This is a genomic window from Proteiniclasticum ruminis, assembly GCF_900115135.1.
Classification (GTDB): domain Bacteria; phylum Bacillota; class Clostridia; order Clostridiales; family Clostridiaceae; genus Proteiniclasticum; species Proteiniclasticum ruminis_A.
In genome coordinates, this window is record NZ_FOVK01000006.1 from 114881 (window position 1) to 165069 (window position 50189).

Annotated in this window: 53 protein-coding genes and 2 pseudogenes (1 of these 55 cut by a window edge); 8 read left to right on the top strand and 47 right to left on the bottom strand. The window is 44.1% G+C overall.

What is annotated here, in order from left to right; genetic code table 11:
• The 29 genes from BM243_RS09975 to BM243_RS10115 all read right to left on the bottom strand — a co-directional run.
• Positions 1-802, bottom strand: partial view of a glycine betaine ABC transporter substrate-binding protein gene (locus BM243_RS09975; protein WP_074912224.1) — the 5' portion only. Its footprint begins 116 nt before the window's first position; 802 of the gene's 918 nt are visible here — the first part of the coding sequence; the start codon lies at positions 800-802; the stop codon falls past the left edge of the window.
• A gap of 34 nt (positions 803-836) precedes the next feature.
• Positions 837-1478: an ABC transporter permease gene (locus tag BM243_RS09980; RefSeq protein ID WP_074912225.1), complete on the bottom strand. Its 642-nt coding sequence runs from the start codon at positions 1476-1478 to the stop codon at positions 837-839.
• Positions 1475-2116, bottom strand: a complete 642-nt coding sequence (locus BM243_RS09985; protein WP_074912226.1) for an ABC transporter permease — start codon at positions 2114-2116, stop codon at positions 1475-1477. The genes BM243_RS09980 and BM243_RS09985 overlap by 4 nt, the downstream gene beginning before the upstream one ends.
• On the bottom strand, positions 2116-3243 hold the full coding sequence (locus BM243_RS09990) for a betaine/proline/choline family ABC transporter ATP-binding protein (protein ID WP_074912227.1): 1128 nt from the start codon (positions 3241-3243) through the stop codon (positions 2116-2118). The genes BM243_RS09985 and BM243_RS09990 overlap by 1 nt, the downstream gene beginning before the upstream one ends.
• Positions 3244-3416: 173 nt before the next feature.
• Positions 3417-5807, bottom strand: coding sequence for a Lon protease family protein (locus tag BM243_RS09995; protein ID WP_074912282.1), 2391 nt, complete (start codon positions 5805-5807; stop codon positions 3417-3419).
• A 132-nt stretch (positions 5808-5939) separates the two neighbouring features.
• Entirely contained in the window at positions 5940-6479 is a 540-nt protein-coding gene (locus tag BM243_RS10000; RefSeq protein ID WP_074912228.1) for a GNAT family N-acetyltransferase, read from the bottom strand.
• Positions 6480-6643: 164 nt separating this feature from the next.
• Positions 6644-7225, bottom strand: a complete 582-nt coding sequence (locus BM243_RS10005) for a protein-L-isoaspartate(D-aspartate) O-methyltransferase (RefSeq protein WP_074912229.1) — start codon at positions 7223-7225, stop codon at positions 6644-6646.
• Positions 7226-7332: 107 nt separating this feature from the next.
• Positions 7333-7728, bottom strand: coding sequence for a NifB/NifX family molybdenum-iron cluster-binding protein (locus BM243_RS10010; RefSeq protein ID WP_074912230.1), 396 nt, complete (start codon positions 7726-7728; stop codon positions 7333-7335).
• Positions 7729-7747: 19 nt separating this feature from the next.
• Positions 7748-8134 carry a DUF134 domain-containing protein gene (locus tag BM243_RS10015; protein ID WP_074912231.1) on the bottom strand — a complete coding sequence of 129 codons (387 nt, stop codon included), beginning with the start codon at positions 8132-8134 and terminating at the stop codon, positions 7748-7750.
• A gap of 75 nt (positions 8135-8209) precedes the next feature.
• The gene (locus tag BM243_RS10020) at positions 8210-8980 is read right to left on the bottom strand and encodes an ABC transporter permease (protein ID WP_074912232.1); all 771 of its coding nucleotides are present in this window, start codon (positions 8978-8980) and stop codon (positions 8210-8212) included.
• Between the two features lie 2 nt (positions 8981-8982).
• Complete coding sequence (locus BM243_RS10025; RefSeq protein ID WP_242943539.1) at positions 8983-9615, bottom strand: ABC transporter ATP-binding protein; 633 nt, start codon at positions 9613-9615, stop codon at positions 8983-8985.
• Positions 9616-9710: 95 nt separating this feature from the next.
• Complete coding sequence (locus BM243_RS10030; protein ID WP_242943540.1) at positions 9711-11111, bottom strand: glycosyltransferase family 2 protein; 1401 nt, start codon at positions 11109-11111, stop codon at positions 9711-9713.
• Positions 11112-12191, bottom strand: coding sequence for a HEAT repeat domain-containing protein (locus tag BM243_RS10035; RefSeq protein ID WP_074912234.1), 1080 nt, complete (start codon positions 12189-12191; stop codon positions 11112-11114).
• Positions 12188-14287 (bottom strand): hypothetical protein, encoded by a 2100-nt coding sequence (locus BM243_RS10040; protein WP_074912235.1) that lies wholly within the window; start codon positions 14285-14287, stop codon positions 12188-12190. Before BM243_RS10040 ends, BM243_RS10035 begins: the two co-directional genes overlap by 4 nt.
• 11 nt (positions 14288-14298) lie before the next feature.
• Complete coding sequence (locus tag BM243_RS10045; protein ID WP_074912236.1) at positions 14299-15747, bottom strand: CotH kinase family protein; 1449 nt, start codon at positions 15745-15747, stop codon at positions 14299-14301.
• Between the two features lie 6 nt (positions 15748-15753).
• On the bottom strand, positions 15754-16437 hold the full coding sequence (locus BM243_RS10050) for a DUF4956 domain-containing protein (protein WP_242943541.1): 684 nt from the start codon (positions 16435-16437) through the stop codon (positions 15754-15756).
• Between the two features lie 5 nt (positions 16438-16442).
• Positions 16443-17138 (bottom strand): polyphosphate polymerase domain-containing protein, encoded by a 696-nt coding sequence (locus tag BM243_RS10055; protein WP_074912238.1) that lies wholly within the window; start codon positions 17136-17138, stop codon positions 16443-16445.
• Positions 17131-18003, bottom strand: a complete 873-nt coding sequence (locus BM243_RS10060) for a hypothetical protein (RefSeq protein ID WP_074912239.1) — start codon at positions 18001-18003, stop codon at positions 17131-17133. The genes BM243_RS10055 and BM243_RS10060 overlap by 8 nt, the downstream gene beginning before the upstream one ends.
• 138 nt (positions 18004-18141) lie before the next feature.
• Positions 18142-19155, bottom strand: coding sequence for a 2-thiouracil desulfurase family protein (locus tag BM243_RS10065; protein WP_074912240.1), 1014 nt, complete (start codon positions 19153-19155; stop codon positions 18142-18144).
• Positions 19156-19301: 146 nt separating this feature from the next.
• Positions 19302-20147: a nitroreductase family protein gene (locus BM243_RS10070; RefSeq protein ID WP_083422744.1), complete on the bottom strand. Its 846-nt coding sequence runs from the start codon at positions 20145-20147 to the stop codon at positions 19302-19304.
• A 1-nt stretch (position 20148) separates the two neighbouring features.
• On the bottom strand, positions 20149-20691 hold the full coding sequence (locus BM243_RS10075) for a GNAT family N-acetyltransferase (RefSeq protein ID WP_074912285.1): 543 nt from the start codon (positions 20689-20691) through the stop codon (positions 20149-20151).
• 1 nt (position 20692) lies between these two features.
• Entirely contained in the window at positions 20693-21889 is a 1197-nt protein-coding gene (locus BM243_RS10080; protein ID WP_074912241.1) for a hypothetical protein, read from the bottom strand.
• The gene (locus tag BM243_RS10085; protein WP_074912242.1) at positions 21890-22966 is read right to left on the bottom strand and encodes a DUF58 domain-containing protein; all 1077 of its coding nucleotides are present in this window, start codon (positions 22964-22966) and stop codon (positions 21890-21892) included.
• Complete coding sequence (locus tag BM243_RS10090) at positions 22963-23910, bottom strand: AAA family ATPase (protein ID WP_074912243.1); 948 nt, start codon at positions 23908-23910, stop codon at positions 22963-22965. The genes BM243_RS10085 and BM243_RS10090 overlap by 4 nt, the downstream gene beginning before the upstream one ends.
• A gap of 38 nt (positions 23911-23948) precedes the next feature.
• The gene (locus tag BM243_RS10095; protein ID WP_074912244.1) at positions 23949-24392 is read right to left on the bottom strand and encodes a hypothetical protein; all 444 of its coding nucleotides are present in this window, start codon (positions 24390-24392) and stop codon (positions 23949-23951) included.
• A gap of 243 nt (positions 24393-24635) precedes the next feature.
• Positions 24636-25745: an autoinducer 2 ABC transporter substrate-binding protein LsrB gene (gene lsrB, locus BM243_RS10100; protein ID WP_074912245.1), complete on the bottom strand. Its 1110-nt coding sequence runs from the start codon at positions 25743-25745 to the stop codon at positions 24636-24638.
• A 57-nt stretch (positions 25746-25802) separates the two neighbouring features.
• Entirely contained in the window at positions 25803-26801 is a 999-nt protein-coding gene (locus tag BM243_RS10105) for an ABC transporter permease subunit (RefSeq protein ID WP_074912246.1), read from the bottom strand.
• Positions 26798-27823 (bottom strand): ABC transporter permease, encoded by a 1026-nt coding sequence (locus BM243_RS10110; protein WP_207646189.1) that lies wholly within the window; start codon positions 27821-27823, stop codon positions 26798-26800. The genes BM243_RS10105 and BM243_RS10110 overlap by 4 nt, the downstream gene beginning before the upstream one ends.
• A complete protein-coding gene (locus BM243_RS10115; protein ID WP_074912247.1) occupies positions 27820-29346 on the bottom strand; it encodes a sugar ABC transporter ATP-binding protein in 1527 nt (508 codons plus the stop codon). Before BM243_RS10115 ends, BM243_RS10110 begins: the two co-directional genes overlap by 4 nt.
• Positions 29347-29636: 290 nt before the next feature.
• Between BM243_RS10115 and BM243_RS10120 the strand changes: the two genes are divergently transcribed.
• The 5 genes from BM243_RS10120 to BM243_RS10140 all read left to right on the top strand — a co-directional run bounded on the left by BM243_RS10120 (position 29637) and on the right by BM243_RS10140 (position 34352).
• Positions 29637-30560 carry a sugar-binding transcriptional regulator gene (locus BM243_RS10120; protein WP_074912248.1) on the top strand — a complete coding sequence of 308 codons (924 nt, stop codon included), beginning with the start codon at positions 29637-29639 and terminating at the stop codon, positions 30558-30560.
• Between the two features lie 3 nt (positions 30561-30563).
• A complete protein-coding gene (lsrK, locus tag BM243_RS10125) occupies positions 30564-32138 on the top strand; it encodes an autoinducer-2 kinase (RefSeq protein WP_242943542.1) in 1575 nt (524 codons plus the stop codon).
• An 11-nt stretch (positions 32139-32149) separates the two neighbouring features.
• On the top strand, positions 32150-32521 hold the full coding sequence (locus BM243_RS10130) for a cupin domain-containing protein (RefSeq protein WP_074912250.1): 372 nt from the start codon (positions 32150-32152) through the stop codon (positions 32519-32521).
• Positions 32521-33411, top strand: coding sequence for a 3-hydroxy-5-phosphonooxypentane-2,4-dione thiolase (gene lsrF / locus BM243_RS10135; protein WP_074912251.1), 891 nt, complete (start codon positions 32521-32523; stop codon positions 33409-33411). The genes BM243_RS10130 and lsrF overlap by 1 nt, the downstream gene beginning before the upstream one ends.
• Before the next feature lie 89 nt (positions 33412-33500).
• Positions 33501-34352: a class II fructose-bisphosphate aldolase gene (locus tag BM243_RS10140; RefSeq protein ID WP_074912252.1), complete on the top strand. Its 852-nt coding sequence runs from the start codon at positions 33501-33503 to the stop codon at positions 34350-34352.
• 128 nt (positions 34353-34480) lie between these two features.
• On the opposite strand, the gene BM243_RS10145 is transcribed toward BM243_RS10140, so the two are convergent.
• Entirely contained in the window at positions 34481-35524 is a 1044-nt protein-coding gene (locus BM243_RS10145) for a GGDEF domain-containing protein (protein ID WP_177213505.1), read from the bottom strand.
• A 20-nt stretch (positions 35525-35544) separates the two neighbouring features.
• Positions 35545-36621: a cobalamin B12-binding domain-containing protein gene (locus tag BM243_RS10150; RefSeq protein WP_074912287.1), complete on the bottom strand. Its 1077-nt coding sequence runs from the start codon at positions 36619-36621 to the stop codon at positions 35545-35547.
• A 496-nt stretch (positions 36622-37117) separates the two neighbouring features.
• Between BM243_RS10150 and BM243_RS10155 the strand changes: the two genes are divergently transcribed.
• On the top strand, positions 37118-37441 hold the full coding sequence (locus tag BM243_RS10155; RefSeq protein ID WP_074912254.1) for a PadR family transcriptional regulator: 324 nt from the start codon (positions 37118-37120) through the stop codon (positions 37439-37441).
• Complete coding sequence (locus tag BM243_RS10160; protein ID WP_074912255.1) at positions 37438-37953, top strand: DUF2812 domain-containing protein; 516 nt, start codon at positions 37438-37440, stop codon at positions 37951-37953. Before BM243_RS10155 ends, BM243_RS10160 begins: the two co-directional genes overlap by 4 nt.
• A 51-nt stretch (positions 37954-38004) precedes the next feature.
• Here BM243_RS10160 and BM243_RS10165 read toward each other — a convergent pair whose 3' ends face one another.
• The 12 genes and pseudogenes from BM243_RS10165 to BM243_RS10220 all read right to left on the bottom strand — a co-directional run bounded on the left by BM243_RS10165 (position 38005) and on the right by BM243_RS10220 (position 45935).
• Complete coding sequence (locus tag BM243_RS10165) at positions 38005-38517, bottom strand: GNAT family N-acetyltransferase (protein ID WP_083422747.1); 513 nt, start codon at positions 38515-38517, stop codon at positions 38005-38007.
• 26 nt (positions 38518-38543) lie between these two features.
• Complete coding sequence (locus BM243_RS10170) at positions 38544-38918, bottom strand: DUF488 domain-containing protein (protein WP_074912256.1); 375 nt, start codon at positions 38916-38918, stop codon at positions 38544-38546.
• A gap of 37 nt (positions 38919-38955) precedes the next feature.
• Positions 38956-40284: an MATE family efflux transporter gene (locus BM243_RS10175; protein WP_074912257.1), complete on the bottom strand. Its 1329-nt coding sequence runs from the start codon at positions 40282-40284 to the stop codon at positions 38956-38958.
• Between the two features lie 155 nt (positions 40285-40439).
• The gene (locus BM243_RS10180; RefSeq protein ID WP_074912258.1) at positions 40440-41006 is read right to left on the bottom strand and encodes a chromate transporter; all 567 of its coding nucleotides are present in this window, start codon (positions 41004-41006) and stop codon (positions 40440-40442) included.
• Position 41007: 1 nt separating this feature from the next.
• Complete coding sequence (locus BM243_RS10185; RefSeq protein ID WP_074912259.1) at positions 41008-41571, bottom strand: chromate transporter; 564 nt, start codon at positions 41569-41571, stop codon at positions 41008-41010.
• 14 nt (positions 41572-41585) lie between these two features.
• The gene (locus BM243_RS10190; RefSeq protein ID WP_074912260.1) at positions 41586-43190 is read right to left on the bottom strand and encodes a gamma-glutamyltransferase family protein; all 1605 of its coding nucleotides are present in this window, start codon (positions 43188-43190) and stop codon (positions 41586-41588) included.
• Between the two features lie 220 nt (positions 43191-43410).
• A complete protein-coding gene (locus BM243_RS15405) occupies positions 43411-43668 on the bottom strand; it encodes a DUF1905 domain-containing protein (protein WP_074912289.1) in 258 nt (85 codons plus the stop codon).
• A 138-nt stretch (positions 43669-43806) separates the two neighbouring features.
• Positions 43807-44199: pseudogene (locus tag BM243_RS15500) on the bottom strand (DUF1801 domain-containing protein); the annotation flags it as partial.
• Between the two features lie 9 nt (positions 44200-44208).
• Positions 44209-44619, bottom strand: coding sequence for a VOC family protein (locus tag BM243_RS10205; protein ID WP_074912261.1), 411 nt, complete (start codon positions 44617-44619; stop codon positions 44209-44211).
• 27 nt (positions 44620-44646) lie between these two features.
• Positions 44647-44961, bottom strand: coding sequence for a YciI family protein (locus BM243_RS10210; protein WP_074912262.1), 315 nt, complete (start codon positions 44959-44961; stop codon positions 44647-44649).
• 35 nt (positions 44962-44996) lie between these two features.
• The gene (locus tag BM243_RS10215; protein WP_074912263.1) at positions 44997-45455 is read right to left on the bottom strand and encodes a DUF3795 domain-containing protein; all 459 of its coding nucleotides are present in this window, start codon (positions 45453-45455) and stop codon (positions 44997-44999) included.
• Positions 45456-45527: 72 nt separating this feature from the next.
• Positions 45528-45935: an iron chaperone gene (locus BM243_RS10220; protein WP_074912264.1), complete on the bottom strand. Its 408-nt coding sequence runs from the start codon at positions 45933-45935 to the stop codon at positions 45528-45530.
• Positions 45936-46147: 212 nt separating this feature from the next.
• Between BM243_RS10220 and BM243_RS10225 the strand changes: the two genes are divergently transcribed.
• Positions 46148-47593 (top strand): AcpB/EbpR/MafR family transcriptional regulator, encoded by a 1446-nt coding sequence (locus tag BM243_RS10225; protein WP_074912265.1) that lies wholly within the window; start codon positions 46148-46150, stop codon positions 47591-47593.
• 47 nt (positions 47594-47640) lie between these two features.
• On the opposite strand, the gene BM243_RS10230 is transcribed toward BM243_RS10225, so the two are convergent.
• The 4 genes and pseudogenes from BM243_RS10230 to BM243_RS10245 form a co-directional block, all read right to left on the bottom strand.
• Positions 47641-48822, bottom strand: coding sequence for an anti sigma factor C-terminal domain-containing protein (locus BM243_RS10230; protein WP_074912266.1), 1182 nt, complete (start codon positions 48820-48822; stop codon positions 47641-47643).
• Positions 48806-49291 (bottom strand): RNA polymerase sigma factor, encoded by a 486-nt coding sequence (locus BM243_RS10235; protein ID WP_074912267.1) that lies wholly within the window; start codon positions 49289-49291, stop codon positions 48806-48808. Before BM243_RS10235 ends, BM243_RS10230 begins: the two co-directional genes overlap by 17 nt.
• A 53-nt stretch (positions 49292-49344) precedes the next feature.
• Positions 49345-49620 carry a hypothetical protein gene (locus BM243_RS10240; protein WP_074912268.1) on the bottom strand — a complete coding sequence of 92 codons (276 nt, stop codon included), beginning with the start codon at positions 49618-49620 and terminating at the stop codon, positions 49345-49347.
• A 132-nt stretch (positions 49621-49752) separates the two neighbouring features.
• Positions 49753-50189: pseudogene (locus tag BM243_RS10245) on the bottom strand (hypothetical protein); the annotation flags it as partial.

Consider the following 50189-nt stretch of genomic DNA (forward strand, 5'->3'; position numbering starts at 1 on the left):
CCAGCATCAGAAGCACCTCTTTCAGATTAGGCGCCACCTCTTCATACTCTTCAAAAAGACTCTCTCTATGGAAGAATGCTGCATAGTACTGAGGGAAAAACTTCAGATCATCCGTGAGAATCCTAAGATTCGATTTCTGATTCAGTCCATCTGTAGAATATACCATGGTTACATCAATGTTCTCATTGTCAATGGCCGCATACTTCAGCCCGATGTCCAGTGACACACCATCTTCCCATCTGATGCCATAATGTTCATTGAAAGGATTGAATCTCATGGTTCCTTCCTCATCAAAAAATTCATGTTCTGCCCCAAAAACAAGGTCCTCCGTAAAAGGCTTCAAATCACTGATGGATTCAATCCCATTCTCCATTGCAAACTCTTCCTTCACGCCAAGGGCATAGGTATTTTCAAACCCGAACTTTGATGTCAGCGTAAGACCTCTGTCCTCCACACCCTTTGCAATGGCAAAATCATATAGATCTTCTCCTTCAGGAACATCACTGGGATCATATCCCAGAAGCGTTGTGAGAAGTGTTCCATCATAGCTCACATAAAGATCCACTTCTTTGCCTACCATGGCATTTCCAGCTGCCACGGTATTCATGGAGTCATGAAACTTGACCTCAAGGTCTGTATTCTCTTCAATGAGCATTCCTGCCATTTCTGCGATGATATCAATCTCCGCAAACTGCCCACGAAGAATGGTGATGGATTTTCCATCCTCTTTCTGTCCACAACCCGCTAAAACTCCCAGGGTTAAAATCATGGCTGCTGCCACTGCTGTAATTTTCTTTTTCATATCCTTCTCCTTCTTTCTTTATGATCCGTCAGTTTTATACGATCTCTTTTCCTTGCAAAGTGCTGTCTTCTTCCAGTAGTGTCTGGGTTCTTCTGGCTTTGAGTCTTTTTTCCACATAACCCATACCAAAATCAAACACCACAGCCATAACCATCAGTGCCAGTGTAGCTTCCAGAAGTGTATCCATATCCTGGATGAGAATGGCTCTGTTGATGACTGAGCCTAGTCCTCCACCGCCAACCACCGCACCGAATACAGCTGTACCAATGGACGTCACGATGGCAATTCTGATTCCTGTAAAAATCATCGGAAATGCCAATTGAAGCTCTACACTGATGATTTTCTGAACCTTTGTCATCCCCATGCCCGTGGCTGCCTCTTTGATGGCAGGGTCCACACTGGTGAGCCCCACATAGGTGTTTCTCACCACTGGCAGAAGAGAATACAGGACAATTCCAATGATGACGGTGGTGCTGGAAGACCCCGCAACAATGCTGAGTACCCCCAAAAGCGCCAACACAGGAATGGTCTGAAGTATATCCACGGTCCATAAGACGAAAGGTCTCACAGGTTTATACAGATAGGTGAGGATCCCAAGCACAAGACCAAAAATGATGGTAAACCCTGCGGCCATCCCCACCAGATACAGGTGCTGAAGCACTCTTTCCATGGTCATGAGCTCCGACCTCCTTTCAGTCCCCTAGGCGTTACCTTTGCCTGAATGAAGTCAATGAGAAATCCCAATAAAATTGCCAGCACCGCTGCGGGAATGGCTCCTCCGATGATGAGGGTATTGTTGTTTGTATCAATGCCTCTATAGATAAACTCTCCCAGTCCACCAAGACCAATCATGGCTGCTAGAACTGCCCAGGACACGGTATAGATGGTGGACATTCTAAGGCCGCTGAATATTGACGGCATTGCCAGAGGAAGCTCCAGTTTGAATAGGATCTGCCAATTGCTCATACCGCATCCTCTTGCCGCTTCGATGAGCCCTTTGTCCACACTGAGAATTCCCGTATAAGTATTCTTCAGTATGGGAAAAAGAGCATAGATGGAAAGGGCAATGATCACCGTGGCTGGCTGTATGCCGATTCTGATGAACAGCACACCGATAAAAACCAGACCAGGAATGGTCTGAAAAATACTTACCACAGGGATGATGACACTGGAGAGCTTTGGCACCCTGGATAGGAGTATGCCAAGGATCAGGGCCACAACAAGTCCGATACCCACAGACACAAAGACATACTGCAGGTGCACAACAATCGCTTCCAGGAGTTTTTCTCCATAACGTTCTAAAAAATCTGCCATCAGCTCTCTTCACCTCCCCATATGACACTGGCCAGAGCCTTGGTCATACTGGTTCTTGTGATGATCCCTGCAACAGTGGAATCTCTATTCAGCACCACTATGTAGTTATACTTGGATGCAATGAGCAGCTCGAAGGCTTCCTTTGCATTGGTGGATGTCCGTACAGAGGGAACCTTCGGATCCACCAGATGTTTTATGCTCTGCCCTGGCTTGCCTTCTTTGGCCAGTTTCTCTATGGTCACAACTCCACGGTACTTATTGTCCTCTTCTCCAATGACCACTGCAGAATCCAGCTCCCTCTGCTTCATGAGTTCCACAGACTCCAGCATCTTCTTCTCTTCGCTGACAGTGAGGACTCTCCTTTTCATGACATCCTTACAAGTGAGATCGTCTCCGGAAACGGTGTAGGAAAGTTTACCCATGAAGTTTGCAATCATTGGATCAGCTGGGTTGCGGAGCATTTCTTCAGGACTTGCGGCCTGCAGAATTCTTCCATCTTTCATAAAAACAATTTTATCTGCAAGCTTCACAGCTTCATCCATATCATGAGTGACAAAGATGATGGTCTTTTTCAGTTTCTTCTGAAGCACCTTCAGCTCATCCTGAAGATTCTCGCGGGTCATGGGATCCAGAGCCCCAAAGGGCTCATCCATGAGAATGACCGGCGGCTCTGCAGCAAGAGCCCGGAGAACGCCGATTCTCTGCTGCTGGCCACCACTCAGTTCATTGGGATACTTATTGATGTTCTCCCGATAAGGCATACCCACCATCTCAAGAAGCTCCTTGGCTCTCCGGTTTCTTTTCTCTTTGCTCCATTTGAGAAGCTTCGGGACCACCGAGATGTTTTCCCCAATGGTCATATTGGGAAAAAGTGCAATCTGCTGGATCACATATCCAATATTTCTTCTCATCTCCACAGCGTCCATCTCATTGATGTTTTTACCATCCAGATAAATACTGCCGCTGTTCATTTTAATGAGCCGGTTGATCATTTTCAGAGACGTTGTTTTCCCACATCCCGACGGGCCAATAAAAACCACAAACTCTCCCTCATTGATGGTGAGATTGAGGTTGTCCACCACAGTAACATCATTATATTTTTTCGTTACATTCTCGTAAATTATCAAAGTGACACCTCCACGCATTATTATTTAATAAATCCATATTCATTATAGTACGATAATCTCCATGATGCAACCTCTTGAAACTTTTGGAGTTGTCACTTAAGGAAGTCAAAGAAAAAAAGACAGAACTTGCATCCACAATCTGTCTCTTTTCTTTCCCATCATTCTATGATATTTTATTCTCTTTTTGCTTCCATGGCTTTCTGAAATTTCCTGATTTTACGGAAAGCCAAATCATACACGCTTCCAGAGAGAAACTCACCATTCTGATACCCGGCAGGGCGGCCCATGAGGATCTCCACCCCTTCATGGATATGTTTTACGGCATAAATGCTGAACAGTCCCTTGTTCACCGCTTCTATGACCTCCTCCTTCAGCATCAGATGGCTGATGTTCTGTACCGGAATCAGGACACCTTCCTCACCTGTGAGCCCTCTTTCCCTACAGATGTCAAAAAATCCTTCGATCTTTTCTGTCACACCACCGATGGGCTGAATCTCTCCTTTCTGGTCCACAGAACCTGTCACTGCAATGGATTGGCGGATTGGAACACCAGAAAGACTGGATAAGATGGCATACAGCTCTGTGCTGGAGGCGCTGTCTCCTTCTACCCCGCCATAGGACTGTTCAAAAGTCACTTGAGCCGTGAGACTGAGGGGTGTATCCTGAGCAAAAAGCCCCCCAAGATACCCGGATAAAGTCAATACGCCTTTGGTATGGATCTTCCCGCTCATTCTGGTCTCCCGCTCAATATTGATGACTCCTGCATCCCCCACATAGGTTCTTGCGGTGATTCTTGATGGCATACCAAAGCTGTATCCACCTGTGCTCAGCACAGAAAGTCCATTGATCTGTCCGATCTCTTCACCTTCTGTTTTTATATGGATCACATCTTTCAGAATCTCCTCTTTCATGCGGTCTTCAAAGAGGTTCTCTCGATGTCTCCTTTCTTTCAGTGCCGCTAGAACATGTTTCTCCTCTACCCTTTCCGTGCCATCTGTTCTTGCTGCGGCTTCCGATTCATAGATCACTTCCGTCACTTTATTGAATCTTGTGGTCAGTTTGCTTTGATCTCCAGCAATTCTTGTGCCATATTCCACTATTTTGTCCATGGCTTCCAGGCTGAAGGGATTCAGCCCTTCTCTCGTGCAGAGCTCTTCCACAAAGGCTGCGTATTTCAGCACATTCTCTGATGTTCTTTCCATCTCCAGATCAAAATCCACCCGAACTTTAAAGAGCCTTTCCAGGTCTTCATCCATCTGGTACAGATAATGATACAGTTCCGGATCGCAGATGATGATGACCTTCAGCTTCAGTGGAACAGGTTCCGGGCGAAGGGTTCCAGAAGGAATCAGCCTGTACTCCTCCCCAATGTTCTCCACAGCTGCCTGGTCATGCTTCAGCGCTTTTTTCAGTGGCTCCCAGACATTGGGATCTCTTAGAATATCTCTCATCTGAAGTATAAGAAATCCGCCGTTGGCCCTATGTATGGCACCTGGCCGAAGCATCGTGAAATCTGTCTCCATCGAAAGCATATGGGAGGTATACTCCAGTTTTCCAAACAGATGATAATAGGTAGGGTGGCTTTCGTATACCACCGGCGCTCCTTTGCAGTCTTCATTATTCACAAAAACATGCACCTGGTATTTGAGAAGCGGATTCTTTTCCGGGGCTGAAAACATGTTCTGGGGCTTTTCTTCTTCTTTCTGCCGCAACCCTCGGAATGGCGCATAATTCTTCCCAAGATCTTCTGTGAGATCAAGGAGATGATTTTCTATCTTCTCATACCCGCGGTATCTTTCCTGAAGCCTGGCAATTCTGGGCCGAACGGCTTCCAGCACATAGGTTTCCTCGATTTTTCTCAGATATTCTCTGGCATCATCCTCCAGACGCTGACTTTCCTTTAGTGTGTCATCCAGCGCTTTGGTCAGCTTTCTGCCTTTCTCATCGAGATTCTTTCTCTCCTCTGGACTGAGTTTTTCAAAGCTTTCCGGTGCCATCTGCTTCCCGTCTTTCAGTGGAATGAATACAAATCTTGGTGGCACAGGCTTCATGAGGAATCCTTCTTTTTCGGCGTCTCTTTTCATACCATCATACAGCGCATCCAGTTTCTCCTGAAGCTTCAGAACAATCTCATCTCTTTTCTTCTCATAAGCCCCATCTTCAAAGACCTTAGGAATGATGCTTTTCAGATCTTCTATGAACTCTTGCATCTCTTTTTGAAATTTCTTCCCTTCCCCCATGGGAAGTTCCACTATGATGGGTCTGTCTTCCGCTCTGAAGTTATGGATGTAGCAGTAGTCCAGAGGCTTCTCTTTCTTTTTCTCCGAAAACTCTTTAACAACAGCTTCCGTGTAGGACGTTCTTCCAGTCCCCGGTGGCCCCACCACAAAAATGTGATACCCTCTCGCTTCCATCTGAAGTCCAAACTCCATGGCTCTGGTGGCCCGTTCCTGCCCGATGACCCCCTTCCTCATGGGCATCTCCTTTCTGTTTGACATGAGCTGAAGTTCCTCCAAGGAGCAGCGCCTTGTGAGTTTTTCTACTGGTACTTTGTACTGATCCATCTTCTTCTCTCCTCTCATAATGAAAGCAATTGAAAACACCCCAAAAGAATCTCTCCTTTAGGGTGCACCATTGTTGTTTCTCTTTCTTCTGTCTCCCAAAAGAGATGATCGCAAGAAAGTATCGATTGAATATTATAACCAGTTTCTTTTTCTGAAGAACTCTTCTCTTGTCATGGAGTAGCAGACATCATCCACCACTTCACCGGTGGGAAGCACAGAGCACTTTCTTATGATGCCCTCATATACCAGTCCCGCTTTTTTCAGCACCTTTCCAGATTTCTCGTTGAAAGGATAATAATAGGCAGACACAAGATCCATCCCCAGTGTGAGGAAAATATAGTCAAGAAGACCTTCCACCGCCTCAGACATGAGACCTTTTCCCCAGTATGGGCTGGAGAGCACATACCCAATCATAACGCCGCCTTTATACTCTCTCTTTCTGTCTTCATGGCATCCTAAGGAGCCGATGACTTTTCCGCTGCTTTTCAGTGTCATAGCAAAAATATCCTCGCTGCTGACAAAGCTCTTTAGGATCTCCAGTGACTCTTCTTTGGATTCATGAGGCTTCCATCCTGCAGGAGGTCCCACCAGGGGATCCTTCGCATATTCATAAAAGTCTTCCAGGTCTTCCAGCGTAAACCTTCGTAAACACAACCTCTCCGTCTCAATCATTCTGCATCACTTCCTACTTCTGTCTTAATTTCATCATATCATATGGCGACGTAAAATTAACAGCCGATTATGATACCTGATGGATTTTCAGGCATATGCGTCAAACTCTCATTTTAGATGAACTGCCCCCAGGCAAGAAAACAAAGCACACACACCTTTCTTCACTAAAACCCGTCTTCTCCAACCAAAGATACAAAACGTACCCATTCTAGGGCTTCCACATGAAGATATCCTTCCTTATCTTTCTCCACTAGAAAGAGCCTCTGAAGACCTTCTTCTCCCACCGGGATCACCATTTTACCACCTGGTGCCAGCTGACTTGCCAGAGCTTTCGGCAGTCTTACCGCTGCTGCAGTCACCATGATCCGGTCAAAGGGTGCTTTTTCCTCCCAGCCATAGGTGCCGTCTCCGATCTTAAAGTGTATGTTTTTGAATCCAAGTCCATCCAGTCTCTTTTTTGCTTTGTGATAAAGTTCCTCAATCCGTTCCACCGTATACACTTCTTTGACGAACTGTGCAAGGATGGCTGTCTGATATCCGGAGCCAGTACCTATTTCAAGGACTTTATGACTTTTCTCAAGATCCAGAAGCTCTGTCATTTTCAGTACCAGGGTCGGCTGTGAGATCGTCTGTCCAAATCCGATGGGAAGAGGATGATCAAAAGCTGCTTCCTTGTGCTGGGACTCATCCAGAAAGTATGCGCGGTCCAAAGAGAGAAAATACTTCTTTAGGGCTTCCTTATCCATGGTAAACACCTTCCTATTACCCCGAAGATACTACAATAACAGTGAAACAGCAACAAAAAAAAGAAGATACCGCTGTATCTTCCTCTCCTGTTCATGATCACTTGTGTCTAGCGGCACCCGCCCTGGCCATGACAGCCATGTTCTCCACTGCCATGATCATGAGAATGATCATGATGCCCTTTACATGCTTCTCCCCGGGACTGAAGGTTTCCAAGAAGATATTCGTTTACCGCATCTGCCGGTGCGCCTTCTGCTCCCCGTACTACTTCGATGCCTCCAGCTTCAAGCTTTTGTACCGCTCCTTCACCAAGTCCACCCGTGATGAGCACCCCCACTTTCTCCTTGATGAGAAGCTGAGGCAGTGAACCTTTTCCATGACCTGGACTGTGAATGGTTTTTGTCTCCTGGAAGGAATCCTTTGTTCCTTCAAACACCTTAAACACTTCACTGTGTCCAAAGTGCATCGAAATTTCCTCTCCAATACAAGCAACCGCAATTTTCATACAAGGCCCTCCTGAAAAATTATTTTTTCGGACAGTCACAAGGAGGCTGATCTTCTCTCTGGCAGCAGGCTCTTCGCTTCCCCATTCTGGTGCTGCATCTTCTTTGATCCTCTTCAGAAATCTTCACTTCTCCTCCCTCAATCCGAAGCCTGACTCCGAAAACAAGAAGTTCTGAAAGCTTCTTTCTGGCACTGCTGTATATGCTTTGTACTGTAGTTCTGGCGACGCCCATGATCTTTGCACATTCTTCCTGAGTCATCCCTTCATAATCCATAAGTCTGATGGTTTCATATTCATCCAGTGTCATAATGACCACATCTTCCACTGTCCCCTCCTCCTGGATGGGACCAAACTCTTTCAGAACAGGCACACAGCATACATTTCTCCATTTCATTGGTCTTGGCATTGACTTTCTCCTCTCCCTGGACCTCACGAGTCCATTTTACTCCATTTATGACATATGTCAATAATAATTTTATTCTTAAATCAGCATCTGGTTGCGGTCATTATAAAGGGTTCTGTATCCGAAATAAAGCGCTGAAAACACCGTCAGACACACCACCGTCGTGATGGCAATCATGATGGCAATCTGATATAGAATCGCCGTCATAGGCAGTGTACCTGAAAGAATCTGACCCGTCATCATCCCCGGAAGTGAAATGATGCCCATGCCCAGCATAGAGTTCAGTGTAGGCAAAAGTGCAGTTTCCAGGGCACTGTTCACAAAGGGCAATAGGATCTTCCTCGGTGTTACTCCTACATACAGCAAGGACTCTACCCGATTTCTCTGGGAAGAAAGATTCTCATTGAAGGACTTCAGTGCCAGGGTCAGACCTGTCATAGCATTGCCAAAAATCATGCCACTGAGAGGAATGGTGTATTGAGGATTGAAAAAGTCCATTCTGACCACAACTACAACAAAGAAGAACACCACTGCAGTGCCTGCGCCAGATAGGGATATGGCAATGGCAGTTTTAAACTTCTTGTTGAGATGTCTGTTCTTTCCAAGAACCCTCATTGTTGCAAAAATTGTCATAGACAGAATGTAAGCCACCGTGAATAAAGGATGCGGATTCTTCAGAATATACGTAAGAACAAGCCCCGCAAGAACCAGCTGAACTGTCATTCGCACACTGGCCCAAATAAGCAGTTTTGTTTTCTGGATCTTGGCTTTCTTCATGAGGGCCAGAACCACAAGTAAAAGCACATATATCAGGGCAAACTGCCCTAAGGTCATTTCTACTATGCCCATCTCTACGCCTCCTCTCTCGTGATGCTGACAAGATGGTCTGAGAATTCTTCAGCCAACGCATCATCATGGCTTACCACAATCATCGTCATCTCTTTTTCTGCTGCGAACTCTTTCAGGTTCTTCAAGAGCATCCTGGCCGTCTTAAGATCCAGTGCCGACGTAGGCTCGTCCAGAAGAAGCACCTTGGGAAGGAAAGAAAGATAGATGGCGATATAGACCCTTTGACGTTCTCCTCCGGACAGAGATACACAGGATTTGAGAAGCCCAAAATCCGCTTCACATAATCTTAAATAGCTAAGCATGGTTTCTTCATCCGGCGCAGGAAGATCCCGATAACTGTAATAAAGCCTGAAATTCTCTTCGATGGACTCATCAAAGAGATACACACTCTGTCCGATGAGAATCACTTCTTTTCTCAGCTCCACCGTATCAAAGCTCTCCAGCTCTTTTCCCTCATAATAGATGGAGCCGCTGCTTGGACTGGCACTGGCGTTAAGAAGCTTCAAAAGGCTGCTCTTCCCCGCTCCGCTGGGACCTTTGATAAAGGTCATGCCTGTTCTTGGGATGGCAATGTCTTTATAGGACAGCATATTTAAAAAACGAAGATTTTCTGTTTTGAAGATTTCTTTCATCATACGCTCCTTTGCATAATGCTCGTTGGATAGTCTCATTATACCAAAAGAATCAGGCAGTGTGCTCCATGAGGGAGCTGCCCGATTCTTTTTAAAACTTATACGTAATTCTGTTTGGTTCTTTGGATCTGTCCCCAGGAAGTTCTTTTTCTCTTATAGCCAATGAATGCCGTAGCTCTGACAAAAGACAGCACATAGCGGTAAATCGCCGTTTCCAGCGTTACCATGATCAGTGCCTTGATGATATCAGAGAAGTGAAGCTTTATCCCTTGGCTGTATACTCTTTGGAAAAACGCTGTAATGGAGAGTATCACATTATACACCGTATAAATGATGAAAAGCCTGATCATAAAGGGCACAAAGAGGAGATTCAGCTGCCAGGCTAGGACAATATTGATCAGACCTATGATCTCTATAAACGGTGAAAGAAGCTCAAACAGAACATAATAAAGATAAGAAAACATTCTGGGGAATCCCGCTTTAAAGGGATTGATCATGGCTCTGTACTGCCACAGAGACTGGAATAGACCTAGATACCACCTCTTCCTCTGCTTGATGATATCTTTCAGGGAAGAAGGAGACTGACTCCAGCAGATGGCTCTTGGTTCATAGGCGAGCCTGCATTTCTTTTGGTTGTTGATACAGAAGTTATTGATTTTCATCACAAGCTCCATATCCTCTCCCAAGGTATCTGTGCTATACCCGCCCACAGCAATGAGCACTTCTTTTTTAAACAGCCCGAAGGCCCCAGATATGATGAGATTCGCATTGAACTGATCCAGAAAAATCCTGGAAGCAAGGAATGAGCGGTCATACTCTACCACCTGCATCCCCACGATGGGATTCCAGGGTACATGGTAGTCAATGACTTTTCCTTTATCCATGAGGACCGTTTGCGCAATTCTGATCATTCCCCCCACAGCAACAATACGTTCATCTCTTAGAATCGGCTGTATGATTTTCTCCAGTGAATCCCTTTGTAAAAGAGAGTCCGCATCAATGGAGACCACATATGGATACCGGGATAGGTTCGCCGCAGCATTAAGCGCGTCTCCCTTTCCCCCATTCTCTTTGATGACAAGGGTTATCTGGATATTATTATAGGTAGTTTCATAAACCTCCAGCACCTTCTTGCACGGAATGCGCATCTGGATGGGACGCCTGGTTCTCTTCATCTGAAAAGCTTGGATCAGCGTTTCTGATGTTTTATCTTTAGATCCATCATCCACAATGACCAGTTCATAGAGCTTGTACTCAAGATTCAAAAGACTGCTGACACTGTCCACGATGGTGATCTCCTCATTGTAGGCCGGAACCAGAAGGGAGATGGGCACGTAGTAGCCGTGTTTCAGCTCATTTCTATAGCGGATCATCCGGTCTTGGGTATAAAGCTGTATCGCACCGAATAAGACGGTGATGATCAGATAGGTCGTATAAATCAGCATATAGATGAGAAAAAAATACCCAATGGTCTGTACCAGGTTTTCAAAAAAAAGCACTTATTTCCCCCTCCTTTCACTGATCCGATAAAGCAGAATGTCTTTTGCATATCTGTCTTCATCCAGAAAAACATCCTTCAAATCCACCAGGTTCACCTTCAGTTCAAGGAGAGATTCGCTGACATTGAATCTCACGTACCAATTGGGATCTCGGAGCGCTTCTTTCAGCACTTCCACCGTTTCTTTTGCCTTATAGCTGCCCAGAGTTCTTGCCGAAACTACCCGGAGCTGATATAGATTTTCTCTGTTCAGCAGGTAATTATACAGTAACGGTCTTGCCTTTTCATAGGGATACTTTTTAAGATACCGTAGTGCAGCCAGACGGATCTCCAGATTTTTCGACTCATCCACTGCACACTGGAGCATTTCTTCCTTATAGCGTTCGCTGGTGAGAGATATGAACTGAATGATCCCCTGCTGAATGAAATCACTGTAGGTATCTCTTTTCTCGCATAATGCCTTTGCGAGGTTTTCCCGGTCTCCTGTAAAAAGAACCAGACCGTCCCCAAGAAGCTTGGGATGGTGGAACCAGTTTTCATCCGTGAGAATAGAGAAAAACCGAAGTACCCACTCCTCATGTCCACAGCTGTAGATCGCCTTCAGCACACTTTCTCTGACATAAACCGTAGATGGCTTCAGATACTCCAGAAATACATAGAGAAGTTTTTCCTGTGACCACTGCCCCTTATTGAACGCAGAAAAGAACTGACAAAAATAGGACTTCTCCATGACACCTTTGGTTCCATAATGCATGGCAAGTTTTACGATAGAATCCTCCATATCATGAAGAAACATCCTGAAAGACTCTTCCTTGCTGTTGAAGCTTTCCAGGGCCAGATGAAAATTCATGAGATTGCCCGGCTTTTTCAGGTCTCTTTCCATCCGTTTTCTGAAGCTTTTATCCATTGCAGCTGTTTTGCTCTGCCTCTGAATCTGCTGTGAAACGAGAACTTTCCACTTATTCTCCACTCTTCGGTTCACAAATTTACGATAATAATTGTAAAAGATATAAAACACGGTATAGGAGAGAATGAGCATACAGATGAAAAAATAACTATAAAGAATCACATTGACGATCATCTGCTCCCCTCCCAATAAGACTTCAGAATCTCATAAGACTCTTTCAGCCTGAACTGAACCTCAGCACTTCGCTGAAGTGGTGAGAGCTTAATGGTGTCCATCTGAATCTCCTGATTTTCAGAGCCAATACCGATGTTGAACTTTCTTATTTTTAGTGGCTCAACACCGAAATGATCATAATAGTCCTCATGGATCATTCCATCCAAAGGATTGTAAAAATTAAGAAGTCCATAGGGAATACGAATTTCCACGCTCTCTTCTCCAAAGTAGAAATCTGTGGTGGACACATAATCATCCGCATCCGGGTTTCCCTGTCCATAGGTGAATGCGCCAACAGTAAAGCTTGTGTAGTAACTCAGTGGACGTTCACTAAAAAGGTCAATCTCCTCTTCGGTATATCTTCGGACCATCTGGATGGGCACCATTTTGCTGCTGTCTTTACGAGGCTTCAGCACATAAGGATTGACCGATTTCAGCCTTTCCAGAAACTGAGGACGAATGCTGCTGTAACGTTCCTGAACCAGGAGTTCTGTGTTCTCCTTGCCATCCAGTACCAGAAGAAAATCAGCACCCTGGTCAAAGGTCACACCATATCCTGCAGGGCTCTTCGTGCCCACATCTTCGAGGAAATCAAGCCCAATGACCATCTTCTCCTTTTCAAAGGATTTTCCTTCCATGAACAGGTACAGGTAATTATGGTCTCGGGTCACCGCGTAGCGGAACCCCTCTTTTTCCATAAAATCAATGTCTTCAAAATCATCTTTCTTGCCATCCACCCTCATAAGGGTTTCTCCGCGATAGGGTTCAAAAACAGCAAGCCCATAGTGCTCTGTTTCTGTTAGGCTGTTCTGCCAGAGACTTTCCATCTGAGCATCCAAGCCATAGGCCGTATTCCAGGTTCTAAGATACCAGGTGTCCTGCCAGGAGTGGAGCACAGCGTGGTCTATCCCAGATGCTTCAAACCTTTCAAGAAGAGCAACCATCTCTTCCCCTTGCCTTCTTTCTGTGACTCCTTCAGGATGATCCACGGTGTTTCTGGCACTGGATACATTAAAGTTTACAATCATCAATGTTTTTTCATGATGCTTCTTTAGAAGACTCAAATAGCTCTTACCATAACCGCTTTGAAGAAGAGTGCGGTTCATCTCGTTATTTGCCAAGTGCTGCAGTCTTGTATCGGAGACTCCATCATACTGATAGGCTGCAAAGAGTCCTGCTTCATTCCGGGACGTGGCATTAAGATGCTCTATATCCAGTCTGTTGTATTTTCCAATAAGCTCTGCAAAGGACTCCTCGTAGACAAAAGGGTCATAGATCGAGGAGCTCACAAAGCTTATAGGCCTCTGATCCCCATATTTTCCGGTTTCATACCCCATCATATCATCCATGATTTCTGCCAGAAGTACCTCAAAGGCATTGGCTCCATCTGTTTTGATATAAGTACCTGTAAACTCATCTGGATTGCCTTCATTTTCGTTGGTGTAGGCCATAAGATCAAGGTTCCATTCATCTCCCAGCAAAAACCCCAGCACCCATGGAGAAACATCTTTCATAAAAAGACCATTACCTGTTCGTGTGTCATTTAGCGCAATCTTTCTTCCATGAATGACATCTACAGCTTTTCTTCCATCCCGCTTCAGGCGATCCAGAAATTCTGGGTGATATCCGTCTTTATCCCAAAGGGCATCACTCTCTGAAGGTCTGATTCCCTGGAGAAGATAAAGAGGCTCTTCACTGTTTGTATTGAACTCATAGAGCGCATCATAAAAAGCCTGGTGATACACTGTATTTATTTTTATTGTATTGGCTCCCAATCGTTGAATATCCTGAAACCATACGAGAAACGTCTCTTTTTTCGTAGAAAAGTCCAGTGCATTGTGGAAGGCTTCTGCCTGCCCCACATGGATTCCTTTTACTTGGATCGGTTCATAAACACCCTGATTCTCCACATAATATAGACCATTCTCCGCCTTAAAAGGTACAGAAGCCTTTTCCGTTTCATTCATCGGTATAAAAAAGCCCTGCATAAAGTACAGAAACAGAAAACCAGCCGTCACTAGCAAAGCAGCAAGCACTGAAAATAAAAACTTCTTCAACCGGTTCCCTCCTAACGTATCATTTCAAAAGCATTCCGTGATGGATGACTGTATTGTTTCAAAGTCACCATATGTTCATCCAGCCATCTGCCGCGCTCCAAAAGATATTCTTTCATTTGGGCTACAGCTTCCTCGTGACTTGTGACATTTCTTTCCAATCGCTCCAGATATTCATAGACATTATAGTTTGAAAGATCATAAATGCTGCCCCATCTTTCATCATTTCTCTCCACTGCTGTACCTAGATATTCCACTGTTTCATCGATGAGGCTCACCAGTCTTTCTTCCTTCAGCACCGTTTCTCTTAAGTACTCATATCGTTTGAGGAGCCCTTCCACAAAAGATTCATCTTTTAACAGGGTCTCAAAAAACACTGCCCCAGTGAGCGAAAACCCATAGACAGGATGCGAAATTTCCTGATAATTATCCAGCGAATTGTTGAAATCCCAAACAACTGGTGTCAAACGTCCTCTGACATCTTTATAGAGAAATGTGGAGTAGAATCCGGCATCGACATTCCTGAACAGTTCATTGATGATAAAATAATCCTGAAATGCCTGAATATCAAAAACCTTGGCTATCTCCTCTGTGGAATCCTCTAAGGGCCGTTCATAGAGATACTTGCTGATTCTTGAAAAGTCCTGCTCCACATATCGGATCCGGTCCTCTGTATACTGATTGGCTCCTGGATAGACCACTTCAAACCCTTTTCCTTGTGTCCGGAAAGTATAGGTCAAGAAATCACGAAGCGTAAACTCCGGTTTCATTTTGAGAGGCCTGTCCATCTCCAGAATATAGCTCGTCAGTCTGCTGTTTCTGGATGGGGTAGAAATTTCCACCCGTCCCTCTCCCTTGGTGATGGTTTCCATAAGAAGATACACTCCTTCATAGGTGCCATCCACAAAAAGTTCCACATATCGGACATCCGGCGCAAAGGACATGATTTCCCCAGAAAGATTCATGGCCAGATAATTTCTCAGAAGGCTTCTGTCCAAATAGGGTCCATGAAGAACCCACTCGTCATGTTTCTCCATGCCCAGAAGCGGTTCCTTTCTTTCTCCATCCTTCTCATCGACAAGGCGGATTGCGTAGGATTTTTTAGAAAAATACCTGGATGAGTTTCCTCTGTAGCGGACTCTGGCAAGAAGATCCACTGGCTCACTTTCCTCTGCTGTATGAATCCTCAATTCTGTCACGATGGAATTCTCTCCATTTGGCGCCAGTTCATAGACATTCTCCTGGTTCTCCACTGGTGTCCCTGGAATCTTCTGGTCCTTTGTTTGGATTGAAACAACCGGAAGGTGCGTGGTGATCCCTTCTGCTGTGTGGCTGATCTCACTTTCACTGGACTCATGCTGATAGCTTCTTGCATGAAAGGCGTATTCTTCCACTGTAAACACCCCAAGGGCCATCAGCGCTACGGCAATGATCATCAGAACATAAATAACTCTATATCTCATAAATCATCAGCTGATTTCATCATTCTGAGTGATGATGTTCACATAGTCCACTTCGCCAATCTCATAAATCCGTTCCGAAATGGTTTTGTTGTTCTTTGTGGAAGTCTGATACACTTTACGGCTCAGTTCATAAATCAGCTCAATACTGTCTTGGGTGGTGTTTTTGACTCTTAAAAAGGCTTTATGCTGAAAATAGGTGTATACTGCACTTTCTATCTCTAATTCCTTTACCCGATTGCCCCGGATGATGAGAAGAATCCGATTCTCATTTTTCACTCTGCCAAGGAAGAGAAGTACGACAAAAACCACTGCGCTGCCGAAGCTCGCCACGAGATAATCCCCTGCACCCGTACTGATACCAATGATGATGGCCCAGAAGATATAGGTGGTGTCCCTGGAATCTTTGATTGCAGTTCTGAATCTGACAATAGAAAGAGCACCGACCATACCCAAAGACAGGGCGATATTATTGCCGATGACGGTCATAACCGTTGAAGTAAGGATGGTCAGTGTCACGAGAGACACATTGAATTTTTTGCTGTAGGCTGTCCCCACATGGGTATACCAATAGGAAACATATACGGCTAAGGATAGGAACGTGGCAAAAGAAATGTTTGTCATGATGTCTCTCACCGTCAAAGAACCAGACTGCTCAATCATTTGTAGTAGAATTTCCCTCAAAATGTGCACCTCACTTAAAATAAATAATGTTTGCTGACAACACGGCTTAAACTGTATTTCCCCACGGAAAGCTCCTGTTTTTCGACCCCATCCAGGAAATCTTTGATATATCCGAGAAGAAATCCATTGTATTTCACTTCCAGAATCACCAGATATGGATCCAGGATGGGATTCTCGTTGAACCTTTCAGAAAAAATATCATAGTTGCTTTCTGTTCCGCGGATATGGTGGTCGAAGGTGATTCGGATTTTATTCTCTTTCGCCAGGAAGGCTTTCCGTTCATAGGTCACCACGGATTTGGGTCTGTACGCATGCATACTCATGATGCTGTAGCACTCCAGTGCAAAAGGAGTCTGATACTTCAGAAGAACCCCAAAGTCCCCTGAAATAAGTTTCTTGCAGTCTTCTACCGGTAGTCTCATAGAAGATTTCTTCTGCCTTTCTCCTTGTTTCTTTTTCATTTCCAGAAGACCGAAGTCTGGGGATGTCTCATAGGTTCGAAGTCTTATTTTTCTTCTCACTTCAATCCCGTCTTCCTTCTCATGAAAATCACGGTCATCGATGGAGTCAAAATATAGAGACCGTATGGTATAGCCCTCTCCCTGACTGTTCTGATCCCGAATCATCATCTTATCCAGGTAGTGGGAGAGCTCATAGTATTGTCTCTGCTCAATGATGTATTTCTTTTCCACCCGGTACACTTCATTCATCTGCCAGAGCCTCCTTTAATGCGTTATATTCATGATAAGCCATGGATACAGACTGTTCTCCAAAATAAGCCTGAAGCTTTGAAAAATTCTGTTCCACCTTCGCAAGTCCAAGTCCATAATAGGTGTTTCTTTCCGTAAGACCGTACTTCCCTGGTGCTTGCAGCTCATAAATCGTCATAATCTCTTTCTCATATTTACGGGCCAGCCCTGCTTCGAAAGACATATGCTCGATTTCTTGATCCCGGTAATAGTTCATCACAAGCATGAAATCAGAAGCCTTGGCAATCTTATCCAGTTCATCCTGAAGGTCCCAGTGGTCATAATAATAGGGAATGCATACCCCAAACCGCAGGTTGTGTTCCTTAGCCTTCTCATAAGCTGCCTCAAGTCCCAGGATGAAGGACTCCATAATCTCCTTTTCATTGCCTTTAAACTCATCCAGAAGATAAGGCTCCACATCCATAATGACTCCTTGAACTCTGTCGCTCTCTGCTGCTTTTTCATTCAAGGCTGAAATCCGGTTCACCCTTTCCACCATACTGCTCCCTTTTTTGTCCAGAGACCACTCCGGACTGCCCGTCAGTGCATAGACAGTGATTTTTTCAGCAGCGGCTTCTTCCAGAAAAGCGATGCTGTTCTTATCATTATCGGCTGAAAAGCTTTGGAATATAGTATTGAGATCTGCTTTTTTCATGGTTTCCAAGAGAGTTCGGTCTTCAACATTTGATGAGGACCAGGAAAATAAAGCTCTCATACCTTGAACTTCAGGGACTGCTTCCTCATCCTCAGAAAACCATACTGCAGCTGCAATTCCTGCCAATAACACAAAAGCCAGCAAAACAGCAGCCACGATTATTTTCTTCATTTTTACCGCCCCACTTTCTGCATAAAGATAGCCAGTAAACCATCCGGAAACGAAAACTGTTTACTGGCTTAACTATATTCTAAAGGAAAATTCTCACAATTACACTAGTATATGAAATACATTTAACGAATACTGAGTTTATTCTTCTTCTGGTAGAATTCCCTTTAAAGTATTCTCGATTTCTTCATCCATTTCAGCATCATAGGCTTCTACTTTGGGCATCCTTCTCTTATCTCTGTAGATCACTGGCGATGTCGCAAAAAACACCTCTTCCTCAAAAGCTGTCCTTTCCATGAGCAGAAGTTCTTTGGCAATGGTTGTGACATTACGCCTGAAATCAGGTGAATTGATTCCCTCCACTTCCTGACCTTTGGTTTTTCTATAGTACGAGTAGTTTTTCCAGAGGCTGTGGGTGATTTTCTTTACAGTGGATGGCTTCCGGAGGGTCTCAAGAATCTCCTTCCGGATGGACTTCATGGTATCTTCCTCTACATTCTTTGGAAGATCTGCAAGCTTTCTGCCAAGATCCCGTGCAAAGGTGTCATCAATCTCCTGACATAAGAATTTCAGCACATACCAGGCCTTATAGAGATCATCTTTATTCTCTAAAGGAAGAGATCTGAACCAATGGAACGCCAGGAGTCTTCGTCTCCAGTCCCACCATTTTATAGGGCTCTGCACATCTGTTGCTGGAATAAGAAACATTTCCTCATCCAGAAGCATTGCACCGAAAATCCCTGGAGGATTTCCCCGCTTCTGCTTTTTTAGTGAGGTTCTGTATACACCACAGGTTGGGCTTCCATCCATGTAGATATATGCTGTGGCATTGGCTCTCTTTAAAGTCTCCATACAGGAGCCGCATCCCAAAAGAACTTCTTCCGTCACATCCCTGCCTCTACGGTTTTTAATTTTGGCTTCTCCACTGAGCACCATGAGTCCGTCGCCTCCAGAAAGGTGTATAGGATCTCTAGGCACACCTAATCCAGACATGGTTTCAGGGCAGACGGGGCACCACATGAAGTCCTGCTTCTCCCGCCCCAGGGTAGCCAGCATATCCCACCCCTTGTTGTTGTAGCGTACAGGCGATCCCATACAGCAGGCACTGATTCCGATGGTGATTTTGTCGTGGATGACTACATTCTTCTTCTCCATTTTTATTCCCCACTTTCATACTTCTAGTATAGAAGTATACAAATTTTAATGATAAGAATATTATATATATTATTCATGCTCTATTGACGGAAGAATCCCCGATACCTCATCCTGTGATAAATTATTGAAAATTGAATCACTGTGGATTATTTGAACAAATAGGAAAAACGGTACAACGTTTCTTTTCCTAAGTCTTTCTCACCATCTCCCATTGTGATGAACTCTCCTTGGAGATTTCGCTCCAGCGCTCCCAGGTGGAAGTGACAAGCAGCAATACCAAGGTCCAGCCTCTGGATGTCATATGGGAAAGCATCGCTGTACCTTGGCGTTTTCTTCTCATAAAAGTGAACAACATGGTCCTCCACAAGAATTCTCCAAGGCTGTTTGTTGGAGGCTGAGGGGCCAAGACGGACCATTTCCAGTAGGTCTGAGAGAAGATTTTTGTCTTCTTTGGGATATGAGTTCTGAAAACTATCCTTGAAAAACAGTTCCTCAAAGGGCTTCCTCTGATTTCCTTTGGCAATAAATCTCACCAGACGGTCTGTCAGGCTTTTCTCTACTTTTTCGTACCCTACTGGGGTTATGGCTGGGAAAAGATATCCTTCCGGAACCACCATGGCTTCTTTGAAATCTTCTCTCTTAAAGGTTCCGCCCAGCCAGCAGGTGCCGATATTTTTAGACACCAGAAACAGCATCAGTCTCTCCATCTCATAGCCCAGTGCTTCTAGTGCCAAAGGACCGTCCTTCACCATGGCTCCAAGATAACTGGAGGCTCCTTTAATCACTCCGTAGGTGCCTAGATTCGTTGTGTTTTCAAGGGACTCCAGAAAGCGGAACTCCACCTTCACATGGAAAGGATTCTCTGAGGACTCCAAGAAGTCTCTGATCTCTTTTCGGTCTGCCTCAGTAAGAGGACGCTCTTCAAATGTTCGTATAGATTTTCTTTGTTCAATCAGTTTCATGATATCTTCTTTGATCCACTTCTTAGTCATATCATTCTCCACTCTTTCCTATGTTTTTAGCCATGATAATATCCGGTTTGTTCCATCCATTGGCATTGGGTATGACACCCACAATCTGATATCCTAATTTTTCATAGAATTCATAGGGATGTTCCTTGTAGTTTCTTACCCTCGCCATCTTCGCATAAAGATCTTCAAAAAGATTCCCCTCGGAAAGGCTGGTGGCAAAGCGTTCATCGTCTGTTCCCAGAAATATGGTCAGCACTCCTTTCTCAGAAAGAGTCTTCTCCAAAGCTTCCACAAGCTTTTTGCCAACACCCATCTTTCTAGCGTTATCTGCAACAACCAGTGGATGGAGTTCCCATCCGTAGGGTTTATAAGCTTCCAGCGCGGAGACAAATCCTAGAAATTCACCGTCTTTTGTGGCCTTATATGCAACTCGTTCTTCAGAAAGACACTCCATGACCTCATCCAGTCCACGCCCTTTATAACTATCAGGAAAAGCACTTTCTAGAAGACGGGCTGCTTTTTTCACATACTCTATTTCATGTATAGAAAACGGACTGATATCCATCTCATTTTTCATTGTGATTGTCCTCCAAATAGCTACTGAAATCATCCAAAAGATCCCTTGTCACAATTCTTTCACCATACCGCACTTCCTGATAAATTTTTCTGATTTTCACATGTTCTTTAGAAGAGACCTCTTCGGCCCTCACCGCAACATCCTCTGCGGTATCATAGAGATGGATCTCCATTTCTTTCCTGAGCTTCAAAAGATAGGTTCGGTATCTGTATCTGAGCTTCTCATAAAGCCCATCAGGTTCCTTCTCCCGAACAGTTTTTCTTCTCTGCACTTTATGTTCTTTTAAAGATTCCCGCTGCTCAATATATTCCAGTCCTTCCACAGGCTTTTCCCCTTTTTTCCTCAGGAAACGGTACAGAAGATAGAGGAAGGCCAGAATCAGAAGTAGGGACAACAAAGTCCTCAAGACAGGGTACTCCCTTGCATTTTCCACAAAAGAACTGAACTCTTCCTGAAAATCTTCCCCCAGTTCAGCACCTTGTGAATCATCAAACTGAGGTGGCCTGAAGAATCCTTTGAGTCTCGAAAACAGGGCATAAAAAGCAAAGGCGAAAGGATATACGATATATGAAAGTAAAGACACCAATACAAATCCAACTTGCTGTAAAAAAGTATAGAATAGGTTTCTGGCCTCCTCTGTACCAAGTACTGCTGACAAAAGGATGCTCACCAGGAGATACAGGAGGATTCTGTTTCTGCTTTTTTTCGGATCAATCCCCGCCTCCTGATGCCTTAGTGCAACACTCAAAAGGATGGTGGAGAAAAAGTACAAAAGCAAAAAGGGCAGGTTTTTTAGAAGAATCCAACGGACTTCCTCAGCCATAGAGGCCGTCACACCCAAAAAGAGAAGAAGCCCATAGCTTATTTTAAACCGTTGTGACAGGTCTTTCGGGTCCAGTATACCAAGCCTCACATCATAGTACACATAAAGCACTCCAGTGTAAGCGATGGAAAAATATGCTCTTTCTGTTGTAAAAGCTAAGAGCAGAGGAAACACAAAAAGCAGTGGGATCAGCAGTAGATTCCATGGCCTTTTTCTCCATTTTCTCCAAAGAAATAAAGACGAAATCCCTACAGCGTAGAAGAGGATAAAAAACCCCTCCCATGGATCAACCTCAAAAGGAATCATCAGAATGGATATGGTCAGGGAGAACACTCTAAGGAGTTCCAGTAAAAGCAGCGCCATCTAAAATCCCCCTTTATATACTTCCATTTCTTTTGGGAGCCGGTTCAGATTCTCTTCTCGTGCAGACAGTACGACACTTCTGCCAAAGGCTTTAGAGAAGGATCTGAGCGGACTAAGATACTCTTTGAGTATCCCTGGTGTCACCAGGACAAAGGTCTGATAGGCTTGTCTGTTCCTGGTGAACCCTTTTAAGGATTCCTCCAAGGGCATGGCGATGACTTTCCCCATTTTCCCAAGAATCTCGTTGTACTTCCTCAGGCTTTCTTTTGATAGGCCTGGCGGAAAGTAATAGCCTCTTTGTGATGCATGATTATTGTAGGCATTGGACGCAAAACTGAAGGGAATGTTTTTACTCGTAAGCTCCTCCATGACAGCGCGCATGATGACAATGGCGTTTTCCATCGCCTCCAGATCCGGATTTTTCCAAAAGGGTTTTGCCGTTTCCAAATTCAGAAAGAGAAGTACACTTTTTTCAGCCGTAAAGTCAAACTGCTTCACCATCAGATGATCATGTTTCAGTGTAGAGGGCCAGTGAATGTATCTTTGAGACTCCGCACCAGTATACTCTCTGATGCCCCGAATCATCAGCGGGTCGTCCATGATCCATCTTTTGACCGAGACCTCTCCTTGAAAACTATGATAAGGAATCACAATCTTCCGAAGCATCTTTTTTTCCGGCAGGATCACAACCGGAACTTTCAAAGAAATTTCCTGGTAGGTTTCATAAAACCCCAAAAAATCTCCTACCTTCAAAGTGGCCGCTTCCACATGGTACAGCCCCCGCTTGGCAGCCTTCAGCTCATAGATTCTTCTGACTCTCTGATACGGCATGAGTACAAGGCTGTAGCTGTTCACTTCCACAGAAAATGAAGGATCATAATATTCATCCACCTTAAGAAAGGGCAGTGTCAGTGGTTTTCTGTTTTCAATGACAGGCATGACTTTAATGGTCTCCCCGATTTCATATGCTTTTTTGTCAGTACTCGTTCTATATGTGAGAAATCTTCCACTGTACAAGAAAAGCACTCTGTTTATAAGAAGAATCACCAAAAGGAGCATTACGAAAAGTCCAGTCATATATCCTCTCCAGCTTCTTCCAGCGGCACTGGAACTTGAGTCAGAAGATCTTCAATCTTACGCATTGCTGAAGCGACGCCATAGGCATCTTCACTGACGATTCTATGGTTCAGCACATAAGGTGCCATCTTCTTCACATCTTCCGGCATCATAAAATCTCTTCCGTCAAAAGCAGCAGACACCTGGGAAGCTCTAAAAAGTGCAATACTTCCTCTGGGACTTACGCCCATGGTGATCTCCTCATCTTCTCTCGTCGCCCGTACCACCTGGAGCAGATAAGAGAGCACCTCATCTGTGCATTTCACTCCTTTGACTTCAGTAATGAGAATCTTCAGTTCTTCCTCACTTACCACTGAAGAGAGGGTTTCCAGGAGATTGCCCAAGGTTTGGCGCAGGATTACCTTTTCTTCCTCCAGACTCGGATACCCCATGCTGATTCTCATGAGAAACCGGTCCATCTGAGCTTCCGGCAGCGGAAAAGTGCCGTAGGTCTCTACTGGGTTCTGCGTGGCAAGGACAATAAATGGCTCAGAAAGCTTTCTTGTCACTCCATCCACGGTAATCTGTCTCTCTTCCATGGCTTCCAAAAGAGCTGCCTGAGTCCTGGGAGTCGCACGGTTGATCTCATCTGCCAGGATCACATTGGCAAACAGAGGTCCTTTACGGAACTCAAACTCCTTTTCTTTCTGATTGTAGAAACTGATCCCGGTGATGTCTCCAGGAAGAAGGTCTGGGGTAAACTGTATTCTTTTGAACGGAAGATCCAGAGTCTTTGAAAAAGAACGTACCATCACGGTTTTCCCCATGCCAGGAAGATCCTCCAATAGGATGTGCCCCTGGGCAAGAAAAGCAGTAAGGAGAAGCTCAATCTCATCATTTTTCCCCACAATCACTTTAGATACATTTTCCAGAACCTTTTCTTTGAACTGTTTGATTTTTTCCATATGTCCTCACTTTCATACTGCTACTTTTTAGTTCTATCTTATCTTGGCCATGCGTAAGCCAGCGCGATGACAAAAGACATGGATGCCGCATAATAATACATCCAGTTACTTCTCTTCATTCTGAACACACCTAGGGTTAGGAGAAAAAAGAGCACTACAATGCTAAGGGCTAAAAACGGCGTTTCATAATACTTCAGAATCACCACAACCAACGCCATGGTAAAGGGCGAGATAAAAAGCAGAGATTTCAGCAGATCATTTTTCAGAAACCTGCCTACTAAAATATAAGCAATAAAAATACCTGCCATGGTATAGAATCTTGCTCTGTCCATTGGAAAAAGCTGTGGATTTCCACCTGCAATGAACCGTTCCCCAAGAAGCACTACTCCGTAATAAGCCATAAAAGTCAGCCCCAGCAGCAAAACCCCGCCTACAGTAAGAATCAGTACCGGCACCACTTTGTGTTTCAGATCCGGTTTCATCTTTTTCGCTTCCTTCCCCTCATTATTGCGCTGTGATTTTTATAGTCATCTGTACAGTATAATTATATCAGAATTGATGGAATCTTAGTAATATTCTCGAACTATACCTCAGGGAATTTGTCGAGATGCGAGTATCATTACAGCTCACAAAAAACCACCGAAAATGAATAGAAGCTTACCCATAATCTGGATAAGCTTCTATATTCAGAGGATTTTTGGTTTGATTCCTTCTATTTGGGGTGTTTAGAAGTCGTAGTCGTCAATGTTGTCTATGGTAAATACAACTCTTTCTGGAAGATAGATGATACCACTGTCTTCTGCTTCGTAGTCATATCCCTGTGTCTTATTGGATTCTACAGTTACCTTTCCAACACCAGGCACATCCAAAGTATCTCCAACTTTCAGTTCGTTGCCTGCGCCCAGCCAGTATCCTACATAAGCACTGATTGCTCCCTGGATCTTAACATCCCAGAGACCATGAGCCTTTACAGTACCGTCTTTCACGAAATCTCTCATAGAGTTCGGGCTTGCAAAACCAGTAATGATAACTTCTCCGTCCTTGCCAAGATTCTTTGCTGCCTGAGCCATTGCTGGAAGAGCAGTGGAGTCTGGGCATAGGATTGCATCGATGTCTCCATATGTCTGAAGAATTGACTGTCCAACCTGAAGAGATTTCTGAGCATCCTGCTCACCATATTGTGTTGTGACAAGTTCCCAACCTGGATACTTGTCAGCGATGTACGCTTTCGCAGCTTCCACCCATGCATTCTGGTCCGTAACTGTAGGGCTGGAGTAGAAGAATGCAAATTTTGCACTTTCTTTCTGTGCATCAGTCATCTGATCAGCGGCCATATCCACGAGCATATGTCCAAGATCCTCTGCAGTTCCCTGGTTTACGAAAATAGATCTGTGTGTTGGATCCACGTCTGAATCCCATGTGACAATCTTGATTCCCTTGTCTCTTGCATTTTGAAGAGCCTGGTTCAGACCATCTGGTGAAAGAGACGAAACAACGATGGCATCTGCTCCCTGATTCACTGCACTGTTGATGATCTGTACCTGATTGGCAACTGCCGCTTCAGGGGAACCGTCATACTTCACATTGAATCCCACTTCTTTGCCTATTTCCTGTGCACCCATGTTCCCAGATTCGAAGAACATGTTTCCAGTCAGCTTAGGTATAAACACAACATTCACATCTTTAGGGTCTTTGATTTCACCTTCGCCAGCTGGCTCTTCAGCTCCAGGCGCAGGAGTTTCAGGTGTCTCTTCTGCTGGTGTAGTACATCCAGCCAGAATACCAAGTGTAAGTGACAATCCGAGAATTAAGGACAAAACTTTAGACTTTTTCATAATTACCCTCCATGAATTATATTGTTTATTAAATGACTTACGCCAATTCAACCAAAATTAGTTTTTTATGATATTTCTTTGTGGCATCAGATGGTTCAGTGCATTCCGAAGATCTACCCCTCTCAGCGCTACCGCTGTGATCAGAAGAATTCCTTCTCCGATACTGATGTGCTGACTTGAAATACCAGCCATCTGGGAACCGAAACGGAAGAATCCTACGATAAGTGCAGCCAGCGCTGTCCCAAACACACTGCCTCCGCCACCGGTGATCAGTGTTCCCCCAAGAACTACCGCGGTGATGATCGGCATGGTTAAGGTCGCACCATGGTCTGGTCTTGAACTTCCAAGATAGGAAGTCATAATGACACCTGCAATGGATGCTGCGACTCCAGAAAGCATATAGACACTCATAATGACAGGTTTAAGCTTGATTCCTGAATATTTTGCTGCATTGGGATTGATTCCGATGAGGAAAATGTAACGTCCATATTTTGTCTTATGCAGCAATACATAAGATACAATAAACAAAGCAATCAGAATAAGCAGCGGGATTGGCAGATAAAGGATGCTTCCATTGGAAAGATTGATAAAGGATCTTGGGAAGTTTCCAATCCCCTCATAGGTGCTTGCTCCTGAAAGTCCCATGATAACCAGTGACAGTCCTGAGAAAAACAAGCTGGTTCCAAGAGTTGTGACCATGGGCTGAACGCCAACATAGGAAACGAGATACCCGTTCAGAGAACCTGCCAGAAGTCCTACCATCAAAGCCAAAGGCACGGTGAGCCAAATGTTGATGCCCAGAAGTTTCCATAGGAGCCCCATACTGATAGAAGTTAGTCCAATGATGGATCCTGATGAGATGTCCATACCACCGGTGATGATGACAAAAGTGACAAATAATGACACAATCCCGATGGCGACAAAGTCATTGATGCTGTATAGCAGTGTCCGCAAGTTCAGAAACTTGGGATTTATGGCACCGAAGATCAGAATTTCAGCAAGAAGCAGTACAATCAGCATGGTTTCCCATCTCATAAATTTTCTGTATTTTTTCATGACAGTACCTCCTCCTCGCTAAAAACTTCTTCAGTTTGAATTTTCTTCTTCAGCAGTTTCTCCTGCTTTGCTTTATTTTTCAAGTATCGGTTGATCAGTGCATCCGCTGTTACAATAAGGACCAAAAGAAGTCCTGAAATGGTGTTGTTCCAGAAAGCCGGAATCTTCAAAAATACCAGCGCACTGTTGATTGATGTCATAAGAAGAGCCCCTAAGGATGCCCCAAACACTGATCCGATTCCACCATTAAGACTCACACCACCAAGCACTGCTGCAGCGATGGTGATCATTTCCAGACCGTTTCCAGCCACATTGGCCACGAACCCAACCTGACTTGTATAAACAAGACCTGCCAAAGATGCAAAAACTCCAGAGAGCACAAAAGCGAAGATCTTATATCCATTTACAGGAATACCGATGAGGTTAGCACCATCTTTGTTGTCCCCAATCGCTGCGAAGTACTTTCCTTTTTTTGCATACTTCAGATATAAAGAGATCAGAAGCATAATAAACAGGACCACCAGCAAAAAAGTGCTTGTTCCCAGAATCTTATGCTGGGATGCTCTCTTGAAATAATCAGGCAGATTCTCTACCCATGCACCTTTTGTATACACGATCATCAAGCCTCTAACCAGGCCATTCATGCCCAAGGTCATAACAATAGAGGGGATTCTCAGTTTTACCACACCAAATCCATTGATGAGACCAATGAGGGCACCTACTGTTATTCCTGCAAGGATAACCAGAGGTAATGCTGTGCCTTCTCTAAGAAGTGTTGCACTCACCGCTGCACTCATCCCTAGCGTAGAGCCTATGGACACATCGATTTCTTTACTGATTAAGACAAAATAGATACCGATGGCTAGGAGTATATACATGACACTGTTCTGAAGCGTCAGTGAAATGTTGCCTGGAGATACAAAGCTTGGATTAACTGTTCCAACAAAAGCAAAGAGCACTGCAATGAAGATGATGACCGTAACTTCTCTTGCTTTCATCAGTTTAATCATAATATTTTTCATCTGCCTACCTCCTTTGTGAGCACATTAAAGGATGCAGCCATGATGCTGTCAAGATTCATCTCTTCTCTGCACATCTCAGCATTGATGCTGCCGCTGTACATGGTAAGGGTTCTGTCACAAAGACTTACTATTTCTTCTAAGTCTGATGAAATCATGAGTACAGCCAAACCTTCCTCTTTCAGTTTAGAGACAATTTTATAGACATCTGCACGGGCAGCTGCATCGATCCCTCGGGTGGGCTCATCAAGAATAATCACCTTCGGATTAGAAGCAAGAACCTTTGCTATCACGCATTTCTGCTGATTTCCACCTGAGAGGGATCCTAGGATCTGTTCTTCATCTGTCACTTTTATTCTGAAATCATCAATGTACTTTTGTGCCACATCCACTTCTTTCTTTCTCTTCGTAAAGAATTTAGAAACAGCAGACATGGATGCTGCGGTAATGTTCTCCACTACGCTGGTAATCTTGAAGATTCCATTTGCGTGTCTATCCTCTGGTACATAGTTGAGACCAAGATCTACCACTTCTTTCGTTGAAAGTCCTGTGATGTCTTTCCCATCTAAATAGACCTTGCCTGAAATCACTGGTTCTATTCCGAAGATTGCTTCCGCAAGCTCTGTTCTTCCTGCACCAACAACTCCCGCTATTCCAAGAACCTCACCCTCATGCAGCTGAAGTGAGATGTCCGTAAAGCCATATCCTGTCAGATTGCTTACTTCAAGGACGATTTTCCCTTGCTGCACTTCAGCAGGTTCCGCTTCTTTCATCTCAATCTCTCCACTGGAGTCCACCTCAACATTTTGTGGCAGAAGGTTTCTAATGAGATCCTTTTTAGTATACTCACTTACTTTTCCTTCACTGGTGATTCTGCCATCTTTCAATATGACAACATCTGTTGCAAGTTCAAACACTTCATCCAGTCTATGGGTAATATAGATGATTCCAATCCCCTGATTCTTCAACCTCTCTACCATCGAAAATAGTGTTTTGATTTCTTTAAAAGTAAGAGAAGAGGTCGGTTCATCCAAAATCAGCACTTTTGCTTCCCTTAATAGACCTCTCAGGATTTCAATCAGCTGCTGGTCAGCGATAGATAAAAGTTCAGCGTTGCGTCCCAGAGCAATCTTCCATCCAAGATCCGAAATGATCTGCTCCAGTTTTTTCTTGTTCGCCTTTCTATCCCCAGGCAGTCCGATGAGGATGTTTTCTTCTGCCGTCATATTGGGAAACAGCATCGGTTCCTGCGGTACAAGATACACCCCCAGATCCAGTGCGTTGGATGGCTTGAAAGTTTTGATTTCCTCATTCCCAATATATACGCTTCCTTTATCCGGAAAGTAGATGCCCATGATAATCTTCATGAGTGTACTTTTACCTGCACCGTTTCCACCAATCATGGCAGTAATCTGCCCTTGATGGAGACTTAATGTAACACCTTTCAGCACCCGGTTGTCAGAAAACGATTTCTCTATGGAGTCCAAATATAAAAGTCTTTGACTTTCTTTTAAATTGTGATCCAAAATGTACCCTCCTTGAAATCGATTTGATTGATTAAATCCATAGTAATTTATAACATTTGTTTTGTCAACAATATTTTGTTTAAAATTATTTTGTTTTGATATCACGTCTGCAGCACTTGCTCGCATCATTCGGTAAAAATCTATGGTTTACAACGATTAACACAATTCATCAATCGTTTTCATTCTTTAGGGTTGACAGAAAGCGTTCCCTATCCATATAATGAATTAAGTAACAAAAATTTATTTATAAAACATTTGTTGTGATTATGATGATTAATCGGGGGTGTCCAATGGTCAAAGAAGATATGATCTTTAAAGTAGCCTGGTATTACTATATGGAAGGTATGACTCAGCAGCAGATATCCGAGCTTCTGGATATTTCTAGAATGAAAGTCGTTTCTTTTCTGGAGCAGGCTCGACAGGAAGGTATGGTTCAGTTCAAAGTAAGAAGCGAGCAAGGAAACCGTATAAAACTTGAAAAAATGATCATTGAAAAATACGGTCTGGAAGACGCATACATCGTGCCTACTTCTCCAGACAATATCAATAAATCCATTGCAAAGGCTGCAGCACAATACATCAACGAAAAGCTGAAGGAAGATGATTTCATTAACATCGGTTATGGAGAGACGATTTCCTACACCTTACATTATCTTCTTTCTTATCTGGAGAAAAAGGTTTCCTTTATTTCTTTGGCTGGTGGTGTGTCCGTGTATGCCAATGCATTGATTGGTTCCTCCCAGCAGAGGAACAGCTTTAATCCAGCCGACATCTATCTCATTCCGTCCCCTCTGATCCTTTCTACACCAGAGCTTGCAGAAACCTTCTGTAAAGAGAAATCAGTGAAGAACATCATGGACATGACTCAGTCCTCCGATTACACAATCATCGGTATAGGGGCGCTCAATAGAGATGCTACCATCTATAAAGAAGGACACATCTCCGATTCTGATTTGAGAGTCTTGGAGAGAAAAGGTGCCATTGGGGACATATTGAGCCAGTTTTATGATAAAGACGGCAACATTCTGGATGTGGAGCTTCATAAGCGTCTGATCTCCGTGAAACTGGATACATTGAAAGAAAAGAAGAACGTCATTGGTATTGCAGGCGGTCCAGGAAAACTTCCATCTATGCATGCTGCACTCATTTCTGGCATCGTGGATATCCTGATCACAGATGAAGAATCTGCTCAGGCGCTGCTTGACCAATACTAGGAGGTGTATGACTTGAATAAAAAATACTTGATGGCAATTGATGGGGGAACCGGGAGTATCCGTGCTGTGGTGTTCGATACAGAAGGCAATCAGCTGAGTTCTCATCAGCGAGAATGGTTCCATCATGAAGACCCTGCCTATCCTGGTTCCATGAATTTTGACTGGGAAACCAACTGGGCACTGGCGAAGGAATGCATTGATGAAAGCATTAAAAAGGCAGAGATACACTCTAAAGACATCTTGGGCATCAGTACAACCAGCATGCGAGAAGGGATCGTTCTTTATGATGAAAATCTGAAGGAACTATGGGCATGTGCAAATGTGGACTCACGTTCATCAAAAGAAGCATCTGATATGATCGTCCATCATCCTTCTATTGAAAAAGATATCTACATGCTTTCAGGACAGACTTCTGCTCTGGATGCCATTCCCCGTCTGCTTTGGGTCAAAGAAAACCTGCCAGACATTTATGAGAAAACTCGTTATATCAATATGTTCAATGACTGGCTGATCTATAAACTTACAGGGATTATGACGTCTGAGCCCTCCAATGCGTGTACTACTGGTATCTTCAACATTGCAACACGCGCATGGGCTCCAGAGATTCTTTCAACCTGTGGTTTGAAGGAAGACATACTGCCCCCCATCGCAGAAAGTGGTACGGCCATTGGTAATGTCTCTTCCCAATGCTCTGAGGAAACTCTTCTCTCCACTGAGACAGTTGTGGTTTCAGGAGGAGGAGATGCACAACTGGGCGGAGTAGGCACCGCAGTTGTGAAAGACGGTCAAATTGGCATCTTTGGCGGGTCTTTCTGGCAGCTGGAATACAACACCAGTAAAGTTCAAGTGCAGGAAGATATGAAGCTACGAGTGAACTGTCATGCTGTCCCTGGCATGTGGCAGTATGAAGCAATCGCATTTAATCCAGGACTTGTTCTGAGATGGTTCAGAGATGCCTTCCTGGATTTAGACAAAGTAAAAGCAGAAGAACAAGGAAAAGACGTTTACGATCTGATGAATGCAGAAGCCGAGAAAATCCCTGTAGGCAGTTATGGTCTTTATGGTGTTTTCTCCAATATTATGGACTACAAGGCATGGAGACATGCCGCACCAACTTTCACAAACTTCGGACTGGATCCATTCAAATGGAATAAGTACACATTCTATCGGAGTATTTTAGAGAATGCAGCATTTGTCACCCGAGGACATTTAGACCTGGTGAAAGAAGCCACCGGAGACAATCCTTCTGAAGTGATCTTCTCCAACGGCGCTTCCAAAAGCCCCCTATGGTGCCAGATTCTCGCAGACGTCCTTGGCGTTACAGTAAAAGTCCCTATGGTAAAAGAAGCCACAGCATTAGGCGCTGCCATTTGTGCAGCTGTTGGCGCTGGACTTTATAAAGATATACAGTCTGCTGCTCAAGCCTTTGTCCAGTGGGACAAGGAGTATACACCCAATGATGAAAATCATAAATTGTATACTGCTCTATTTGAGACCTGGAAAAAGATCAACAACCACCAGCTTCAACAAGCTGATGAGGGACTGACTACACACATGTGGAAAGCCCCAGGAATATAAGGAGGAACACGATGTATCATCTCAACGAAAATGACCGGGAGTACCGTTTTGGGGATAGTGGCCCAAAATATCTCATGAAAGGTCCACGCTCTAACTTTGCTCTGGTGCAGTTTATGCCCGGGCAGGATTTCCCAAACCACTATCACAATATTATGGAAGAGAACTTCTATATGATTGAAGGAGAATTGGAATTCATTATAAATGGTGAACTGATTGTTGCAAAACAAGGTGACTTTATCCATGTGGAGCCAAAGGAACATCACTATGTGCGTAATGCATCCAACCATCCTGCAAAAATGACTTCTTCCCTGGCACCATACCAGGAGATTGATAAAGTCGAGGCACCACTAGAAGAAAACCTGAAAATGAAGGAGGCAAAATAATGGCAGATTTAATCGGAAACAAGAGTGCAAAGGAATACTTTGAGAATATCCCCCAAAGAAGATCCCAGTTTGATCTGAAAGGGCTTGATAATGTAGATTGGGGTATGAAGGACCGTATGTCCAAGATATTCAACCCTAAAGACAACAGAAGTCTTATGCTCGCCTTTGACCATGGATACTTCATGGGCTCCACACAAGGACTGGAACGTATTGATATTCAGATTCAGGATATCGCAAAGCATGTAGATGCGCTTATGGGCACAAGAGGTGCTTTCAGAACAAGCATTTCCCCTACCAACAACAAAGCTGTGGCATTAAGAGTATCCTCAGGATCCACCATGGCATCAGAAGACATCACAAAAGAAATCATTTCAGTTGATATTGAAGATGCGATCAGAATGAACGCAGCCTGTATGGCGGTTCAGACCTTTATCGGTACAGATCAGGAAACAAACTCTCTGAAAAACCTCTCTGATGTAATCAATGCTGGAAACAGATACAGCATACCAACCATGGGTGTAGTTGCTGTAGGTAAGACCATGGAAAGAACATCTAGATTCTTCCTGCTTGCCACAAGAGTTATTGCAGAGCTTGGTGCTCAAATCATCAAGACTTACTACTGTGACGACTTTGAAAAAGTTGTTGCTGCTTGTCCTGTGCCAATCGTTGTAGCTGGTGGCAAGAAGCTTCCAGAGAAAGAAGCACTGGAACTTGCATATAAATCCATAAACTCAGGCGCTGCAGGAGTTGATATGGGAAGAAATATCTTCCAGTCTGAATCTCCAGAAGCTATGGTACAAGCCGTCGCCAAGGTTGTTCATGAGAACTTCTCCGTAGATCAGGCATTTGAACTTTACAACGATCTGAAGAATGAGCTTACCAAGAAGTAACCCCTTAGGATCATCACAAACGAAACCCCTATCCCCCAAATAACAAAACGAGCGGAATCCGCTCGTTTTTCTGCAAAGGAGATGTTTTAATGCTTGTAAATATGAATGATGTGCTGAAAAAAGCCCAGGACCAGCAGTATGCAGTCCCTGCATTTGACACCGACGTCAGCCTCCTTCTGAAAGCAACCGTAGATGCCGCAAAGGACATGAGATCCCCTGTCATCCTTCAGTTCCATGAACAGGACCTGGAAAATGAAAATATATATTATGTGACCTCACTGGTCGAAGGAATTTCAAAACATTATCAGATTCCTGTCGTCCTTCATCTGGACCATGGAGAACACCCTGAAAAAATCAAGCGAGCCATAGACCATGGATTCACTTCCGTTATGTATGATGGTTCTCATCTTCCATTAGATGAAAATATCCGGAACACAAAAGAAATTGCAGACTATGCACATGCCCATAACGTATCCGTCGAAGGTGAGCTGGGTCACGTCGGTGGAAGTGATCTGGACTTCAACGATACGGGCGAGTCCCTTCTGACCAACCCGCAGGATGTCGTAAAATTCGTCACTGAAACTGGAGTGGACGCCTTGGCAGTTTCCATAGGCACTTCCCATGGTGTGTATAAATCAGAACCAACCCTGAACCTTGATGTTTTGAGGGAAATCAGAAAAGCAACAGATGTTCCACTTGTCATTCACGGTGGCTCTGGAACGCCACCAGATCAGCTGAAGGCTGCAATACAGGAAGGCATTGTTAAAGTCAACATTTTTGCCGATTTAAGACTCGCATTCAAGAAAGGACTGGACAAAGCCTCAATGGATATCAGCAGGCCAGATCCACTGCCCTTTGAGCTCTATCAACCTATCCAAGAACAGCTGAAAGAAGCGGTTAAAGCTAAAATACAGCTGTTGGGTTCAGAAAATAAAGCATAGAAAAAGAAGCGGTTCATATTTTTTTGAATCGCTTCTTTTCTTACCATTTTTCTTCAAGATGCCCCTGTCCCCTAAGCCACTTCATTTCATTTCTTGCACTTTTCGCCTAGTGGTTTTTTCTACATAGCTTATAAGATCACCGTTTTCTTTTTCTTGTATCTGTCCATTTTGAAACTGCTGTAGCTTTTCTTTCCATTCTTCTTGATTTCATACATGGCAAAGTCTGCATACTCTATAAGATCATAAATATCTCTGGTGTCCCTTCCATAAATGGACATGCCTACACTGCAGGAAACTGGAAACTCTTTCTGCTCTATGAGGATGGGCTTTGCCAGCACAATTTCAGTAATGGCTTTCCACAGGTTTTCTTGGTGCATCCTCTCCACTTTGTCGTACCCATGAAGATATACACCAAACTCATCCCCAGAAATTCTCATACAGATGAGCTGGTCAAAAGGAAGCAGCGCAAGCCTCCCAGCGAAGGCTTTTAAAAACTCATCTCCAGCACGGTGGCCGAAAGTGTCATTGATGCTTTTAAAATCATCCAGATCGATAAAGGCAAAGATCCCCTCTTTTTCCGGATTTTTTCTGATCATACCCAGGATCTCATCTCTATACTGGTACCTGCTTACAAGTCCTGTCAATGCATCCTTCACAAGGCGGCTGCTGAGCTCTTCATTGGCTTCATTGAGCTTCGCATTGGCTTTCAGAAGCTCCCTTTTCATATTGAGAAGATCATTATTGAGCTTCTGCACTTCCTCAAATGCTTGACGGATGAGAAGTTCATCCTTTGTATTGATTTCTCCATAGGAATCTCTCACCACCCCCATAAACCGGTGGATGATGCTGCTCAGCTCCTCTTTTTCTACTGAACTTCCGAAAATATCCCGTCTAAGCCCATGGATGAGCATCCGGTCCTCCATCTGCATCATGCACAAGGAGACCTCTTCTCCAATCAGGGTCTTAAAGCTTCCTGCACAGGAGACTGGTTTATTTGTATTTCTGGCTTCTGTAAACATTTCTTTCATTCTCAATTCTTCTTCAGGAAGAAAAATCTCCTGAATTTTCTTCTGATAGGGAGAAATCAGATACACCGGTTCATACCAGAACGTATGGATGATATTCATTTCATTATCACATTGAACCAAAAAAGATACTGCACTATTCAACATCCGATGCTCCTTCTCTCTTCTCATGATTTACAAGGGTACTCCGCCCACCTGAGAAGATCTATGGCTTTGTTCCCATAATAGTCCGCTCCCCAGTCTCTCCACAGGTTGCTGGCACTTTTAAACCCCTGTCCTCCTACCGCGACAAGAAGTTCAGGGTGCGCTTCTTTTATTCCTCTCACCATTTCCTCACAGTGAGGCAGATAAGGCGGCATGGTCACAGACAGTGCAACCAGCTGAGGTTTGTATAATCTGATGGCCTCCATGACTTTCTCTAAGCTCACACCAGCACCTAGGTAATGGGTATCCCATCCCTCATGTTCAAAAATATCGGAAAGCATTCTGATGCCCATCTCATGAAGTTCACTGCCCACTGCAAGTGAAACGAGAACTTTGTTCTTTCTCGGCCTTGAAAAGATCTCCTCAAAATAATGGGACATCACCGTCTGGGTCACAGAAGTGGCATAATGCTCCTTATCCACAGAAATGATGTTACGATGCCATAGTACACCAATCTCATGCATGGTTTTCGCAAGAATATGTTCATAAATATCAAGCAAGGGAATCCCACTACTTTTTGCTTGTTCAATGATTTCTTCCGCTTTTTCTGTTTCCCCTTCCAGAAGTGCTTGAAGATAAGCCTGTCTGATTTCAAGATGGTCTCCTTGGAGAAAACCGCTCTCAGAAAAATCATCCTCCCTCTGCTCCACTACTGCATTTACTGCACTCAGAAGATAACTGGATGCTGTACTGATCTCCTGTTGTGAAAGAATAGAGCTGCCTTCTTCTTCTATCACCGTTTTCATAATCCTGAAATGATCCACGATGATGGTGGTTACTCTCTCTTTTGTAAAATCCTTCATGAGACTGCGCAAGAGTTCATGAAGCCATTTGGCATACTCTGTAAAAATTTTCTCATCCTGAAATCTCACCGCTGTGAACAAAAAACTGATGTTATAGGTAATGTCCGCATACATGAGCCTTTTTCTTCGATCATCAAATTCCTTAGAAAGAACCGGATCTTTTTCAAATTGTATTCTGTAAATCATTTGGGCAAGAGTTGTGAACTTTGGATCATTAAAAGGTACAAACAGACTCATCGTATCACGTTCCTTTCCATATCTTACTCTTTCGTTTTTTGTGCCATCTCTCTTCCTGATGCTGTGCTTCAACAACATGTGCCTACCGCTTCATTTCTCTTCATTCCCAGCGGTTCCCACTGCATATCGTTTCTATTTTATCATGTCGCAGGCATGGTAACACATTTCTTTCCTATTTATTTTTATTGTCAAAACAATTTAAAGTAACTTCATTGACCAGAGAACACATTTTCTATAGTATACAACAAATAGATAAATGTACCTATTATATTTTTATTTGACTTTATTTATTTTAATTATATCCAGCAATCATCATCATTCCGGTTATAATTCAGTCATCTAAGCATAGACTCTTATACCTTGATGACCCTCTTCCGGAGTCATGACCCTATCCATTTTGACGCATTATTTCTCCATTTTACATCTTGACGTGATGTATCGCATCGTGATACACTAAGTTATATCAAGGCGCGATATAGAAGAGGAGATAGAACTTATGGACGAAATTCATAAATATTTACCCATGACCGAGACTGCCTACTATATTCTTCTTTGTCTGAAGAATCCTGAACATGGATACGGCATCATGCAGCGTGTGGAAACCATGACAGAAGGCCGTATCAAGATTGGGCCAGGAACCATGTACGGAACCCTGTCCAAACTGGAAGCCCAGCAGCTCATATCACAAGTGGAAGAAGTGGATAGAAAAAAAATATACAAGATTACAGACAAAGGTTTATCGCTTCTTAAGTTTGAACTGAAAAGACTGAAAGAACTGATTGAAAACGGAGTCAGCATTATGGAGGTGAAAAGATCATGAAAGAAACACAAAAGAAATTTATCTGGTGGTGGGGATGGAATCCGGATCCATTGGAGTCCGAGCTGGAAGAACAGGCGAAAAGAGGCTGGGTCATCGATCAGGTGGATCCTCTATGCATATGGATCCGATTCAGAAAAGGAACACCACAGCAGCGTAGATTCGCCACCGACTATCAGCCGGAGGCTTCCAAAGATTATCTGGAGATATTCCAGGCAGACGGATGGCATCTGGAATGGACTGGCGCCAATGGCTGGTATCTGTTTTCCAAAGCGTATACAGACGAGAGACCTGAAATTTTTACAGACAACACCTCTCTTATTGAGAAGAACAACCGCATACTTAAAGTGCTTTTGCCCCTGTTCATCATGCTGATTGTTCTCTTTGTCACCATTGTCCTACCTGTACTGAAAGAGCCCTTTTATGTGGGTCTTTATGTGTTTGCACTGGGACTCTACACTTATATCTTTACACAGGTTTGGCTCCATAATAGAAAACTCAAAATTGACATCTGATAATAAGAAGCTGTGCTTTCCTTCGTGGAAGCACAGCTTCTTATTATCATTCTACAATTCCTTCTTCATCAAATAATCCGTTTGAGCGTCCTCTCCCAGCAGAAAAACATGCTCCGAGAATTTAACAAATCCCAGCTTCTCATAAAAGGAAATGGCTGCAGTATTTTTTTCCCATACACCCAACCACAGGTACGGTGCGTGATGATCCATGGCAAAGGAAAGAGCACTCTCCATCATAAATTTGCCGATGCCTCTCCCTTTGAACTCCTTGTATACATAGATCCTCTGGAGCTCCACTGCATTCTCATGGCCTTTTTCTGTTTGTGCAGACTGCTCATTGAGTTTCATATATCCAGTGATTTTTCCTTCTGCAAGGGAAAAAAAGAAATGGGAATGTGGATGCATCAGCTCTTCTAGAAGCTGCTTTTCTCCTAGATCTTCCTCCAAGTACTTTCTAAGATCCTCTTCTGTATTTTCTTTTCCAAATGTTTCAATAAATGTTTCCCTGCTGATTTTCTGAAGTGCTTTCAGATCCTCAGGCAGGATCTTGCATAGTTCCATCATGATTCTATCTCCTTCTCTTTTTCGTTTTAGTCCTTCGGTGTTTCACCCAATCTCATTTCAAGGAATCTCTTCAACACAGGCACATGGCTTTTTTCAAGATCCTTCACAGAAGACAGCAGTATCAGATCCTTCTCCTTCAGAAGCCTTCTCCACTCCTCCATAAGGTCTTCCTGCAGCGTCATCCTCTGCAGCTCCTCCCAATAGGATGACTGAAACTCTTCATAGGTAAGCACTTCTTCATGGTATGCTTTCCGAAGTTCAGTTGAAGGCGTCAGCTCTTTTGGCCAAAAATCCAGTGCTGCATTTTCTTTGGAAATGCCCCTGGGCCATAATCGGTCCACAAGGATCCGGACTCCATCCACAGTTTTCTCCTCATATATCCTTTTCATCCTGATCGGCATCTTCAGCACTCCTCGTTTTTTCTCATTATACTACGGGTTATGCAGGAATACTCTTTTTCACCGGCAAGGACTTCTCTTTTCCTATGAAATACAGAGAACATCCGATGACGAGCACTTCCGTGGCTAAGAACGACATCCATACCCCATCCATCTTAAACAGCTCTGCCAGTATCATCACCATGGGTACCATCACAAATACTCCACGCAGAAGCGATAGAAGGAATCCCTGAGCAGCTCTTTCCACTGCGCTAAGATACGTGCTGATGATGATATTGACTCCAGCGAGCAGTAGACCTGAGAAATAGAGCACAAGGCCTCTTTCTGCAAGAACTGCAATCTTTTCATTGTCTTCGCCATTAAAAAGCGCCACCATCGGTGCGGAGAACAAGAGGGCTGTGATGTATAAGATTCCACCAATGAGTGCTGCTGAGCATAGACCATACTTCAGAACTTCCTTCAGCTGCTTTTCTTTTTTCTGTCCATAATACTTACTCACCAGAGGCTGCATCCCTTGGGAAAGACCCGTGAAAATCGCAAGGCAGACCAGCGCAAGGTTCGCCACAATCCCATAAGCTGCCACGCCTAGATTTCCTTCAAGTTTTAAAATCACCAGATTGAAAATCATAAGAACCAGTCCGGAGGATACTTCCACCACGAAAGAAGATGCGCCTAAAGTAAAGTGGTCCATCATCATTTTCCACGAGAATCTGCTTGTGAATCCTTCAAACAGATCTTTTCTCCTACGGAAATGGGGCACAAGAAACAGCATGCTGATCACTGGCGCTAGTGACGTCGCAAAGACCGCCCCAAATATCCCCATTCCGAGAGGAAACATGAAGATATAGTCCAGGATGATGTTGGAAAGGCTGCCAGCGATCATGGCGGTCATGGCCCCCTTGGGGTTTTGGTCATTCCGCACAAAAGCCAGGAGAATGTTGTTGAAAAGAAAAAACGGAGAAAACAGAAGAATGGTGCCCAGATAGGTTTTTGTCATGGCAAAGGTTTCACTGTCTGCCCCAAGAAGAACCGCAATCTGATCTGTAAAAAGAATCCCTGCCACCATAAAAAAGAAACTGAACATCAGCCCCGTTTTCAGACCGTGCTGAAAAATCTCCCTGCTTTCCTTCTGCTTCCCTGCAGACTTCAGAATGGCAAAGCGCGTGGCTCCACCAATCCCCACCATAAGCCCCACCCCATGGAGGATGCTGTAGATAGAGATAGAGAAATTAAGCGCTGTGAGCCCCAAAGGCCCAAGGCTTTTAGCGATGAAAAAAGTATCCGCGAGAATGTAGATGGAGATGGCCATCATCCCCATGATATTAAGGCTCACATATCTAAAAAATGTTTGAAAGACTGATGTATTCATACGATGCTCCTTTTTCACAGAAAAACAAGGTGCTCATAGCACTCCTTCTTAGACCTAACGGAATGCTGTGAACACCTTGCAGCCTTTACCCGGTGGCAAAAGCGAAGTTTTCTTATTTATTTACTTTATGATTTTAGTGGATATGTCATTTCTTGTCAAGAAAAGAGCTGAAGAAGAAGATTCCCACCGATGCCAATAAACGCGCCGATGACAATGAGCACAATGAGATCGAACCGTTTGGAAAGCTTCAGGAAAAATCCGATGATAAAGGCCACCACAGCCACAACACTGATATTTGATACTGAAACAGCCCCCTCAAAAAGAGAGCTCTCCATCATACTGATGGCAGCGATGGCAATGAGACCTACAATACCAGGTTTCAGTCCTTTCAGCATTTTGTCCAGGAATCCAATCTTCTTGTCACGGAAGATAAAATAAGCCAGAATCATCATGAGGATAAATTGTGGCGTCACATTAGCTAGAGTTGCCACAATGGCGCCGGGGACACCAGCAACCTTGGTTCCCACAAAGGTCGCAGAGTTGATGGCAATGGGACCTGGGGTCATCTGAGAAAGAGACACAAGATCCGTCATTTCTTTGATGCTCATCCATCCACGTTCTTCCACCACAAATCTCTGAATGAGGGGAAGCACTGCATAGCCTCCACCGAAGGCAAAGGCTCCGATCTGAAGAAATACGAAGTACAGCTCGAGTAATACCATGTTACTTCACCTTCCCTTCATCCACCAGGGTAAAGGTGGCAAACCCAAGAAGCGCCAAGGTCAGAATGATGATGATGGTGTGGACCTGAAAAAAGAAACTGGCCACAAAAGCGCCGACCATCAGTATCAGACTGAAGATTTTATGTTTCTTCAGGGCAGCTTTTCCCATATCATAGACCGTCAGCACCAGAACAGCGCTGATGACGCCTCCCATGCCAAGAAGCGCGGACTTCACCCAAAAATTATTGGAAAAAGCATCATAGAAGTAAAACAGAACAGAGATGATAATAAGGCAAGGCAAAACAGAAGCCAAAAGAGCAGTTAGGGCCCCTTTCCATCCTCTCAGTCTGTACCCAGTAAGCAGCGACGTGCTGATGGCCATGGCGCCAGGCCCAGACTGGGCAAGGGCAACAAGGCTCAGCATTTCCTCTTCATCAATGAGTCCTCTTTTTTTCATAAATTCATCCCGGATCACCGGTACTATGGTATAGCCTCCACCGAAGGTCACGGCATTGATCTTAAAAAAGGTGCCGAAAATCTCCATGAGAGAGATACTTTCTTTCATTTTTCATTCTCCTTTTAGTATACTGCAGGATTGCTGTCGGTTCGTGATTCTGTCCCCACTGCATAGGCGCCGGAGTCCAGTTTGATGATGATCTGTCCTCGGCCAAAGTGAGATCTGTCCTCTTCCACCTGCACGTCATGCCCCTTGCTTTTAAGATCTTCCATGACATTTTCATCAAAAGCCTTCTCCACCATGAAGGACTTTTCCTTCACCCACTGCCATCTGGGCGCATCCAGTGCCATTTGTGGATTCATCTGGAAGTCAATAAGGTTGGAGACCACCTGGAAATGACCCTGGGGCTGCATGTAGCCGCCCATGACCCCAAATACAGCCTTACATTTGCCTTCTTTCATGAGCATTCCCGGAATGATGGTGTGATAGGTCTTCTTCCCTGGCCCCAGGACATTCACATGACTTTCCTGAAGACTGAAATCAGCCCCCCGATTCTGAAGAGAGATTCCGGTGCCTTCCACCACAATGCCGCTGCCAAATCCCATATAGTTGGACTGGATCATGGAGACCATATTGCCATCCTTGTCTGCAGTATTGAGATATACGGTGCCGCTGGTATACGGATCATCATAGGAATGGATCACCGCTTCTTCTGTGATGGACTGATGTCTTTTCCTTCCATACTCTTCTGTTAGAAGCGCTTTGGGATCCATCCTCATGACCTTTGGGTCAGTAATGTAGTGCATGCCATCTGCAAAGGCCATCTTCATGGACTCAAACATTCCATGATAGTAGGCAGCATCCCTTCCTTCAATCTCCTGGTTCTTAAAGATGTTCAGCGCCATCAGCGCAACCATGCCCTGACCGCTGGGTGGAAGCTCCACCACATCATATCCTTTATAGTGTACAGAAAGAGGTTCCACAAAAGAAGACTCGAAAACCTCCAGGTCGCTCTTTCTGAGATATCCTCCGTGCTTTATGGCATCTTTTTCAATCCGCTCCGCAAGCTCCCCTTCATAAAAGGCTTTCGCTCCAGTTTCAGCGATCTTTCTCAGCGTCTTTCCATGATTCGGAAGCTTCACTATCTGGAAGGGTTCTGGTGCCTTTCCATCAAAGGTGAATGTACGGAACCATTCCTCATATTGAGGGTCGTCTTTGTAAATGACCTGATATTGGTTGAAGGCTCTTTGCCACATGAGCGCAGTGTGTGCCCCCACAGGAAATCCATTTTCCGCATAGTCTATGGCAGGAGCCAGACACTCGGAAAGGGATAGATTTCCAAATCTTTCGGAAAGACTGGCCCATCCTTTGGGTGCTCCCGGAACCGTCACAGGCGTCCAGCCATGAACTGGCATCTTCTCATGTTTTTCTCTGATTTCATCTAGCGAAATGCCCATGGGAGATGGTCCATTGGAGTTCATTCCGTAAAGTTTATCCTTCATCCAAACCAGTGCAAAATTATCACTGCCGATGCCATTGGCTGTGGGTTCCACAACGGTCAGGCAAGCTGCCGCTGCAATGGCTGCATCCACGGCATTTCCACCTTTTTTCAGCATATCAAGACCAGCCTGTGCAGCCAACGGATTTCCCGTTGCCACTACGCCTCTTGCAGCACCTAGGGTCAGTCTCTCTGACGCATAAGGCTGAATATTTGGATCAAATTTCATTAAAAATCGCTCCTCACACACATACTATAGTGCCGGTACTATTTCCTTTATTCCTGCTTCTCTTAGGATTTTAGTCCCTTTCAGCATAGAGATCCCCGGCCACATCCCTCATTATACCTGAAAAAAACTTTTCCGGAAGAGATCCGGAAGGAAAGTGTTCCGCTTCACAAAAAACTGATAGGAAGATGTTCTCACTGGATCATCTTCCTATCTTCATATCCTATTCTCTTTCTGATAGGGTCACTTGAACGGTGTCTCCAGGTTCTTTTCCAATCTTTTTCCGGATGGCTTTCTGAATACCAATGATATAACAGATGCTTCCATCCTCGTTCTTCAGCCCCATGTTGACGATACTCCCTTCATAAGGTTCACCATCGAAGGCCGCATGGACCTTTACTCTTCCCTTTTGAAACTCTTCCCGAAGATCAAAGGGAAAAACCACATAAGCGCCATCTTTGTCAGGCACCTTTTCAATCACTGCTTCGTAGGTATAGACTTTTTTCTTGCCATTTGCGTTGAACTCATCACTTTTCTTCCTGCTTTTTTTGGAAGATTCCGCTTCCCCTAGAATTCTCTCATAGGATTCCACATAGGATTCCGGTGTCCATTTTTTAAAAAGCTTTGCCAGAAGACCGTAGGGGATATGCTCTGGATTCTTCAGGCGGATGCAGCTTTTTCCCATATCGAGCTTCGTAGGCACCTGCTTTTTGTACTCTTCCTCGAACCAGAGAGTAGCCTCTTCGTCTCCGTATAGCCCCATATGATAGAGGGCAATATGACCTTTCTGGACAGTCAAAGAGATAAAAGGAAGAGGCTCTCCTTTTTTCACATGATACCCCTTCTCATATAAAGAAAGTGGCACCACATAAGAAATCATACCTTCCCCATACCTCATTTCAAAACCTACGGGAAGATACTCTTCTGCCGTTTTTAAGATTTTTTCTAAAGCGTCTCTTGTCTCTCTTGGAAGATCCTCATAAAATTCTTGTTCATCCTTAGTTCTATTCATTATTCACCCCTACTCTTCATGATTGAACTGCCAGCTGACACCAAACTGATCGATGGCAGCGCCATAGCACTTGCTCCAGAAGGTCTCCTGCAGATCCATCTCAACCCGCCCGCCTTCTTTGATCTTATGGAACTGGGCTTTCAGCTCCTCCATATCCTTGGACGTCACCATAATACTGACATTTTCTCCCACAGTCACAGGACTGCCTGGAAAAGCATCTGAAAACATGATGAGGTCTCCCGAAATCCTCATACTGGTATGCATAATGAGTTTTTTCTCTTCTTCACTCAAGGGATAGTCACTGCTTGGGTGATCTCCAAAGGTCATGATTTCATCTGAAACAGTCCCAAACACTTCACTATAGAACTCCACAGCTTCTCTGCAGTTGCCGTTAAAAATCAGATAAATACCTACAGCCATTTTTCTTCCTCCTAACTTTTATATCGATTAGTACTCTCTCATGAGTGCCACATGGTAGGGAAAAAGCTCCGCGCCCATGATCCCTGTGTAAACACCAGGATCCTCTTCCATGATCCTCATTGCATCCAGCTCATGGTGTGCTTCAATGATGACGATCCCAAAGGTCTTCTCATCCATTCCCTTGGTTTTGCCCGCAAGAATCAGAATACCCAGCTCTTTCAGCTTTTCCAGATAGGCAAAGTGCCGATCCACCGCTTCATTTTCCTTGTCTGTCCAGTTTTCTTCAAGAAGCAGATCTTCTCTCGGTTTCAATATGTAGATAAACTCCTGTTTTGGGTTCATGACAAAACTCTCCTCCGCTTATGCTTTTCAAGTGCTTACGTCTCCAGCTTTTCTCTGTTCCAGCAGTATTTCTTATTTTTCTGGAGGGTCTCCAGCTCACAGAAGAGGCATAATCCGTTATGTGCGCACCTGAGCTCTCCACAGTTTGGGCAAATCCATTTCAGGTTCTGATTTTTTAGAAACGCCCCTATCCCCTTTAACCGGATCTCTTCCAAGTTTTCAAGCATGCTCATATGATACTTCTCCCGGTATCTCTTATCGAGAGCTCTCAGATCTTTACAGGGATACTTCTCACATTGAAAACAAAACCTCACGAGGCCTTCTCCTAAAAGCCTGCATTTGTATCCCATATGAGTACAGTTTTTTCCTCTGGGAACACATCCGGGACAGTAGGTTTTATGAAATCCTTCTTTATTCAGGTCTCCCTTGTAGAACTGATAGTTTACGCAAAGACTGCAGTTCATGCCGCATGGAGCGATAAGCTCCTCTTTCATTTTTCTCCACCCCTTCAAGAAAGTAGATCACTGTAAGGCACCTGCCTCTTTATCGTCTGTTAGAACAATCCTCTAGTGATGGTTTCCAGTCTCATGGCACCACCGGGCCATATCATAGATCAGCTTTTTATCAAGGGGCCTGTCATAGGGAAACTGAACCGCACCTTTACTGTAGGTCAGCCCTTCAAACCTTTCTTTAAAGTGTTCTATGGCCACAGGTCCCGGATACAGTCCCCAGTGGTTCTTAAAAGCGGCAAAATGGATGATGTCATGGGTTTTATAGAATGTTGGCATCTTCCAGGAAATTTTCTCATAAGCGCCTGGCACCGCAGATAAAATTGTTTCTCTGATTTCTCGAAGAAGAGGCTGAATCTCTTCCTTCTGAGAGAGAATATAGCTTTCTACTTCCTTCTTTTCCACTTCACAGACATGTCCTTTTTCCTTTTCATAGGCTGTTCCACATTTCTTACAAGTTTTCATACACTACACATCCTTTTATCTAGTCAGGTCACTTGAGCATCTGTACTCTTTCAGCACACTTCTTATGCTCAATATACTGGAATCTGAAGGGACATTCAATGAAGCTTTCAGCATACTAGAAGATGTTCTCAGAAAATTCAAATTCCGCCCAGGTAATGAGAATAAATGATATAATTCTAGTAATGTTCACGATATAGGAGGAGATCTGTATAATGAGAAAAATACTAGACACTGCCCACCAAAGGCGTATACGACTTTTGGAAATTCTCCTATCAAAGAATGAGTACGTCACCATGAGTGCTCTTGCCAAAGAGGTGGAAGCCAGCGAACGGACCGTGGCGGAAGACCTCACCCAGCTGAAATTGAAGTACAGTGAAGAGCTTCATATGGAGATCTCCAGGAAAAATGGGGTTAGGCTCATCCACCCGAATATTGCCAGCGTTAGTCTTATATTCCGGGACACCTTCCAGGAGTCGGTAGCCCTCATGTGGCTGAAAGAACTGCTCCTTCATCCCAATCAGTCTATGGAATACTATGAAGAAAAACTCTTTGCCAGTAAATCCACACTGCTGAGGATGCTGCCTAGAATCAACCATTTTCTTGATGACTATGATATGAGATTTGAAGTCAAAGGTGGCCTCTACCGTATCTTTGCCAAGAATGAAGGATTTCTTCGGGACTTCTACGCCAGTTTTCTCCTTGAGCTCTATGGGTTGAATCTCAAAGAGTATGACCTTTCTATAGATCTTTCTGTACTTTCAAAAATCACCTTGGCCAATCTAAAAAACGCAGTGCCAAAAGAGCATCTTGCCTGGATAGCCCAAGATGACCTTTCCCTCGTTTATCGGATGATGTTTTACCTTGTCTCTCTCATACGTGAAGAGCATGGTTTTTCCATGAAGTCCGAGTATCCTCTGGAATTGGAGCTCGATTCGGAAGATTTTGCTGCCCTTAAACAGCACTTCCCAAGAGTGACCAGGGAAAATCTCCGTGGTATCCATGAGTATCTTTATCTTCAGCAAAACGGCTTCCATAGTGAGCAAGAGAAGCAGCAGGTAACAACAGAAGTTTTAAGATTCATCGACAGGTTCACCCAAAGATTGAACTACCCCACCTCATCGGAACAAAAAGACCGGTTCCTCTTTGTTGTTCTCAGCATCTATTTTAAAGTAAAGCAAAGAACAAAAGACACTTCCCTTCTCTTTGACAGAGTCTACTATTTTTCTGAAAGCTTGAGCAGGGAAAATCCTTTCCTCTATACTGTGGTAAAAGAGGAGCTGAGTACCCTATCCCAAAATCTGGAGTTTGACTTTGCGGAAAATCTACACAACATCCTCTTCTGGCTGCTCCTTGCTGAGCCTTCACTGGCAGGAGTTTCCAGAAGAAAAACTGCTCTTCTCCTATCTGATTTTGGTACACCTCATAGTATCTTTCTCAAGAACAGATTGGAGCATTTTTTCAAAAGCACCAACATGGACCTCTCGGTGGATCTTCACAAAGATTTTTCTCTTCCAGATGAATCTGCCTTAAAAAAGTATGATATCATCCTCTCTACTTTGCCTGATTCAGCTCTTCCCCATCCCTGCGTCCAAGTCATTGGAGACCTCTGCTCCATGGAGGATTGTTATGATATTTACGAAAAGCTGAAAGATAACTGAAAAGAAGGGGCATCTCTCCCCTTCTTTTCGAATGTCTCTATGGTCCATCAAGGTGCCAGAACCTTCATTTCTTTGATCTCCATCCACTCCACTGTTTCATCCTTCAAAAGGACAAGAAGGTCTTCTACAGTACCATCAAGAAGTACGCCATAAGTGTGCACACCATGTTCTTCCACATACGCTGCAGATTCTTCTAAGACTTCAGTCTCCTTCAGTCTTTCGGAAAGAACGGAAATCTCGCTTTTCCGATCCAGTGCATAGTACAGCAGAGCTTCATAGTGCTTTTCATAACCTTCCGCTTCCAGTGAAGCCCCATCTTGGTTTCTTTCACCTGGCTGAACCAGCCATTCCAGAAGATGGAGCCCAGGGTACTCTTTCAGCAAGGTCTCATCCGCGAAAAGATGAGCGCTTCTTCTGCTTCCCAGAGGAGAAAATCCTGTGATGAGGGACGATGTCTGGACTCCTTGTCCATTTTCAACCGCCACCCACTGCAGGCGGATATTCTCGTACTTTGTCTGGAACCCCCTCAGCTCTTCCATGGAGAGACTATTCTTAAAAAGAACTGAAACACTGCCATAGTTTGTGCTGGCGAGACCAGATAGCAGTTCATGGATATCTTCTCTTTGCTTTCTGGACTCCTTCTCTTCTCTCATGATCTCAAGCGGTGTGATAAATAACGGCTCTCTGTCATAAAGAGAATTCAGTGTTTCCACCACACTGCCCCGCACTACTTTATTCTCTGTAACAAGAGAGTTCTGATGAAACAGATCTGTTATGCTGTATCTCATCTGATAACGGCCAAATCCTTTGGATTCCACATAGACTGAACTGGATGCATATTCCGGCATGGTCAGCTCAGAAAGAACCGCGAGGTCTATAGACACATCTTTCTCCACTGAGCTTAGGCTTTCATTCATGGGATTATAAAAGAAGGTGGATACCAGAGGTGACAGCCCATAGAAAATCAGTCCCAAGAGAAGCAGTGAAAGCAGTGCTCCTTTCAGCATGACCTCCCGCAATCTCCTTTTTACAAGCTTTTCCACATCCAGCACCTCTTTTGGAACAAGCTCATTCATCTCCTCTTCCAAAGAACCATCGTGAAACTCCTCTTCCAGATACTGGGAGAGCGCCTCAAAGCGTTCCAGCTCCTCTTCCACCTGCTGCCTTTCTTCTACTGTGGCAGCTCCCTCTTTATACTTAGTGAACAATTCTTTATAGTTTTTCTTCATTTTCAAGACTCCCTTTCAGTTTGTTCCTCGCCCGCATAAGTTTCATCTTCACTCCAGGTTCTGTAGCTCCTTTCATTCGAGCAATCTCACTTACAGAGAAATTGGAGAAGTAGAATAGAACAAGCAGTTCACTATACTCTTCCGGAAGGAGAAGAATTTTCTCAAAAAGAACCCTTCGCTGCTCCGTCTTTAGAAGCTGCGTCAATGGAGACTCTTCCACAGGAACTTCTATACTTTCTATAAGCACCCATGGTTTCTTTCTTTTCTCATCAATATATAGATTTTTGAGAACCCGAAACAGCCAGTATTTCAGCTTTTCTTCCTTCATGTCAAAGCTCACAAAAGCTCTGTAGAATGTTTCGCTGGTCAGATCCTTCGCCTGCTCCTCATTTCTGCACAGAGAATGGGCATATAAGTAGAGTTCACGATAATGCATCCCATAGATTTTTTCCATATCCTTCTTCTGCACAGCAACACATCCTCTCACCCTATATACGTTCTAAACCTGAAAAGGTAACGCTCTTACTTCGGATTCTTTATAGAATCCTCTGCTTTCGTAAGATCAAACCTGAGATCGCCCACTTCTTTTCTCAGCTCCTTTATTTTCTGTAAATCCTCTTCTTTGGAAAACGGGTGTCCATTTCTTTCAGCTTCTTCTGCAATCTGAAGCGCAGCAACCTTGGAGAGTTTTTCCATATAACTATCAACTATATCTACATAATTCACTTCTCCACTCTTCACGGATTCCTCCACCTTTCTCATCATTTCCTCGAGATAGTTCTCTATATTCCTGTTCATCTCGTAACCTTCTTTCATCAGTGTTTTCTACTCTAGTTTACGTGAACTCTAAAACGGATGCCATAGTCTTCTAAAAAAGAATAAAGGAGAAATCCGAAGACTTCTCCTTTTCTGCACCTGATTACTATTCCATTATGCTTTCAACTTGCTGAGTTCTGTCTGAATCTTTGAAATCTCCTTATTGAGAGCTTCCATCTCCTCTCCAATCTCTGTGATACTTGCATACTGCTCTTCTGAAGAGGCACTGATCTCTTCTGTAGATGCCGCCGCTTCCTCACTGACTGCCGCCATGGACTCTAAAGAGACAATGAGCTCATTTTTCAGTGTATCGATGGTTCGGGTTTCTTCTATGAACGTCGTGAGGATCGATTCCAAGGCATGGACATTCTGATCCACCTCGTCAAAGACCACCACGGTTTCATCAAGGCTTCCCTTGGCTGAATCCACAGAGCTTTGGGTTTCTTCCACAGTTTTTGTAGTGATACTCACAACAGACACAATCTTGTGGATGATGCTGTTGATTTCTTCTGCAGATCCTGAAGACTGTTCCGCAAGCTTTCTGATTTCTT

What these genes read in the sequence shown, in the direction of transcription:
- BM243_RS09980 (WP_074912225.1), bottom strand. Translation starts at nt 1,478, where the DNA reads ATGACCATGGAAAGAGTGCTTCAGCACCTGTATCTGGTGGGGATGGCC.
- BM243_RS09985 (WP_074912226.1), bottom strand. Translation starts at nt 2,116, where the DNA reads ATGGCAGATTTTTTAGAACGTTATGGAGAAAAACTCCTGGAAGCGATT.
- BM243_RS09995 (WP_074912282.1), bottom strand. Translation starts at nt 5,807, where the DNA reads ATGGATCAGTACAAAGTACCAGTAGAAAAACTCACAAGGCGCTGCTCC.
- BM243_RS10000 (WP_074912228.1), bottom strand. Translation starts at nt 6,479, where the DNA reads ATGATTGAGACGGAGAGGTTGTGTTTACGAAGGTTTACGCTGGAAGAC.
- BM243_RS10005 (WP_074912229.1), bottom strand. Translation starts at nt 7,225, where the DNA reads ATGGATAAGGAAGCCCTAAAGAAGTATTTTCTCTCTTTGGACCGCGCA.
- BM243_RS10010 (WP_074912230.1), bottom strand. Translation starts at nt 7,728, where the DNA reads ATGAAAATTGCGGTTGCTTGTATTGGAGAGGAAATTTCGATGCACTTT.
- BM243_RS10015 (WP_074912231.1), bottom strand. Translation starts at nt 8,134, where the DNA reads ATGCCAAGACCAATGAAATGGAGAAATGTATGCTGTGTGCCTGTTCTG.
- BM243_RS10020 (WP_074912232.1), bottom strand. Translation starts at nt 8,980, where the DNA reads ATGGGCATAGTAGAAATGACCTTAGGGCAGTTTGCCCTGATATATGTG.
- BM243_RS10025 (WP_242943539.1), bottom strand. Translation starts at nt 9,615, where the DNA reads ATGATGAAAGAAATCTTCAAAACAGAAAATCTTCGTTTTTTAAATATG.
- BM243_RS10035 (WP_074912234.1), bottom strand. Translation starts at nt 12,191, where the DNA reads ATGATCGTCAATGTGATTCTTTATAGTTATTTTTTCATCTGTATGCTC.
- BM243_RS10045 (WP_074912236.1), bottom strand. Translation starts at nt 15,747, where the DNA reads ATGAGATATAGAGTTATTTATGTTCTGATGATCATTGCCGTAGCGCTG.
- BM243_RS10055 (WP_074912238.1), bottom strand. Translation starts at nt 17,138, where the DNA reads ATGAATGAAGTGTACCGGGTGGAAAAGAAATACATCATTGAGCAGAGA.
- BM243_RS10060 (WP_074912239.1), bottom strand. Translation starts at nt 18,003, where the DNA reads ATGAAGAAAATAATCGTGGCTGCTGTTTTGCTGGCTTTTGTGTTATTG.
- BM243_RS10065 (WP_074912240.1), bottom strand. Translation starts at nt 19,155, where the DNA reads ATGGAGAAGAAGAATGTAGTCATCCACGACAAAATCACCATCGGAATC.
- BM243_RS10070 (WP_083422744.1), bottom strand. Translation starts at nt 20,147, where the DNA reads ATGACTAAGAAGTGGATCAAAGAAGATATCATGAAACTGATTGAACAA.
- BM243_RS10075 (WP_074912285.1), bottom strand. Translation starts at nt 20,691, where the DNA reads ATGGATATCAGTCCGTTTTCTATACATGAAATAGAGTATGTGAAAAAA.
- BM243_RS10080 (WP_074912241.1), bottom strand. Translation starts at nt 21,889, where the DNA reads ATGGCGCTGCTTTTACTGGAACTCCTTAGAGTGTTCTCCCTGACCATA.
- BM243_RS10085 (WP_074912242.1), bottom strand. Translation starts at nt 22,966, where the DNA reads ATGACTGGACTTTTCGTAATGCTCCTTTTGGTGATTCTTCTTATAAAC.
- BM243_RS10090 (WP_074912243.1), bottom strand. Translation starts at nt 23,910, where the DNA reads ATGGAAAAAATCAAACAGTTCAAAGAAAAGGTTCTGGAAAATGTATCT.
- BM243_RS10095 (WP_074912244.1), bottom strand. Translation starts at nt 24,392, where the DNA reads ATGAAACCGGATCTGAAACACAAAGTGGTGCCGGTACTGATTCTTACT.
- lsrB (WP_074912245.1), bottom strand. Translation starts at nt 25,745, where the DNA reads ATGAAAAAGTCTAAAGTTTTGTCCTTAATTCTCGGATTGTCACTTACA.
- BM243_RS10105 (WP_074912246.1), bottom strand. Translation starts at nt 26,801, where the DNA reads ATGAAAAAATACAGAAAATTTATGAGATGGGAAACCATGCTGATTGTA.
- BM243_RS10110 (WP_207646189.1), bottom strand. Translation starts at nt 27,823, where the DNA reads ATGAAAAATATTATGATTAAACTGATGAAAGCAAGAGAAGTTACGGTC.
- BM243_RS10120 (WP_074912248.1), top strand. Translation starts at nt 29,637, where the DNA reads ATGGTCAAAGAAGATATGATCTTTAAAGTAGCCTGGTATTACTATATG.
- BM243_RS10130 (WP_074912250.1), top strand. Translation starts at nt 32,150, where the DNA reads ATGTATCATCTCAACGAAAATGACCGGGAGTACCGTTTTGGGGATAGT.
- lsrF (WP_074912251.1), top strand. Translation starts at nt 32,521, where the DNA reads ATGGCAGATTTAATCGGAAACAAGAGTGCAAAGGAATACTTTGAGAAT.
- BM243_RS10140 (WP_074912252.1), top strand. Translation starts at nt 33,501, where the DNA reads ATGCTTGTAAATATGAATGATGTGCTGAAAAAAGCCCAGGACCAGCAG.
- BM243_RS10145 (WP_177213505.1), bottom strand. Translation starts at nt 35,524, where the DNA reads ATGTTGAATAGTGCAGTATCTTTTTTGGTTCAATGTGATAATGAAATG.
- BM243_RS10150 (WP_074912287.1), bottom strand. Translation starts at nt 36,621, where the DNA reads ATGAGTCTGTTTGTACCTTTTAATGATCCAAAGTTCACAACTCTTGCC.
- BM243_RS10155 (WP_074912254.1), top strand. Translation starts at nt 37,118, where the DNA reads ATGGACGAAATTCATAAATATTTACCCATGACCGAGACTGCCTACTAT.
- BM243_RS10160 (WP_074912255.1), top strand. Translation starts at nt 37,438, where the DNA reads ATGAAAGAAACACAAAAGAAATTTATCTGGTGGTGGGGATGGAATCCG.
- BM243_RS10165 (WP_083422747.1), bottom strand. Translation starts at nt 38,517, where the DNA reads ATGATGGAACTATGCAAGATCCTGCCTGAGGATCTGAAAGCACTTCAG.
- BM243_RS10170 (WP_074912256.1), bottom strand. Translation starts at nt 38,918, where the DNA reads ATGCCGATCAGGATGAAAAGGATATATGAGGAGAAAACTGTGGATGGA.
- BM243_RS10175 (WP_074912257.1), bottom strand. Translation starts at nt 40,284, where the DNA reads ATGAATACATCAGTCTTTCAAACATTTTTTAGATATGTGAGCCTTAAT.
- BM243_RS10180 (WP_074912258.1), bottom strand. Translation starts at nt 41,006, where the DNA reads ATGGTATTACTCGAGCTGTACTTCGTATTTCTTCAGATCGGAGCCTTT.
- BM243_RS10185 (WP_074912259.1), bottom strand. Translation starts at nt 41,571, where the DNA reads ATGAAAGAAAGTATCTCTCTCATGGAGATTTTCGGCACCTTTTTTAAG.
- BM243_RS10190 (WP_074912260.1), bottom strand. Translation starts at nt 43,190, where the DNA reads ATGAAATTTGATCCAAATATTCAGCCTTATGCGTCAGAGAGACTGACC.
- BM243_RS10205 (WP_074912261.1), bottom strand. Translation starts at nt 44,619, where the DNA reads ATGGCTGTAGGTATTTATCTGATTTTTAACGGCAACTGCAGAGAAGCT.
- BM243_RS10210 (WP_074912262.1), bottom strand. Translation starts at nt 44,961, where the DNA reads ATGAACCCAAAACAGGAGTTTATCTACATATTGAAACCGAGAGAAGAT.
- BM243_RS10215 (WP_074912263.1), bottom strand. Translation starts at nt 45,455, where the DNA reads ATGAAAGAGGAGCTTATCGCTCCATGCGGCATGAACTGCAGTCTTTGC.
- BM243_RS10220 (WP_074912264.1), bottom strand. Translation starts at nt 45,935, where the DNA reads ATGAAAACTTGTAAGAAATGTGGAACAGCCTATGAAAAGGAAAAAGGA.
- BM243_RS10225 (WP_074912265.1), top strand. Translation starts at nt 46,148, where the DNA reads ATGAGAAAAATACTAGACACTGCCCACCAAAGGCGTATACGACTTTTG.
- BM243_RS10230 (WP_074912266.1), bottom strand. Translation starts at nt 48,822, where the DNA reads ATGAAGAAAAACTATAAAGAATTGTTCACTAAGTATAAAGAGGGAGCT.
- BM243_RS10240 (WP_074912268.1), bottom strand. Translation starts at nt 49,620, where the DNA reads ATGAACAGGAATATAGAGAACTATCTCGAGGAAATGATGAGAAAGGTG.